The following is a 57,671-nucleotide window of genomic DNA, read 5'->3' on the forward strand; positions in this document are numbered from 1 at the left end:
CACCGATCGTCGGTGTTGCGGTTTTCGATGTCGTTGATGCATGAATAGTGCGTGTTATGCACACCGTGCGGTGGATAGATTGTGGAAAACCTCAGTAAAATTGTGGATAACTTTTTAGACGTCGTCTAATCGTTGCAATCATGCCGATGTTAGGGATTCGGCAAACGATTGCTTGGTCGGCAAGAAAAGGCATCAACGACGAGTTTTCCACATTTTTGTCCACAGATATCCACATTCGTCCACAACGATCGATTTGACTTGCGTTGTCGGTGTGTGATGACCACAATGGGAATCCGATTCGGATACAATCGAAGAATATTTGAACGAAGAAAGGTGAACCATGGCGAATGTTTCACGTGAAACAACACAGGCCGATGGTCAGGAGCAGGGGGAGCACATCGAATCCACGACCGATGTGCTGAGCCGCATCTTCAACGATGGATCCTCCTCCTCAATGGGCTCCCAGCTGGTGGATCTCGCCCGTAGGCGCCAGCAGCTCAGCGAAGCGCAGTATCCCAAGCCCTCCGAAACCCGTGTAATCGCCGTCGCCAACCAGAAGGGTGGCGTGGGCAAGACCACGACCGTGGTGAATCTGGCCGCGGCGCTCGCCGACTCCGGTTCCCGCGTGCTGGTCGTCGATATGGATCCGCAGGGCAATGCCTCCACCGCGTTCGGTGCGGAACATTCCTCCGGCAGCCCGTCGGTGTATGACGTGCTCGAAGGCCGTCTGGACATCAACGACGTGAAACAACCGTGCGAGGACTTCCCGACACTGGAGATCGTGCCGTCCACCATCGATTTGTCCGGCGCCGAACTGGAGATCGCGAATCTGGAGAACCGCACGTTCCTGCTGCGTGACAGCATCGTCGAATATCTGAAGAACACCGGCGATCACTACGACTACGTCTTCATCGACTGCGCGCCGAGCCTCGGCCTGCTCGTGCTCAATGCACTGTGCGCGGCGCACGAGGTGCTGATCCCGATCCAGGCGGAATACTACGCCCTGGAGGGTCTGGGACAGCTGCTCAAGACCATCGGTCTGGTGCAGGGCACGGTCAACAGGAATCTGATCATCTCCACCATGCTCATCACCATGTTCGACCGTCGTACGATCCTGAGTCAGGATGTGTACGATGAGGTGAAGGAGCATTACCCCGACATCGTGCTCGACACCACGATTCCGCGTGCGGTGAAGATCGCGGAGGCGCCGAGCTTCAACAAGTCGGTTATTGCATACGACGCGAACGGTGCGGGTGCGGTGGCGTACCGTGAGGCGGCTCTGGAGATCGCCAAGCGTTCCGAAAGGGTTCTGAAGACTATCGCAGCACGAAGGAATGGTGACTGACATGGCAACGCGTTCACGTCGCTTGGGCAAGGGACTGGGAGCGTTGTTCCCGACCATCCCCGACGAGTCCGAACTGCAGGGGGTGCCGAAGCCCGAACCGGCTCCGGTCGCTCCCACCCCGGTGGAGAAGAAGGCAGCCGCGCCGGCGAAGAAGTCGGAAGTCGCGGCAAAGCCCTCCGCCTCCAAGCCGAAGCCGTCGGCCGGTGCGTCCAAGGCCGAGGAATCCAGTGAGAGTGCCGCTCCTGCCCGCCCGGCGAAGCGTACGGGCAAGACCCGTCGTCCGAGCATGCCGTCGCTGGTGGATTCGGTGAACCCGAGCGATCATCCCAGCGATATGTTCTTCGGCGAGACCCCGGCCGCTCCGGCCGCGCAGGCCGCCGAGAAGAACGAGGAGCCGTCCGCTGCCGCGGAGTCGACTGCCGTTTCCGAGGCTCCTGCCGCCCCCGCTCCCGCCGAGGTGCCCGCATCTGCGGTGAAGCTTTCCGTGTCCGCGCCGGCATCGTCCTCTGATGCGGCCGACGGCGACATCAAGCCGGTCGAAGGCGGCTACCTCGCCGAGCTGCAGATCAAGGACATCATGCCCAACGAGCATCAGCCCAGGCTCATCTTCGATGAGGACGAGCTGATGGAGCTGTCGCGCTCGATCCAGGAGGTCGGCGTGCTGCAGCCCATCGTCGTGCGTAGGCGTGCGGCGAAGGCCATCACCGCGGAGAAGCCCGCCGCCTACGAGCTCATCATGGGTGAGCGCCGTATGCGCGCCAGCAAGCTCACCGGGCTCACCGAGATCCCTGCGATCGTCAAGACCACGTCCGACGACGACATGCTGCGTGACGCCCTGCTGGAGAACCTGCACCGCGTGGCGTTGAACCCGCTCGAGGAGGCGGCCGCCTACCAGCAGATGCTGGACGAGTTCGGCCTCACTCAGGAGCAGCTGTCGAAGTCGGTGTCGAAGTCCCGTCCGCAGATCGCCAACACGCTGCGTCTGCTGCAGCTGCCCGCCTCGGTGCAGAAGAAGCTGTCGGCAGGCGTGCTGTCGGCCGGTCACGCGCGTGCGCTGCTGAGCCTGCCCACGTCCGAGCAGATGGAGGCGCTGGCCGATCGCATCATCGCCGAGGGCCTGTCCGTGCGTTCGGTGGAGGAGATCGTGGCCACCGAGGCTGCCAAGGATCCGGGCAAGAAGAAGCGTAAGCCGCGCAAGAACGTGTGGTCCGACTCCGATATGGTGCACTCGCTGGAGAACCAGTTCGACACCAAGGTGGCGATCCGCGGCACCAAGAAGAAGGGTCGCATCGAGATTACGTTCGCGTCCGAGGAGGACTTCGACCGCATCGTGCAGCTGCTGTCCATCGCCCGTCGTGACGACGCCGGCGCCGCTGGCAACGACGGTTGGGTGTGAGTTCGTCAGAAACACAGTCCCCAACGTTTCACATGAAACATAACGGCTCTCTAGTTTCACATAGAGAGCCGTTTTTCGTTGGTGTGACCACACCAAGTGTGAAACTCGGTCATCTTTATGGTTTCACGTGGAACCATAAAGACCGATGTTCCACACGGTCAGACAGAGTCGGGCAGAGCCGCCGATCGACTGCGACGACTGCAACGACTACAGCAGCGCGATCAGTTCGTCGACGTGTTCGGGGGTGGTGGCCCAGCTGGTGCAGATGCGCATCACCGAGTGCTCGTCGTCGTACTTCTCCATGAAACCGAGCCGCACATGCGCGCTCAGTCGGTCGATGGTCGGCTGGTCAAGCACGATGAAGATCTGGTTCGTGGGCGCCTCGAAGGCGAATCGATACCCCTTCTCACGCAGCGCCGTACGAATGCGGTCGGCCGCCTCGTTGGCGTTGCGGGCGATGCGCGTGTACAGGTCGTCGGTGAACAGCGTGTCGAACTGCAGGCCGAGCAGCCAGCCCTTGGCCAGCAATGCGCCGTGCTGCTTGACGAGCGTAAGGAAATGCCTGGGCGCGTTGCCGTGCGGGAACACCACGGCCTCGCCGAACAGCGCACCCACCTTGGTGCCGCCGATGTAGAACACGTCGGCGATGCGTGCCAGATCCTTCAGCGTGACGTCGTTGCCGGTCGCGGTGAGCGCGTAGCCGAGTCGTGCGCCGTCCACAAACAGCGGGATGCCGTATTCATGGCAGACGTCGGCGATGGTCTCCAGCTCGGCCTTGGTGTAGATCGTGCCGTACTCGGTGCACTGTGAAACGTAGACGCTGCCGGGGAACACCATATGCTCATAGTTGCCGTCGGCGTAGAACGTGGCGATGTAGTCACGCAGTTCAGTTGCGTCGATCTTGCCGTTGTGCTGGGGGAGCGTGAGCACCTTGTGCCCGGTGGCCTCGATCGCGCCGGCCTCATGCACGTTCACATGGCCCGATTCGGCGGCCACCACACCGGCGTACGGCGGGGTGATCGTGTCGATCACGGTCATGTTGGTCTGCGTGCCGCCCACAAGGAACCAGATCTCGGCGTCCGGGCACCCACACGCCTCGCGGATGCGCGCCTTGGCGGACTCGCAGTAATGATCCATGCCGTAGCCGGTGATCTGCTCCATGTTCGTTTCGGCGAGCCGGCGCAGAATCTCCGGATGCGCGCCCTCGCTGTAGTCGTTCTCAAAAGACAGCATGATGGTCTTCTCTTCCCCCTGTTGATGAATGTGACTCTTATCTGAATCAGTGCGTGGAACAGCAGATATCGAATGTTTCATGCGAAACATCGAGTGAGCACTGTTCCACGCGGGGATCCCGGTGAGAGCCTCACGGCAGACGCTGCCGCGCCTACTCCTGCTCCACCAGATACATCTGCGCGTCAAGCGCGGCGCGGCAGCCCATACCGGCCGCGGAAATGGCCTGACGATACACGGAATCGGCGTTGTCGCCGGCCGCGAACACGCCCGGCACCGACGTGCGCGTGGAACCGCCGTCCACGATCACCGTGCCGTCGGCCGCCAATTCGAGCGCACCGTCGAGGAACGCGGTCTGCGGCGTGTGGCCGATCGCCACGAACACGCCGTTCGCGTCAATGTCGCGCGTCTCGCCGGTCGTCACATTACGCAGCGTCACGCTCGTCGCGCCGTTCGCATCATCGCCGTGAATCTCATCGACCACGGCGTTCATCACGAACTCGATCTTCGGATTCTGCTGCGCGCGTTCGATCATGATGCGCGACGCACGGAACTCGTCACGACGATGCACCAGCGTGACCGACGAACCGAAACGGGACAGGAAGTCGGCCTCCTCCATGGCGGAATCGCCGCCGCCGACCACCACGATCGGCTTGTCGCGGAAGAAGAAGCCGTCACACGTGGCGCAGTACGAGACGCCACGGCCGGAGAACTCCTTCTCGCCGGGCACACCCAGCTTGCGCGGCTCCGAACCGGTGGCCACGATCACCGTGCGGGACTGGTATTCGTTGCCGCCGTCGGTGCGCACGGTCCTGACGGCACCGGGCGTCGCATCGGAGAAGTCCACCGACGTCACGTCGTCATACTCGATCATGGCGCCGAACTTCTCCGCCTGCTCGCGCATGCGGTCCATAAGATCCGGGCCGAGCACGCCCTCGGGGAAACCGGGGAAGTTCTCCACCTCGGTGGTGTTGATCAGCTGCCCGCCGGGGTTGAGCACGCCGGCGATGACCAGCGGCTGATATCCGGCGCGGGCGAGATAGATGGCGGCCGTGTACCCCGCAGGGCCCGACCCGATGATGATTGCGTCGCGAATGTCACTCATACGCCCCACCCTACCGTGCGGGTGCCGATTCCATGTATCACCGTTAGCGGAATTCGTGATCACGGGTTATTCGTGTGTGACTCGTTGCGGGTTCGTCTGTACGCGTGACAAACCTGCAGCGGGGGAGTCGCCAGACTGCGGGTCTGTCGCGCGACTGCAATAAACCCGCAGCGTAGGGTACGCGAGTATGTGATTACGTGGCGCCGGACGATTCGGGCTGCTGTACGGTCGTACAATATCCAGCAGAGAATATCCGACAGAGCAAGAAGGCGTCGTCGTGCCGTACGAATGCATCGTCGACGGATGCCGCATGAACGGGTGATGCACGCCGGCAGCGAGCGTCGCGCACCGACGGCGGTATGCACGACGCAACACGAAAGGCCGCATATGGAATCGCATATCAAGCCCATTCGGGAGATCCATCCGCGCGTTCGGCAGATCGAGGACGTGTCCGCCACGCTGTTCGGCGAATCCGGCTACTACGGCACCTCGCTGCGTGACATCGCCGAACGTGTGGGCATCTCCAAGGCCGGGCTGCTGCACTACGTGACCAGCAAGGACAACCTGCTGTGCATGGTGCTCAACGACTGCTACGACCAGCCCACCCGGGTCAACATGGCCGTGCGCGAGCTGCTGCAATACGACGGCCCGGTGCCGGCCGACAAACGACTGCGCATCCCCTCGTACTTCCGCGAGCTCGCCACCGTGAACGAGCAGCGGCCGCAGCTCGTGCGACTGTTCACCACCATGAACGCCGAGGCGCTCAACCCCGATCATCCCGCGTACGAGTATTTCCGTGAGCGCGACGCCGCACTGACCGAGGTGGCGTACGCCGACATCTGGTATGCGCCGGACGGCGTGGCGACGCCGGAGGTGATGATGACCGCGTACCGGGCGATGGACGGCATCCAGATCAGCTGGCTGCGCAATCCGGAGCACACGCTGCTCGAACGGTGGGATGCGGTGGAGCGCTCGCTGTTCCCCGCGTCGATCTGGGAAGGGTATATGTAACGCGGACGTGGGGCTAACACGCTGCGGGGTGCCGTACGGTTGCGGTTACGTTCGGTTGCGACGATGCGACGGAACGTAACCGAAGACGGCACTACGAGTACGTTCCGTTACGTGTGATTGACAGAACGTACTCGGCGAGGGAGCTGCGGTTACGTTCCGTTACGGTTTATCTGCAGATCGTAACCGTAGCCGGGTTTGCGATTACGTTGTGTTTCGCATGACTGACGGATCGTACTCGAAGGACGTGGTTTGATTACGGTTCGTGACGAATCGCTGATGGATCGTAATCAAACCGGGGTGACTACGGCTTGCTGCCGAATGACGGCTGGCTGTAATCAGGATGATTTGCGATCCGTACTCATCGGACGCATGCGTGCGTCGGATACGCCTGCAACGAGTGGCTGCGGGGGCTGTCTGACGCATGTGTGCGTCGAATAAGCACGGAAGAACTTAGTACGGTGCTTGTTGGACGCATGCATGCGTCAGATACGTACGGGAAGGGTCGATACGGTGCTCATTGGACGCGTGCGTGCGTCGAATAAGCACGGAGGCACGGCATACGAGGTTCATCGGACGCACGCGTGCGGCGAATAAGCATTGGAAGTGTCAAAAGTGGGTTCACGGGGGCGGAACGGAGTCGGATATGAACGAACCCGCCCGGGTATGTGGCCTCGGACGGGTTCTGTAGATGCGCTGTATGGGGTTGGCTCACCCCTCCCCTCAGCTGAAGCACATCGACGTTGCCTTGTCGCGCGCCTGACGGGTTCTCTCTCCGAGGGGAGCGCGTAGGACTCAGTAGACCTTGACGCCGTTAAAGTAGAGGCCGCCTTCGGGGGTGGTGTCTACCGGCACCCAGATGACGATGTCCTGCGTGTTCACGGTCTTGTTGAGCTTCACCTCGGTGGTGCCGCTCGCGTCGAACGAGAACTCGCCCACGAGCTCGCCGCCCGTCGGATCGCTGCTCGTGGCGCCCGCGTACACCTGCGCCTTGCCACCCGACTGCCTGATCGACACGACCAGACGGGACACGTCCTGCGGCTGCGTGAGGCGAATGTGCCATCCACGGCCGTTGTACTGGCTCGTACGGTTCACGAACGTCTGCGACGACGTGGCGTACTCCGTGGTGTTCTGCGGTGCCTCGGTCTGCTTCGGATCGGGCACCTTCTTCGCGTTCTTGTCGGCGGTGATCACGGTGGGCGTGGCTTCGGCCGACTTCTTCTCCGTGGACGCGGGGGACGAGGCCGACTCGGACGGGGAGGCGCTTTCGGAACCGGAAGCGCTCGCCGAATCGCTCGAACCGGCGGAAGCGGACGGCGAGGCCGACTGCGTGGCGCCGGGGAACGCCACATCGGACGAATTGAACGACGGCCACGCACTGGACTTCTGGCTCTCGCCCTTGGGGGAGAACAGGCCCAGAGCGGCGGCGGATCCCAGGAAGATCGCCAACAGCGCCACCACGGTGCCCACCACGATCGCGATGCGCTTGCGTCCCAGCTTGCGCTTGGTCTCCGGAGTGGCGTTGGTCTCGGCCGGCTCGGGGGTTTCCATGTACGACGGCGGATTCACCGGCACCTGCGGCTCGAAGCTCGCGGGCAGCGGCTCGATCACCATCGTGGTCTCCGGATCCTCCTCGGCACCGGCAGCAGCGCCGTTCTCGGAACGCTGCGCGGCGCTCTCGGCCGGAGTGAAGCTCGGCGGCGCCACCTGCCCGGTCACGCCACCCGGCAGCGGCACGTTCTCGGGATCACCCTCCCACGTGTCCTCGTCGCCGAAGTCGTGCGCACCGCGTGCGGCGCGAATCGACGCCACATCGAGACCCATCGTCGGGCGTCCGCTAAAGTCCTTGCCGCCCTGCGGCATCACGCCCAGCGGCACGCCGTCGTCCTCGAAGTCGCTCGGATCGACGTTGTCCACCTCGCTCTTGGAGAACAGCTGGTTCGGGCGCCACGTCAGCTCACTCGGCTGCTGCGCGATCTGCGGCTCGCTCACCGCAAGGAACGACTGCGGAATCGGCACGATGCTCGTCTCGTTGGCCGGGCGGAACTCGGCCAGCTTCACCGACGGGCTGGAGGGATGCGACGGAATGACGATGTCGTCACGGGTCAGCTCGGTCATCGGCTTCCACATGCCGAGCAGCGCCTCGAACTCGTCGAGTGTGCTGATCGGGATCGGCGCATCATGATCGCGGTCGTGAATGCCAAGGCCACGCGCGCACAGGATCGCATACTCGTCGGGGGTACCCGCCGGCAGCCTGTCGAGCGCGTTCTCGTCGGCCGGATCGAACACACGACCGGTCAGCGCCTGATACAGCACGGCGGCGATCTGACGGATCACCACGGATTCGGAATCGGGGTTCTCGCCGGCGTGACGCAGCAGCGGCGGCACGAGCGCGGCGGAGATCGGCGCATCGGCCAGCGTTACGCTCTGCGACGTCATGCGGATCGTGGCGGCGGAGATGGCACGATGGTTCAGCCCGGACTGGCGCAGCGACTTGGCGGCCTCCACGGTCTCGCCCATGATCGTGCGGATGGCCTCCGCGCTCAGCGCATGCGTCGAATCGTCGGCGTTGTGCGCAAGATAGCGTTCGAGCGAAATGCCGTGATCCAGATCGGTGACGATGATGCACGCGCCCTCGTCGGAACGAATCTGCTGAATGGGGGTGAAGTGCTTGTTGCGGCTCAGCGTGAGCGCGCTCGCCACATCGTTGGCCATGCCGGCGATGGTGGAGTCGGTGATCAGGAAGAGCTGGCAGTCCTTGGCCATCACGCTGTCGTTCGCCCGCCAGACCGAGATGCCGGGCTCCTCACGCAGGATCTGCACCAGCGTATAGCGGTCGATGAGGGTATCTCCAAGTCCTGGCTTCATAGTGGTGTTGCTCTTCCCTGCGAATAAATCAAGCTGTTGATGGGCCTTAGTCATTCTATAAGTGGGACTGCCCGATGGGATGCGGTCCGCGACCGTCTGCGGTGAAGGTTTCGATGACGTCGAAAGGGTGGACGGGGGTGTCGCGGGCGGCGTTACGGCAGGCGCGGCAGTCGGTGTTGCGGACGATGCCCCGAGTTTTGTGGTTTCGTCGCGTCCGGTAGACGCCTGATCCGCGTTGCTATCGTTGGCATTGCCGGATTTGACCTGATCGTCGGGCGACGGGGCCACAAAACTCGCATCCTCGTCTCCGGAGTCCGGCTCGGTGGCTGTGTTCGCCGCGTTCGCGCCGGTGCTCGCGCCGCCGCGACGCAGGAATCGTGCCCTGACCGCGTTGACCAGCGACGTGAACTCGTCCACGCGCAGCACCATCAGCAGCAGCGCGTACACCACGCCCGTCACGATCGTGCCCACAATGCAGATGATCAGCGAATCGATCCATCCCATATGACCGTCGAACGGGCCGACGTCGACGTGCAGCAGACGCATGACCGGCTTGCACGCCAGCCAGCAGGCCACGCCCGCCACCACGCCCGCCACGATCGCCTTGGCATGCATGACGATGATGCGACGACCGTCGAGATTGCCGCCCATGCGCTTGCGCAGACGCAGGAAGATGAACGGAATCGTAAGAATGTACGCGAGACTCAGCGCAAGACCCACCAGCGTGGCCCACTGCTGCGGCGGCGCGATCATGATCGCCGGCAGCAGCAGCGCCATCTGCACCGCGTTCTCCAGCAGGGCGAACAGGAACGGACTCTTGCCGTCCTCGTACGCGTAGAACGTACGCTGGATCAGCAGGAACGCGCTGATCGGCACCAGACCGATCGACAGCGTCACCAACGGTCCGGCGATCAGCAGCGCGTCATGCACGTTCACGGACGGCAGCAGCGCTCGCGTGATCGGCACGGGCATGGCGATGAGCGCGGCGGAGAAGAACACCATCGACAGACCGACCGTGCGCAGCGACGAGCTCAGATCCTCGCGCGCGGTGGCCACGTCGTGATCGCTGATCGCACGCGACAGCTTGGGGAACACGGCCGTGGTGATCGACACCGCGATCAGTGAATACGGCAGGATGTACAGCGAGTACGCGTACTGGTACGAGCCGTTGCCGGCGATGTTGTACAGGTCATGGCCGGCGTGCGGGGCGCCCGTGTTGATCTGCGACGTGACCATGCCCACGATCAGGTTGAGCACGGTCATGGCGAGGCTCCACGCGGCCACCTTGCCCATCGAGCGCAGACCGATGCCGTGCAGGCCCCACTTGGGCCGGTAGTGCAGTCCCAGACGCATGAGCGGCAGGAACAGGATCACCGCCTGGAAGGCCACGCCCAGCGTCCACGTTCCCGCGGTGAGCAGGATCTTGTCCTCGGTCCAGAAGTCCATCGGCGCGCGGTCGGCCTTGCCGAACAGCATGATGAACGCGGTGAAGCCGGCGCAGCTGATCACGTTCGCGCCCACCGAGCTCCACGCGTACATGCCGAACCGTCCCTTGGCGGCGAGGATCTGGCCGAGCACCAGATACAGGCCGTAGAAGAAGATCTGCGGCATGCACCACAGCGTGAACGCGTTGACGAGGGCGCGTTGTTCCGGCGCCCAGTTCGGGTTCACGTACAGGCGGGTGACCAGCGGCGTGCCCAGCATCATCACGGCGGTGACGGCGATGAGCAGCGCGATCGACACGGTGATGAGCTTGTTGAGACGTTCGTTCGCGTCCTCGTGCTTGAGCGTGCGCACGATCTGCGGCACGAGCACGGCGTTGAAGATGCCGCCCGAGATCAGCGTGAAGATGACCTGCGGGATCATGGAACCGGTCTGGTAGGCGTTCGCGGCGATGCCGGTGGTGCCGATTGCGGCGGCCAGCAGGATCGAGCGAATCTGGCCGGTAACGCGCGAGGCCGCCGTGCCGGCGGCCATGATCAACGAGTTGCGTCCTACGGAATTCGATTGTTCGGAGCTCTGGGAACTCATTCGTCGGGGTCCTTTACACGATGGAACTGTCGCCACAGGCCGAGCAGGCCCAGCAGCACGGCGAGCGCGAGGATCGCGTAGCCGCTCCAGTCATTGATCTGCAGAACGCTGGTGATTTTCGCCTCGGCGGTGTCGCTGATGGGCTGGCCGTTGGCGTCCTGCAGTTGGATGGTCACGGTGGCCGTGCCGGAGCTCAGCACGCGGATGGTGAGCGTGGACTGCACTTCGGAGTTGGCGGGAATGGTGAGCTCCTCGCCGGAGGAGGAGACGATCTGTTCGGAGTCGGTGCCCGCCATGAGTCGGACGCGTACGGCGTACGGGTGACTGTTGGCGATGGTGACGGGCATGCTCGCGCTCTGGCTGACGATGTTGATCGAGTCGGGCTTGGCCACGCTGACGCCGGAGAACAGTCCGTTGGCGATGCGTCCTGCGGCCTTGACGAGACGCTGGTCGTTGGTCTTGGAGCTGCTGAATGCCTTGAGTGCCAGGTCGGCGTAGGCGGAGCGCAGGGAGGTGACCCAGCGGGCTGCGGAGTCGCTGAGCTTGGCGGTGCCGTCGGTGCCGTTGCCGGAGTCGCCGGTGCTGTCCTTGGCGAGCACGTTGTCGGCGAAGCGCGTGATCTCGGCGTAGGCGTCGCGCAGCGTGGAGACCTGGCCGCTCAGTCGTTCGGCGGTGGCGGCGGTCGCGTTGGCGTTGTCGGAGTCGGACGGGTTTGAGTCGGCGTCGGTGTTGGCGGCTTCGGCCATCGAGGGCACTTCCGACGCGCGCTCGGCCGCGTCGTCGCCGCTGATCGACGGCTGGGCCTGCATCAGATCGTCGAGGCTGGCGAGCTTGAGCCAGGAGCAGGATTCCAGCTGCGTCATGAGCGATTCCACCGTGGTGGCGCTGGCGTTCGTGCCGAACGAGACGAGTAGCGTGCGGTCCTCGTAGGGGCGCTCCATCTGGTAGAACGCGCTCTGCGCCACGAATCGGGCCATGCGGCCGGCCGTGGTGCCTTCGGCCTGCGCCTTGGCGTCGGTTGAGGTGGCGGAGTCCTGTGCGAGTGCGCTGAGGTCGCGCTGTGTGGTGAGCACGGTCATGTCGCCGGCGTTGGTGGGCACGACCATCTTCGACGTGTGTACGGCGGTGGGGGAGTCGGTGTCGTAGTCGGTTTCGGCCACGACGGCGGAGTATCCCTGCGATTTGGCGGCGGTGAGCGCCGTGGTCGTCCAGGATGCGGTGGACTGCCAGGCCACGGTGGCGGGCGTGGTCTTCTCGTCGCCGGTGACGCTGTGGTAGAGGTCGGTGGCGGTGGACGCCTTCCACAGGTCGTCGGTCAGTCCGGCGTCCTTCCACGGCAGGGAGTCGGCGGTCTGCGACTGGAATGCGAGGTCGAATCCGCGCGGCTGCATGAGTGCGGCGATCTGCGGGGTGCCGGAGAACGTGGTGAGATACGACGAATCGGCCACGGTCTGCACGGCGGTGTGGCGGCGCAGTGCAGAGGCGAGCGCCGATTGGTTGCGCCGCTGCTTGGCGGTGAGCGAGGTGACGGTGGCGGACTTCGCCGCGGCGTCGGCGGAGTCGTTGCCGTTGCCGGATGCGTCGGAACCGTTGCCGTCGGACGTGGCGCTGGCGCTCTGATCGTGGGTGAGCAGGTTCTGCACGTCGTTGGTGCTGACCTGCCAGTCGGAGCCCGCCAGCGGCAGCGCCATGGTCAGACCCAGCTGCGGTGTGGAGTCGACGTTGAGTCCGTCCTGCGTGCGCGTGACGAACGAGTGGATGTTGGCTGTTACGTTGTCGCCGTCGGAGTTCTGCGACGCGTATGTGATGTTGAGCGGCTTGGCGCCCCATGAGGTGAACTGGTCGAGCACGCTGTCGGAGCCGTTCGAGTCCGACGACGATGAGTCGGATGATGGCTTGGCGTGCGCGGTGAGCGTGACGGTGCGGCTGCCGCCCGCCTCGATGGAGTCCACGGTGGCGGTGGCGAGCGTGGTGTTCAGTCGGCGCAGCCGGGCGTCGGACGTGGATCCGTCGGCCCATGACTGCATCAGCGAACTGGAGTTGAACGAGTATTTCGGATTGGTCAGCACCTTCACTTCGCCGGACGCGAGCATGCTGTTGGTGCCGTTCGTGATCGTCACGACGGCGGTGTAGTCGTCGGTGCCGTTGATCGTGGCGCTGGTGCCCGATTCAAGGCTGACCGATACCTTGCCCGTCGCATCGTCGGCGGCGTATGTCGGCGTGACTCCGGCGAACACCATCGCCAGCGCGATCATCATGGCAAGGCAGACATCAACGAACACACGTAGGCGTCGTAACGCCCTGCCGGGCATAGTGCCTCCGCTGCGGCCGGTATGGCCTCCGGTATTCACAAGCAAAACGGCCCTTACTTCTAGTGACTTCCAGCGTTACTTCTTAGCGTTGCTCTTATGCTTTCGCGCGTACAGCCACGCAATCCTACGTTCGTTAGGATAGCTCAGGACGTCACTTAAGTCATCAAAACGTACCCAGATGGCGTCTTCCGCCTCGTGATCGGGATCGCCCTCCACGGTGAGCTCGCCGCTGACGCGACGCAGCGCGTAATGATGGACGAGCTTGTGCACGCGCTGGGCGGTGCCGGTGAACCAGTAGTCGATCGTGGCGATGGAGGTGATCACCTCGCCGAGGATGCCGGTCTCCTCGTGCACCTCGCGCACGGCGGTCTGCTCGGGGGTCTCCCCCTTTTCGATGTGCCCCTTCGGCAGGCACCATTCCAAATGGCCGGAACGGGAATGACGGGCGATGATCGCCACGCGGTCCTTGTCGTCGAAGATCAGTCCGCCTGCGGAATACTCGCGCACCACGGGCAGCTCGCGGGCGTCGAGCGACGCGAACGTGGTGGGCTGGGTCTGCTTCTTCGCCATGATCGCGGGCGTCGGACGCATCGGAATCGGACTGTCGGACACCTCACGCACGTCGATCTGCGCCTCGACGTATTCAACTTGTCCCTCAGGCAGTCGCAATGTGATACTTTGTCCATATTTCGGGGTCTGAGAGCTGTACAGAGGACGCGGTTCGCACTCGTCGAAGGCGTCGTCGAACAGGTCGGAAACCCCGTCATTTTGGGTATGATTGCCCGAAGAACTGGCGGCACGGGCCATCATGCGCGCAACATCCCCGGGAGTAGTCATACCTTCTACAATACGCAAAACAATGTGCAGGTGGGGTAACGGTAAGCTTGATTGCGCACAGCGAAAGGAGCACGGAGTGGGATTCGAGGTTTGGCCTGAGGCCATTGAACTGGGTGAGCTGTTCAAGGAACAGGGCTATGAACTGGCGCTTGTGGGCGGGCCCGTACGCGATCTGCTGCTGCACCGTCCCTCGCACGATCTTGACTTCTGCACCTCCGCGCGTCCCGAGGAATTCGAGCCCATCCTGCGCAAGTGGGGCAACGGGTTCTGGGACATGGGACGCAAGTTCGGCACGCTCGGCGCGATGAAGAAGCGCGCCGACGGCAGCGAGATCGGCGTGGAAGTGACCACCTACCGTTCCGACAAGTACGATCCCGAATCACGCAAGCCGGAGGTCAACTACGGCGACAGTCTCGAAGGCGATCTGTCGCGCCGCGACTTCACCGTCAACGCGATGGCGCTGCGCGTGCCCGAATGCGAGTTCGTCGACCCGTTCGGCGGCGCCAACGACATCAACAAGAAGATTCTGCGCACGCCGGTCGATCCGCGACAGTCGTTCGACGACGATCCGCTGCGCATGATGCGCGCCGTGCGATTCGTGGCGCAGCTCGGCTTCCGCATCGAACCGGAGACCGCCGAGGCGATCACCGCCATGGTGGACCGCATCGAGATCGTGTCGGCCGAACGCGTGCGCGACGAACTGACCAAGCTGCTCATGAGCGACGATCCGCACGCCGGCATCGAGGCGCTCGTGGAATCCGGTCTGGCCGACATCGTGCTGCCGGAGATCCCCGCGCTGCAGCTCGAACTCGACGAGCATCATCGCCACAAGGACGTGTTCCAGCACACGCTCATGGTGGTGGATCGCGCGATCGCACTCGAAACCGGCCCGGACGGCCCCGTGCCCGCGCCCGATCTGACGCTGCGCCTGGCCGCGCTTATGCATGACGTGGGCAAGCCGCGCACCCGCCGATTCGAGGCCGGCGGCAAGGTGAGCTTCCACCATCACGATCTGGTGGGTGCCAAGATGACGCGCAAGCGGCTCAAGGCGCTGCGCTTCGACCATCACATCGTGGAGGACGTGGCCGATCTGGTGGCGCTGCACCTGCGCTTCCACGGCTACATCGACGAGCCGTGGACCGACGCCGCCGTGCGCCGCTACGTACGCGACGCCGGGCATCTGTACCACCGTCTCAACCGTCTTACCCGCGCCGACGCCACCACGCAGAACAAGCGCAAGGCGCGCATGTTCTCCGAGGCCATGGACGACATGGAGGCGCGCGTGATCGAGCTGAAGAAGAAAGAGGACATCGACGCGATCCGCCCCGATCTGGACGGCGACGAGATCATGGAGATCCTCGGACTCACGCCCGGCCGCGAGGTCGGCCGCGCGCGCAAGCACATGCTTGACTACCGACTCGACAACGGCCCCGTGGAGCATGACGTGGCCGTCGCCGAGCTCAAGCGCTGGTATGAGGAGGAGGGCGCCGAGGCCTAGTTCACGGCCTCGTGGTCCACGGCCTTGGGCAGGTCGCCCATCTGGTCGGCGGCCTTGCAGCCCTCGATCGCGGTCAGATCGGCATCGGTCTTGGTCGCGATCTTGTCCTCATCCACAAGGTCGGAGAACGTGGAGCCGATCACCACGTCGATGAGCTTGTCCTCGCGGTCGTCCATGCGCAGGATCGCGTCATTGAAATGACCGGCGAGTGTGTACGCCTCGTTGATGGTGTTCTTGCCGAAGCGAATCTCCGTGCGCTTGATCGTGGCGGTGCCGGGATAGTTGGACACGCCCTTGGACACGAAGCCGCGGTTGGTCAGCGACTCGCTCACCGCGTCGGCCAGACCGGCCTTGTCGGTGCCGTTGAGCACACGCACGTTGATGGTGCTCGGGTTCAGGGCCTTGGCGGTGGCGCCGTCTGCCGCGGTGGGGCACGGGGCGGTCACACCGTAGTTGGGCTGCGCGGCGTTGGTGGTCGTGGCGGTCTTGCCGAGCACGCCGAAATAGAAGAGGAACGAGACGACCAGGGCGATCGCCAGAGCGCCGATGGCGACGGTGAACACGATCTTCTGGCGGTCGCGTACGAATTGCTGACGTGCCTTGCGTTCGTCGAAGGCTTCCGGAGTCGTCATGACGGTCCTAGCTCCTTGTCTGTCTGTGATTGCATTACACATTAACCCGACTGCCTGACGGTCCTTTGGCGTTTGCCCGGATGTTTACATTTTTATGGGCCGATTGCCGGTCAGGGTGGCATGATGCCCCCTACCTGCGCCATAGTCGATTCAGACGTGCGCTATTCCGTTGCAAACGTGCGATTCTGGGAGTGCGCAGTGACCCTCCAGTAAGTACGCTGAAAATTATGAATGTTTTGCGAATCGACGTATATGAGGAAGACCGTACGGATGCCGGGCATCTCGCCGATGCGTTCCGGCATGCGGCGCTTGGTCGGTCCGTGACTCTTTCGATTACCGTGCATACACGTGCGGGAGAACTCATGGAGTCGATCGAGGAACATGGTTCCGATCTGGTGATACTGAGCATTCGCAAGAACAGCAAGCAGCTGGATGGCTTGACCGTGGCGCAGCAGCTGCGGCGGTGGGACGTGAAACTGCCGCTCGCCTTCGTTTCCGACTGCAGCGACTATGCGATTCACGGATACAGCGTGCAGGCGCTGAATTTTCTGGTCAAACCAGTCAAGGTTGCCGATGCGGCGCAGCTGCTGGGCATGGTGCTTGACTCCGGGCGCCATCATTCGGCCGCGATCACGGTGGTTTCGGAACGCGTGACGCTACGTGTGCCCGTGGCCAGCATCCTCTACGCAGAGTCGAAACGCAATCGGATCGTCATTCATACCTCCAATCAGGATATTCCGACATATATGCCGCTCTCTCGGCTTGAAGCCTCAGGGGGGGGGATTGCTTCGATGTCATCGGAGCTACTTGGTTAATCCGATGCATGTCGCCGAAATCGTTGACTGCGTATTCCTGCTTGACGACGGCAGTACCGTGCCGATCCGCATCAATGGCAAATCCGAAGTCGTGGCTGAATATCAGCGGTATATGAAACAGACCGTGAAATATCGATAAACCGTGTGCGGCCGGCATCGCCTGATCGGGCGCACACATGCACGTGCATACACACGCGTACACGTACATATAGATGCGCGCAACGTTGGAATAGGAAGGTGCATGCGGCGGCGTGTTCGGCTGGATGGAGCATAGACAGTTCCGGACAATGAAACCGTACCCGTACATGAGAGAGAAAGGTTCGGTATCGTCATGGTCAAGCGTCGCTATAACAAGTTCGTCGCGTTTTGCTTCTTCTATAGCATGGTCGCGGCGGTTATGAGCATCGTATACATCTTCATCGGTGAGGAATCAAACCGAGCGGTCGTCGGTCTGCTGGGTTGCATCGGCTGCCTCGCCATAACGGTCCTTTGCTTCCTGTGGGTGAAAGTCCGTACGCCTGCGGATGAGCTCGGGCGTACGCTCTTCCGCTGCTGGATGCAGGGATTGCTCGTTACGGTGAAGATCTGCCTGTATGTGAGCATCATCGGAATCTTCCTGGGAGCTAGGGGCATCGGCACCGACAAGTACAGCGGTGAGGTCATCTACGACGAAAGCACCGGACAGGCGCGAGATGCAAAGACTGGTCGTGTCGTACACGGTGACATCGTGGACCAGTACACCGGCAACACCCGCCACGTGTGAGTCGTTCCTACGCCGCGTAGCCGTTCTTATATGACAAACCGTTGCGGGGAGAAGAGTAGGGAGAAGATATGGCGCGATATGTATTCGTAAAGGAAGAAGAAGATGACGTCCTTGGCCTGGTGTTGGTTTGCGGGGGCGTGCTGGCACTGATCCTGGCCGCGGTGGTGTTCCTGTTCCAGAAACTGCTGTTGGGCTTGGTGGTGCTCGTCTGGATCGCCGTGCTGCTGCTTCCGGTCAATCTGCTGGCCAATCTGTTCATGAGACTTCTGGAGCCCAATGCGGGCATGAGCGGCGCCGGTAACTATCTGATATGGCTTATGTATCTGCTGATCGTGTCTCCGGCGCTGCTGATCATCATTCCGATTCTGGCGTGGGCGTTCACCTCGTTGTGGTGGGATTCGTGGGGACCGTTCTTTACCACGTTCACGGATCTGCCGGTGCGATTCCTAGGGTTGTTCAACGACGACTGGGCGGAATGGTTCCGCGGATGCAACCAGTGGGTGTATCGGCAGAGCATCTATAGCTTCGAAGACGCCCTTAATAGTTTGTAGGTTGGCGTGAGGCTGTAGCGAGTCTGTAGTGGTTTGTACGTAGCGTTTTTTGAGCGCTTCCTCACACGACCGCACCTCGATTTAGGTCGGAGAAAGTCCGATGTAAATCAAGGTGCGGTTTTGTTATGTGGGCTGGGTAAGGGTAGGCAAAAAAAGAAGTGGCTCCTCTCGGAGGAGAGGAGCCACGGGGTTGGTTAGTGGTTAGTGGTTGGTGCGGCGTTGACGGAGGGTGACGACGCCGGCGATGGTCAGGCAGGTCAGGAGCGTGACGAGGGCGAGGATCGGGGTGCCGGTTCTGGCGAGTTTCCTAATCCTGTTCGCAGTCGCGTTCGTGTTGGCCTTGGACTTGGCGTTGTCCTGCTTCTGGCCGTTGGCGTTGGCGGAGTTGCCGTTGGTGCCGTTGGTGGTGCCGGTTCCGTTGTTGTTGGCGGTGTGGTCGCCATCGTTCTTGGAATCGTTGCCGCCGTTGTTGTCTCCGGGCTTATTGTCGCCGGGGTTGTCGGTGTTGCCGTTATCGTCCTTGCCGTTATCGCCGCCGTTGTCGCCGCTGCGGGCGATGACGGTCTCGTAGACGCCGTCGCCGTCCTTGTCGATCAGGGCTTGGATCTGGCTGCCGTCCTGCTTGATCTGCACGGCCTTGGCGTCGGTGTCGATGGTCAGCGCCTTCTTGTCGCTGATGTTGGACGCCTCAACCTTGACGTTGTGGAGATTGTCGGCGGTGAGGATGTAGCCGATGTCCTTGGCGCGGGCGAGCTGGACGTTGCCGCCGTTGCTGCCGCTGGCCTGATAGGTGTACAGGCGGTCCTTGTCGGCGTTGTCGGTTGCCGCGAGCGTCCAATCGCCGTTGCTGGCGTTGATACGTGCGTTGGCATCCTTGGTGAAGGTGACGCTGCCGGCGTTGGTGACGTTGGCAGTCAGATACCGGTTGCCGTTGCTCAGGGAGTAGTTCACGGTCTCGGCCTTGGACGTCAGCGTGTAGTCCCCGCCATCGGACGGCAGAACGATGTTCTGGCCGCTCTGACCGTCACCATCCGGGTCGGGAACCAGACTGATGCCAGACGCCTTGCCCAGCGCCAGATCGCTGTAGGACCAGCTGCCCGCGGAACCGACAGAGAGATTCAGACCGTGGGCCGTCTTATCGTCGGTATGTAGGACTATGCCGTTGCTATCCGTGATTCCACGGCCGGTTAGCGTGTCAAGTGATTGCGCCACGATTTTTGCGCCAAGTTCCTTTGAAGCTGCCGCCGTGCCAGGCTTGGATGTGTTCATGGTCGGGTAATCCCAGTATCCGGTCTCCGTATCGACATAGAGATACTGCGCGTCGTGGCACGTGAGGCTGGGGTGGAAACCTGTGGGGCAGTTGGGATCATAGACGCGGACCCTCTTGGTGTAAGTGCGGTTGTTGATGGTCCATTTGCCGTTAGTTTCAGCTCCAATACCCACGATTTCATGCGAGCTGCCCGTGTTCAAATCAGGTTCGTTGTTGTTGCCCATGTGGTAGTAGGCGAGAAGGATGCCGAAGGGTTCCCCTCCGGACTCAGCGGTTTCCGCCATGCTCCATAAGTTGGGCATCTGGTTAGGGGTTCCATAGTCCGTGTTCCAACCCGCGACCACACTCGGCAGGTACTTGAGGAGATGGTAGTAGGAGATTTCGGGGAATGCGTTTGCCTCCTTGACGTCATGTGTGGCCTTGGCGTTGCCCTGCAGATACTGCACCTGCGTCTGGCCCGTGTAGATGAGCATGGAGAGCACGGACATGCCATAGCACAGTCCACCGCCGTTATTCTCCTTCTCGTACGCATCTCGTAGCACTTTGCCCGTGGCCGGGTTCTTTTGCTCGAGAGCGTCTAGGCGCTGCGACTGCTCCTTTTCTAATTTCATCTTCTTGTCGGGATTCGCGAACTGCCATCCATCCCGCTCGACAAGGAAGCCGCCGCCGGCGACGGTGACCTCCAGCTTGGCGGAGATTTTGGTGCTGCCGTTGTCCTTGAGGGTGGCGGTGATCGTGGTTTTGCCGTTGGTCTTGGCTGTCACCTTGCCTTCGGCATCCACGGTTGCGATGTCGGTGTCCGAGGACTTCCATTCGAGTCGTTCGTTGTTCACCGGGGAGCCGGACATCGAAGCGGTCAGCGTCACGGACTGGTCCCTCTTCAATGACAGCTTGCCATCCTGAACGCCATCGCCGGTGATCTGAAGCTCGTTATAGACGGTGACTTCAATGCTGGCGGTTACTTTCGGGTTGGACACTGATGTGGCGGTGATCGTGGTCTTGCCGGGCTTGACGGCGGTGACCTTGCCGCCCTTGTTCGATACGGTAGCGACGCTCTCATCGGAGGACGTCCAGCGTACCGACTTATCGGTGGCGTTGGTGGGGGAGACAGTGGCGGTCAGCTCGACCGATTTATCGACGTCCAGACTCCGCTTGCCATCCTTCACTCCGTCGCCGGAAATCTTGATCGAGGAAACGGGAACGCCCGTGTCCGGCGCATCCACCGTCACGCCCTTGATCTGAATAGGCTTTTCGGACTGCCAATCGGTTTCTCCGAAATTACCCCAGGCCCAGAGGGAACCGTCGTTCTTGACCGCAATCGTGTAGGCCATACGATCGTAGGCAGCGGCATAATCTGAGCCGCCTACGTCAACGGTAGTCACATTATTGAAATTGCTGCCGTCCGCGTCTTTAGCAACGTGATGGGGGGTCGTACTCTTGGTGCAATCACCCCACTCATATACCGTACCGGTTGTTGTCGTCAATGCTACGCGGCGACCATCTGCGTTTATGGACCGTACCGGAATGGACTTATCTGCAGATTTAATGCTCATCCTAGTAGGAGTCTTGATCAGATCCAGCTCGTTCGTATCGAGAATATGATCGCTATTCTGTCCCCATTCCCAAAGATTATCGCTCTCATCCTGCGCGTAGAAAGCGCCGGTTCCTGCAGTGATGGACGTGATATTGGTCAGATTTCGCACTTGCTTGGGTTCGGCCACTACGGAGTTGGTTTCGTCATCCGTGCCGAGCAGTCCACGATCGTCGCGCGGATACACGCCATCGGTGTTCTTCTCGAAACCGTTGAATCCCCAGGCCCAGACAGTGCCGTCGGACTTGACGCCAAAAGTCTCGTTCCAGCCGACGTCAAAGGATGTGGTTGCGATGGACTTTACGTTATCGAGGTTCTGTACCTGCTGCGGTGAGGTCACCCAGTTGGAGGAGCCGTCCTTCTTGATTCCCAGCAGGTTCTGAATGGGATGTGAGTTCGTACTGGTGCCGTTGAGACCCCATGCCCAGACCGTGCCGTCGGACTTGAGTGCGAATACGGCATGCCCGTCAGCGCTGATGGACTTGACTTTGGTCAGTCCTTTCACCTGTTCCGGGGTCGACACCTGTGCCTGGGATGAACCAGTGCCGAGGATACCGACGGCTTTGTCTCCGGCATAGCGGTCGTCTCCGGTGTTGTTGCCCCATGCCCAGACCGTGCCGTCGGACTTCACCGCGAATGATTGGTCATCATTGGCTGCAACCGAGATCACGTCGGACAGCCCGCGTACCGTGACCGGAGTCATTGGTGTCTGGGGGTCCGTGGTGGTGCCGTTGCCCAATTGGCCGCTGTTGTTCTTGCCCATGGCGACGACGCCGTTCTTCTGGACGGCGAGTATATGGTTACGACCGGTTGCGATATATGAGGAGGCCGTCTTCGCTGAATTGGTATTGCCGCTGTTACCGGGCTTGTTGTCGGAGTCGTCGATATTCGGCGCTTCCACCGTTACGCCCTTGATCTTGGTGGGGGCGGTGGTGGTGAACTTTACCTTGTTGCCGAGTTCGCCATGCAGCCAGACTGAACCGTCGGCCTTCACCGCGAGGTAATAGTCGTTGCCGCTGACCGTGGCGGACACCACCTTGGTGAAGTCCTCGCCATCAGCATCCTTGTCGATCTTGGTCGTGGCGACCTTGGAATCCGAACCCTTGATGCGTTCGGACAGCGTGCCGTCATTGTGCACGATCACGGTGTGTCGGCCGTCCACGGCAAGAACCTTGGCATTGCTCAACGTCACCTTTGCCGGAGTGGACAGCATATCGGCATCGTTCTCGATGATGTGATCGTTGTTGCGGCCCCACGCATAGGTCGTGGTGCTCTTATTGGCCGCGTAGAACTGGCCGGAGCCGGCGGCGATGGAGGTGATGTTGCTCAGGGACTTCACCTGCTTGGCGTATTCGATGGGGCCGTCTTCGCTGCCGGTGCCCAACAGTCCCTGATCGTCATACGGATATACGCCGTTCCAGCCCTTGAAACGGCCGTTGAATCCCCATGACCATACCGTGCCGTCGGACTTGAGGGCAAGAGTCTCGTTGACGCCAGCCTCACTGTCCACGGCCGTGGCGACCGCGGTGATGTCCGTGATCGGGGTGCCGTCGGTGAGATTCGTCACGACCTGCTGCGGGGTGGTAATCCAATTGGAGAACGTCGGTCCGTAGCCGTCGCGTTTGACGCTCAGCCAGCCGACCCATGACGGTCCCTGGGCAACGCCATCCTGACCCCAAGCCCACAGCGTGCCGTCCTTCTTGACCGCGAACGCCGAGTTACCTGCGGCGCTGATGGACTGAATGTCGGAGAGTCCCTTGACCTGCTGCGGGGTGGTCACCGTGTCTTCGGAGGAACCGGTGCCGAGCGTGCCGGCAGTGTCGTGACCAACATACGGATCGGCTCCCTTGTTCTTGCCCCACGCCCAGACGGTGCCGTCCTTCTTGACCGCGAACGACTGATCCTGGTCGGCGGCCACGGCAACCACATCGGACAGGCCGGAGACCTTGGTCGCCTGATACATCGAATCATTGAGATTGCCGGTGCCCAGCTGTCCGCTGGAATTGTCGCCCAACGCGACGACCGTGCCGTCCTTCTGCACGGCAAGCATATGCGTGGGGCCTGCGGCAACGCGGTTCGCCACGTTCTTGAAGGCCGAGTCAGAGCTGATCGTCTGTTCGGCCGATGCGGTGGTTGCTGTGGCGGCGGTGCCGGCTACGGCGAGTGCGGTGACCATGGCTCCGGTAATGGCCATGGCCCATGTTTTTCGTAATGACCGGCCGGCTGTCGTGAGTCGGTCTTGTAGTCCGCTCATGGGTGAATCCTTCCGTGGGGGTTCGTCTTGCGGCTGCGTCATTGGCGGCGTTTCCGCAAGGTTTGATACTCTTCCACGATCAGGATTCCACTTTGGTGGCGCGCCGGTTTTGCCACACGCCGGTGGGACGTACGACGTTATGCAAACGTGTGGGAAGACACGGCGAACATGGCGGTTCTGCAACGATATCGGGTGTTCTCACTCGTTCGGAGGGGAACACCCGGGGTGTATGGGAACAGGCGCGCAGTGAATCCGAAACTAGGAGATGATGGGCGTTACCGGGGCGGTGGTCTCGAAGAGGCGGTCGACATGACGGCCGTTGATCCAGGCGCGGCAGACGGCGGCGGACACGGTCTCGTCGGGCACGCAGGCCACCACGGACGGGCCGGAGCCAGAGACAAACGCGGCGGTGGCGCCAGCCTCCAACGCGGCGCGGATGGCCTCGCCGGAACGCGGATGCAGAGTGACGGCGGCGTTCTGCAGATCGTTGGCCGTGAATCCCATGCCGCCGGCGCTCGCGGCGGAGTCCGTGCTCGTTCCCGCGCCGATCGCGTCGAACATGCGGTAGACGTCGGGCGTGCTCAGCTGCGTGTTGTATGCGCCCACGACCATGCATCCGAGCATGCCGGGCAGAATGTCGGGATGGCTGGCGTCCACGGTTTCGATGACCTCGCCGTAGCCGGTGCCGTGCGCGAGTCCGCCGGCAAGGCAGAACGGCATGTCCGCGCCGAGTTTCGCGGCGATCGGGCGCAGACGCTCGACCGGCCAGTTCAGACCCCACAGGCGGTTCAGCGCGAGCAGCGTGCCCGCAGCGTCGCTGGAGCCCCCGCCGAGACCGGCGCCCACGGGAATGCGCTTCTCCAGCGTGATACCCACGTCGGTGGACTGACCGGCGGCCTCGGCGAGCGCGAACAGAGCCATGACGGCGTGATTGCGACGCATGTCGGCATGATCGAGCGCCAGATCGCCCAGATGGCTGCCGGCGAGCTCAAGGCTGAACCCGGTGCCGGGCGCCTTGCGCGTGACGGTGACCGTGTCGTAGATGCCCACGCCGCAGTAGATGGTGTCGAGCCGGTGCCGGCCGCCCCATTCGGCGCGGGATTCGCCCACGCGCAGGGTGAGGTTGGTCTTGGCCGGGCATTCCACGCGCACGGAGTTCACCGGTTCCGCGGAACCGGATTCGGGCGACCGCGCGGGAACCACCGCCGGCGTGGGCGTGCCCGCCGATTCGGTGGAATCAACGCTGTTCATGATGCTGGGTGCGGTCATCAGGCCTCCTTGCCGTCCGTACCTTCTTCAACGCGGGCCGCGGCCTCGGCGAGCGCGGCGAACCGATCGATCGTCAGGGTCTCGCCGCGCAGCGTCGGATCGATGCCGGCCAGAGCGAACGCCTCCTTGGGCATGATCTTCTTCAATGCGGCGTTGAGCGTCTTGCGGCGCTGGGCGAATGCGGCATCGACCAGGGCGAACGTGCGCTTGCGTGCGGCCACGTCGGCGTCGGTGCGGTCGGTGTGCGTGCGCGTGAACTTGACGAGTGCGGAATCCACGTTCGGTGCGGGCCAGAACACGTTGCGGCCGATGATGCCGGCGCGTTCGGACGTGCCGAACCAGTGGAGCTTGGCGGTGGGGGTGCCGTAGATCTTGCTGCCGGGCTGCGCGGTAAGGCGGTCAGCCACTTCCTTTTGCACCATCACCACGAAGCTGCTCAGGTTCGGGTAGCGTTCGAGCAGGGTGATGATGATCGGCGTGGCCACGTTGTACGGCAGGTTGGCCACGAGCGTGAACGATTCGGCGTCCGCGAGCTGCGGGGTGTCGTCGGGCGTGACCTTGAGCGCGTCCTTGTTGATCACGCTGAACCGCGCGGCGGCATCCGGCATGCGTTCGGCCACGGTGTTGGGGATGCGTTCGGCCAGCGGCGGGTCGATCTCCACGGCGGTCACGTGCGCGCCGGTCTCCAGCAGTGCGAGGGTGAGCGAGCCGAGGCCGGGACCCACCTCCATCACCTGATCGCCTTCGCCGATCTCGGCGGTGCGGGCGATGCGGCGCACGGTGCCGGGGTCGATCACGAAGTTCTGGCCGAACTTCTTGGTGGGCGTGATGCCGGCCTCGGCGGCGATGCGGCGGATGTCGGCCGCGCCGAGCAGACCGCTGTCGTCGATGTCGGCCTGATGGGCGGCGGATTCGGTGGTGTGCGCGTTGCCGGGGTTGTCGGCCGTGGTGTTCGTCATATCGCTCTCGTACTACGTGATGTCGGTGTGGTCAGGGTCGGTGTCGATCGGCTCTGTGCTCTTTAGTACCAGCCGGTCTTCTGCGAGTGTGCCCAGGCGGTGTCGGGGTTGCCGTAGCGGCCGGAGATGTAGCTCAGGCCCCAGTTGATCTGGATGGCGGCGTCGTCCTTCCAGTTGGCGCCGAACGTGGCCATCTTGCTGCCGGGCAGCGACTGCGGGATGCCGTACGCGCCGGAGGACTTGTTCTCCGCGCTCCAGCTCCAGCCGGACTCCTTGTTCCACAGCTTCACCAGAGAGTCGAAGTTGGTGCCGCCCCAGCCGTACTGCGCCACGGCGCCGCGGGCGTAGGTCTGCGCTGCGGACGGGGAGGCGTGCCACAGGCCGCTCGTGCTGCCGGAGCTGGAGGAGCTGCCGGAGTTCGAGCTCGAGTTGTTGCTGGAGCTGTTGCTGCTCGAGTTGGACGAGCCGGAGTTGGAGGAGCTCGAGTTGTTGCTGGAGCTGCCCGAATTGTTCGACGAATTGTTGTTCGTGTTCTGGGTCGGCTTCTGCGTGGGTGTGGGGGTCTCCGCCGGCTTGCTGGTCTCCGACTGGCTCGGGGAGCTCGACGGCTTGGACGACGCCGACTCGCTCGGCTTCGACGACGCCGACGAGGACGACGACGAGCTGGGCTTGCTGCTCGGCTTGGACGAGCTGGAATCGGACGAGTTCTTGTCGGAGCTGTCCGACTTGGAGTCGGTCTTGTCGGAATCCGACTTGTTGTCCGACTTGTTGGAGTCGTTGGAGTTCGAGTCGCTGCTCGAGTTGTCGCTCGGCGTCTCCTCGGTCTTCTCCGGGCCCACGGCCACCACCTGGTTGACGGCCTCCTTGGTGGTCGTCTCCTTGAGCAGCACCGCGGATTCGGCCTGACCGTCCACGAACGTGGTGTTGTAGGTCTGCGTCTTCTCGCCGTTCTGCCCCTGCTGACGCACCACGGTCTCGCCGGGCTGCAGCGTATCGTCCACGATCGTCTGCGTGACGAACGGGATCTCCACGGTCTTGGTGGTCTCGCCGTGGGTGACGCGCTTGACGCGGAGCACGGTCTGATCGCCGTTCTTCTCCACGCTCACGCGATCCTCCTTGCCGAGCACGATGCCCTTGGAATCGAGGATCGACGCGGCCGGCAGCTTGCCGTTCGGCGCCTCGCTGGACTGGCCGTCGGCCACCACGGTCACCGGACCGTTGGCGTTGATCACGAATCCGCCCGTCAGCTGGTTATACACGTTCTGAATGTTCACCGTGACCTGGCTGGCCGCGTTCTCGTTGTCCTGGAAGAATCCGAGCAGCTGGTCGGCGCTCGTGGCGATCGTCCAGAACGGCACGTCCTTGCCCTCGATGGTGATGGTGGCCTGATACGCGCTCTGCACCTTCACCACCGCATGATTGGCCAACGCGTTGCCGCTCGACGACGTGACGATGTCGTGGGTCTTCACATCCACGCCCTGCTCCTGCAGCAGACGGTCGACGCTCATCGCATACGTCTGCACGGTCTCGGTCTTGCCGTTCACTTCAAGCGCGACGGTCTTGTGCGTGCCAACCAGGAAGCTTGCCATGCACGCCACGGTCACCGCTGCGGCACAAGCTGCCACACGAATACGGCGACGCGCCTGAAAACGTTGCGGAGTCCACCTACGTGCCATCAAATCCTCCTGAAGAACTATTGAAAACCAACCCTCATTGTATGGTGCCAACCTTGACAGCCCGTGTTTCGTAGCCCGCCAGCGCCGAATCCGCACAATTTCAGAGTTGATTGTCGGTCTCTCAAGACGGATCTGGGTATATCCGCATCATGAGGACCCCCGATTGGTGTGGTTCATGATGCGGGTATACCCAGATCCGCCTATATGGGCCGGTTTGACCCAGAAATATTCGACCGGTTATACCCAGATATCAGTCCCGATAGACCCAAGACCTTGGTCTGGATATACCCGGATATCAGTTTTGATAGATCTAAAGCGACGGTTCGGTGGTTGGTTGATCACCTCATCCGTCAGCCTTCGGCTGCCACCTTCCCCTCAAGGGGAAGGCAGGTTTTCCTAATAATCCTCCCCCCCCCAGATACGAAAAAGGCCTTCCGAGGCAAGGGGAAGGCAGGTTTTTCTAATAATCCTTCCCCTCGAGGGGAAGGTGTCGGCGCCAGCCGACGGATGAGGTGGCCGACCGGGATGACAGAAATGACAGGATGGGGAACAGGGGAATAGAAAAGTCGACGAATGATAAAAGAAAAAGGAGAGGGGCCGGCTTAGAAGGGGGATGATTCCGGCCCCTCTCAACGGACGGAGCGGGTTGGGGGATGCTCCGTCCCATGTCTCAGAAGCTGTTTTTGATGGGGGAAGCTCCTGAGTTCTTACTCGCGGTAAGTCTTAAATCCCCGTTCGGTTACAGGCATCGTAAACCTTCAACGTGTAAACCATATCACTCTTTATATGGAAACACCTACGGCGTGTTCTCCTTGCGGACAGTAGGGGAGACAGGGGTTTCGGCGTCGGCTCGGCATGGGGTGGATGTTCGGGTTCACATGCGGCTCGTACGTAGTTCGTACATGATGATTGCGGGATTATCGCGTGCGATTCCGACCATGCATGATCGCCGACGACCGCAAAGGAGTGTTAAAGATTATCGATGATCGATGGAGAACGTCGGCCGGTGAACCGCCGGCGAACCGTTCATAACGGGGGTATTGGAGCCTCCTGTCAGGTTCGAACTGACGACCTGCCGCTTACAAGGCGGCTGCTCTGGCCAACTGAGCTAAGGAGGCGTGTCTGCCACGCGACGCGTGGCAGACGAGGATTCAGTATAACGAATGAACTGGATTTAGCGATACGTCGCAGACGCTCACGGGTAGAGCGGGCCCTTGCTGTCGCCGATCTCCGGAACCGCGCCGGACTGCCCCACCTGAGCGGAGTCGAGACCGATCGCCTTGAGGAACGCGGTGCGCGTATCCACGCTGGAATCCAGTCCCTGACGGTTCCAGTACTTGCCGTTGAACGTGACCGTCGGCGTGGTCATCTGGCCCTTGAGCGAGCCTTCGGTGTTCCACAGTTCGCTGCGCAGCGGCGTGTACTCGGCCATCGCAGTGACCCAGCTCTTGTACTCGTAGTCCTTGTCGGTGGCCTTGGTCGCCACGTCCTCGCTCACGCCGGCCGCGATCATCTGCTTCTTGATGTCGTTGTCGCTCACCGACTGGTAGTCGGACTCGCTCGGCTGGAAGTCCTCCGCATACATCAGGCTGATGAACTTGAGGATGTGGTCGGTGTCGTTGTCGTTCTCCAGCAGCTCGATCGTGGCGTTCGCCGTGCGTGTGGAGTATTCGTCGGTGGAGTAGCGGTCCATGAATCCGTTGGGATGGATCTCCAGATTGATCTGGCCGGCATCCACCAGCTGGGTGAAGGTCTCGCCCATCGAACGCTCGAAGCTGCCGCAGCCCGGGCACATGTAGTCCATATATACGGCCACGGTGGGCACGCCGTCGACGGGCTTGTTCACGCCGTCCTTCGACAGGATGAAACCGCCCTTGTCGGTGGCGTCCGTCGGCTTGGGGGAGGCCTTCTCCACCTTGGCCCAAGCGGCGTTGACGTCGTCGGCGTTCGCCGTGGGGTTGTGCGACTTCCACACGTTGAATCCGATCACGGCCACCAGGATCACCACGATGGCCACCACCACCGCGCCGATGATGGTCTGATTGCGGCGGTCGCGCGCCGCCTGTTCCTCACGTGCCTTGGCGGCTGCCGCTTCGGCGGCCTGACGCGCCTTGCGGTTGGTGGGTTTCGTCTTGTTGGCCATGGATCGCCTCGTGCTCCCTTGGTTTTCAATGGTTCCGGCACGATGCTGCCGGCTCGTTGTAGCAGCCTCAATATAACAGCGGAGGGTAAATAAACGGTGATGATGCCCACGATCCACGGCTGCCGTATGGAGCGGGTATACGGTTCGCTAGGTTTGCTGTCAGGGCCGGAGGGGGACCGATCCGGCGCCGGCCCTGTGCCCTCAGCCCAGAATGATCGGCGCCCAGTCGATGCTGCCTCCGGCGAGCAGCATTGCCACGCCGGCGAGGATCAGCACCAGCCAGATCAACGTGAGTGTCCAGCCACGCCGATGCGCCGACTGTTCCAGTCGCTCCTGCTCTTCCGGCGGCAACGATCCCGGCCCGCTCGGCCCGGCCAGACTTGCGTCAATCGACGGCGATGGCGCCCCCAAATCGCCTCGCAGCGTACCGGCGCCGAGCCTTGCGAACCGTGAATACGGTCCGAGTGTCGCCGTGAACCATCCGGCCGCCATGCACACCATCAGCGTGAAGCCCGACGACGACAGCGAGCTGCCGGCCAGCAGCGGGAACCGCAGTGGCTTGCCGAACAGCGTCAGTACGCCGGTGGCCGACGGCAGCATCAACGCCGTGGTGAGGAACGCGGTCAATGCGGCGAACAGGGCCAGCATGAGCAGTACCGGCACCACGGTGAGCGCCAGCCCCTTGATCAGATGCCACGGCATGGATCCGATGATCAGCGCGCTGTCGGTTCCCTTGCGTAGGCCGCCACGCTTGTCCTCGCGATCCAGCTGCGAATTGCGCGACAGGCCCATCACCGTGAACGCCCACAGCAGGAACGACGCCGACATGAGTCCGGCCGCCGGTGTGCTCGCGGCGAACAGGCACAGCGGCGCGGCCAGCAGGCACATGATCATGCGTCCGCGCGGAATGTACCAGTCACGCATGGCGTCGGCGTGATTCCTGCGCGGCTGTGGCGGATACGGCTGGTTCTGTTCGTACGGCTGCTGCTGCGGGTACGGCGGCGCGATGGGCTGACCGTACTGGTCGTACTGTGGCTGACCGTATTGCGGCTGGGCGTACTGAGCCTCATACGGATCAGTGCCGTATGCGGGCTGCTGTTGCGGGTATGCCGTGGCCTGCGGATACGTCCGAGTCTGCTGAATCGACTCCGCCGGCTGTTGGTATCCCTGGCTCTGGATCGACCTCGCCTGACGCGGTTGCCCGTATACGAGCGTGGTGTCCATGTCTGGAACCCCGGTGATCGGCGGCTCTTCGGGAGGCTCTCCGATGGTCGGGGCCTGCACGAGCGTGGTGGTGCCGAGTGTCGGATCCGGTCCGATGATGCGCGTCTGATCAAGGTTCGGCTGCGTGCCGACGGGGCGAATGGCCGGTGCGGAGAGCGATCGTGTCTCGTCCGACTGGATTGGCGTCTGTACCGCCGTTTCGGCGACGTCGGCCGGCTTGGCCGGTTCAGTGCCGCCGGGCGTGACCGGCAATGAGTCGAACAGGTGATCCAGTTCGTCGCGTTCGTCGTTCGATTCGGCCGGTTCGTCGCCAAGCGTATGCAGATCGCGCAGCAGATTCGCCGACTTGGGCACGGCCGCCGATTCGCCGGTATCGTCCTTCAGCCAGTCAAGCTGATCGTATGAGTGCACGGGTGTGGGGTAGCTCGCCGGCATGGTCGTGGTGGCCGCCGTGGGCGGCACTTCTGCGGCATGTGTTGCGGCGGCTGCCGACGACGACACCGTTCGCGGGGTGGCCGGTGGTGCTTGCGGTGCAGGTGCGACCGGCGGTTTCGGCGCCGTGTGGAACGGGTCATCGGCATCCGCGGAGTCCGCTGACGTCGAGGAGGCGGACGCAGGCTGCGGCGATTCGAGCTCATCCGCGGCGGACTGCGGCAGCGGCGGATCGGCCGGCTGGAACGCCGGACTGTCGGACGGCGCGCGATCGACCGGCACCACGCGGGTCTGCCCGGCAAGCACGATGGACGGCTTGTCGGTGTTCCACTCGTCGTCGGTGCCGAAGCCGTCGTCAACGTCGTCGATGTTGTCGGCGTCGTCGGTGTTGCCCGGGTCGCCGAATCGCATTGGCGAGATCGACTCGGTTTCGCCGGCCTCCATCGACGTGTTGTTTGTGGACAGCGAGCCCACGCCGATCACCTGCGTCAGTGCGGCACGGCGTTCGTCGAGCTCCTTCCACAGCGAGCGCGGATTATCTGAAGAGCTTTTTCCAAAAGGGCGCACCACCCCGGTTTCGCCGCCCTCGTTCGTCTCGCGGTTTTCGGACGGTTCCTCGCCGGCGCTCCCGGTCTGCGGCGAGATCGACGGCGGCATGGCGGTCGGCATCGCACCGCTGAGCATCGGTTTGCCGGGCAGTGCGGTCGCCGGTTCGGTTGCGGTTGCGGTTGCGGCGGCGGAGCCTGCCGCATTGGACTCCAAGCCCGTCCACAGTTCCGGGACCATGGCCTCCTGCTCGATGGTCTGCAGCAGTTCCATCGGCGTGCAGCGGTCCTCGCGGCGAGGGCTCAGCGCGCTGCGGAATGCGGCCGTCGTACGCGGCGGCAGTCCGGCGAGGTTCGCATTGCCCGCGGCCGCGCGTTCCAACACCGCCATCATCGGCTTGGAACCGAACACGGGCTGGCCGGTGGCGGCGAACGCGAGCACCGCGGCCGTGCTCCACCAGTCGGTCGTCTCGTCGGATTCCGCGCCGTCGATGATCTCCGGGGCGATGAATCCCGGCGTACCCATCACCAGACCGGTGCGCGTCACATGACTTTCGCCCTCGCCCATGGCGATGCCGAAGTCCACCAGCACCGGGCCGGTACGTGACACCATCACGTTTGTCGGCTTGATGTCGCGGTGGATGATGCCCGCCCTGTGCACAGCGGTCACCGCGTCGATCAGCTTGCGTGTGAGTCGTTCCAGATCGCCGGCCACGTACTTGCCGTTCGCCAGCACGTCCTCACGCAGGTTCTTGCCCTCGATGAGTTCGGTGACGATGAACGCCAGCGAGTCGTCCAACTCCATATCGACGATCTGGCATACGCCGGGATGATTCACGCGGCGCAGCGCGGCGGCCTCTCGGCGCAGTCGTTCGCGCGCCATGCCCGCCGTGTCCTCGCCGCCCTGCTGAAAGCCTTCGGTGCTTTCGTCGCCGTCGTCGTTCAACGAATCGCGCAGGATCTTCATGGCGTAGATGTTGCCGCCGTCGTCCTTGACCCGCCACACCGAACCCATGGCACCGCCCCCAAGACGCGAGATGAGGGTATAGCCCCCCACAAGGTTCCCCGGTGCCAGATTCAGCGCAGTCAAATCACTCATGCGCCCCATTGTGACACCCGTGCCCTACGACCGGTTCGATGGGCGCGAAACGGTTACAGTTCATGCGCGGAAGCGGTTGCGCACGCGGCGTTGCCCGGGTGTCGTCCGCATGCCGTCCGTGTCGGAACCGGCCCTGTTCCTACCGAATCCAGCGTTCGCCACTTACACTGATAACGAACCAGAACGTGTGGAGGATGTTATGAGCCGGGATGGTATTGCGACTGCGACAAGTGGCGGCGAAGGAGACGCGGGCGACGAGGGGGCGCGCAGGGTCAGGCGGCTGATGTCGGGCAAGCCGCGGGAACTGAAGCTGTCGATGCCGAAGCTGATGGTGCCGGAGCTCAGAAACACGAAGATGGGGAAGGCAAAGGCCTCAAAGGGCCTGAATCTGCAGGAGCCGGCGCCGCTCGTGTCCGCAAGGCTGGGGGGGCGGCCGCTCGTGTCGGTGATCGTGCCCATATATAAGGTCGAGCGCTATCTCGACGAATGCGTGAGCGGCATCGTGAACCAGACGTATCGGAATCTGGAGATCATTCTCGTCGACGACGGCTCGCCCGACGCGTGCCCGCGGATGTGCGACGAATGGGCGGCTCGTGACGGTCGCATCCGCGTAATCCACAAGCCCAACGGCGGTCTGTCCGACGCGCGTAACGCCGGACTGGCGCAGGCAACGGGCGACTGCATCTACTTCGTCGACTCCGACGACACCGTGGAGCCGAATCTGGTGGAGCGCGCGCTGGATACCATGCGTGAGTACGAGGCCGATCTGGTCATGTTCAAGTTCGACACGATCTCCGAGAATGACAAGCCGCTGCTCTCCGATTACAAGCACAACGATTTCGACGAGATCATGGTGCTTACGCCGCAGGAGGCGATCAAAGCGCAGGTGAAGGCGGAGATCGACGGGTATTTCTGGTCGTTCATGGCCACGGCGAACATCTACAAGGACCATGATTTCTCGTTCCCCGTAGGGCGCAAGATTGAGGACCTGGCACGCATCTGCAATGTGATCGGCGAGGCCACGCTGATCGTGCGCATTCCGGAGGTGCTGTACCACTATCGTCTGCGCGGTGGGTCGATCATGGGCAGTTGGACGCCGCAGTTGTCGATCGACTGGTCCAAGGCGGCCGACGATCGTGAGGAGTACATCGTCTCTCGCTATCCGGAGCTGAAGACGTTCATGAAGCTGCAGCAGCTGACGTTCTTCGCGAATCTGGACTACGAGACGATCCGTCAGTCCCTGGGCGCGCGTCTGGGTGTGGATCCGGAGGAGGCCGACCGGCTTCGCCGGCGCATCGAGGGGCTGGAGCACGACGTTGCCGACGCGGGCGAGGAGGTGCCGGAGTCCACGCGCAAGCTGATCGACATGCTGCGCGCCGTGGTGAAGCCGGGTGCCGCCGCCGAGTTGGCCGACGACGTGGCGGATGGGTTCGCCGACAACTTCAAGGAGATGCGCGAGGAGTGGCGCAGGATCAGCGCCAGCTGGCGCGGTTCGATCCGCGAGGCTCGCGAGGCACATGAGGACGCCCGTGAGGAGGCGAGGATCGCCCGTCAAATCAAGGACACCGCAATCGAGTAGTCGCTGGGTAGGGGAGTGCCGGAAACCTGCCGCGACACGCCGATGGAGGCGTTGCGCGGCATGGGATCCGGCAAATTTTGAAATTTTTTGTTAGATCGATCTAACCCAACTCGTGCAACGATTGACGAAGACAGGTGTGGTTACCGGTCGGTAATGTGCACGCTCTCAAAGGGTTTCCCGAGTTGATTGATTAACGGCATTAACGTATAGTTAATCCCGCAAACACAACATGCTTAATGGCAAAGGAGCTATGCAAATGAGCATCCGCGACTACGTGACCGGCGTCGGACATGTCGGCATCCCCACCAACGATCTCGAAGGCACCATCGCCTACTATGAGAAGCTGGGTTTCGAATGCGAGGGCATCTACCCGAACGGTGACGACCGCTGCACCTTCCTGCACCTGAATAACCTCACCCTCGAGGTGTGGACCATGGCCGAGCCGGCCGGTGTCACCGGTGCGATCAACCACTTCGCCCTCGACGTCACCGACATCGACAAGGCGTTCGAACAGGCCGTGGAGCTGGGCCTCAACCTGGTCGAGGGTTCCGTTCAGCACATCGACACCTTCCACGAGAACGGCATCCGCTACTTCAACGTGCTCGGCCCCAACCACGAGACCATCGAGTACTGCCAGGTCCTGTAAGGTCCGGCGCGGCACTCGCAAATCCTCAACACTTCACCGTCGAGCGGAACCGATCACCAATCGACATCCATAACTCAATACGCATAACCGAATACATAACTGAATCCCCTTTTCCTTCGTTGGCCTTAGCTTCGGCGGGTTACGGCGAATCCAACGGGTCCGATCACTGCAACCGGCACGGCGGTACCGCGGATGCGACGCATGCATCCGCGTACGGCACGCCAAGGATGTCGTGACATGTCGTACGGAAGCGACGCGGACTCGTCGATTATCCATCCGTGTAACCGCCTGTGTTTGCAGGGGCCAAGACCAACGAAGCCGTGCCGGCGGCATGTCCCGCCGGCCGCCGGGCGATCTTTCCGCCCCCATGTATGTACGCAACGGTTGCACACGGTTTTCCAGAAGAAGGAATCATGGCACAAGCAACCGAAACCAAGACCGGCGCCGAGGCCGGTCAGGTCGCCGAAAACGGCGGCAAGAAGACCCCGTGGATCGAGTTCTCCAACGGCTACCTCGATCGCACCCCCGTACTGCAGTTCGCGATGACCTCCGTGCTGTTCGCCATCTGGGCCATCGCCTCCAGCCTCAACGACATCCTGATCACGCAGTTCAAGGCCGTGTTCTCGCTGAGCGATCTCGCCACCGCGTTCGTGCAGAGCGCGTTCTACGGCGGCTACTTCCTGATCGCCATCCCGGCCTCGCTGTTCATCAAGAAGACCAGCTACAAGCTGGGCATCATCGCCGGCCTGTCGTTCTTCGCCGTCGGCTGCTTCATCTTCTTCCCGGCGTCCCGACTGGTCACCTACGAGGTGTTCCTGTTCGCCATCTTCGTCGAGGCCATCGGTCTGAGCTTCCTTGAGACCTCCGCCGATACCTACGCCACCCTGATGGGCCCGAAGCGCCTCGGCACCGTGCGACTCAACGTCGCCCAGACCATGAACGCCCTCGGTCTGATCACCGGCATCCTGCTCGGCAAGTACCTCGTGTTCCAGGACTCCAACCTGCACGCCGAGATGGCCAAGATGACCCCCGAGGCCGCCAAGGCCTACGGCGCCGAGCAGCTCAGCCGTACGCTGGAGCCGTACAAGTACCTGCTCATCGTGCTCGCCGTGCTGATCATCCTGTTCGCCCTCACCAAGTTCCCGAAGTGCCGTCCTGCCACCAAGGAAGGCGGCGTCGCCAAGGCCACCCTCGGTGAGACCATGAACTACCTGTTCCACAACGGCCGCTTCTGGAAGGGCATCGGTACCCAGTTCATCTACATCGGCGCCCAGACCGGCATCTGGTCCTTCACCATTCGTCTGGCGCTGAACCAGGGCGGCTCCTCCATGACCGACCGTGACGCCGCGAACTTCATGATCGTCAGCTACATCGTGTTCTTCGTCGGCCGTCTGCTCGCCAGCTACCTGCTGTCCAAGTTCCGTGAGACCCGCGTGCTCGCCGCCTTCATGATCGTCGGCGCGATCGTGCTGCTTGGCACCGCGTTCCTGCCCGGCATGACCGCCGTGTGGTTTGCCGTGGCCGTGAGCCTGTTCCTCGGACCGGGCTGGCCGACCATCTACTCCCGCACCCTGAAGACCGTCGAGGATCGTCGTCACACCGAGACCGCCGGCGCCATCATCGTGATGGCTCTGGTCGGCGGCGCCGTGCTCCCGACCTTCCAGGGCGCCCTGTCCGACGCCACCACCATGCAGTTCTCCTTCATCCTGCCGGCCATCGAGCTCGCCATCGTGGGCCTGTACTTCCTCAGCGAGTTCAAGCGCGACAAGTACACCCCGGCCCAGCTCAAGGAAATGGCCTCCGAGGAGGAAGCCTGAGCGGTTCTCCGTTTCCCCTCACTGAGCGAAGCTGACTGAGGGGAGACCCCCTAAATACGACGATCGCCGCGAACCCCCGAATCATCTCGGGAGTCCGCGGCGATCGTCGTATTCGGTTGTGGTGTCGGTCACGCGGCGCTCTGCGCGGCGTTGTCAACGCATCGCAGAGCGTTAAGCGAACGCGGGTATCCGATGTACGGCAGGCACTGCGACACCACCGAAATCAGGAACGCACGGTCGTTGCCCAGCCGGATGTTCGCCGCCGCGTGCGCGGTCAGCTGCGGCTCGCATCCGCCCTGCGCCGCGATGAAGCAGAACGTGATCATCTCACGCTGCTTGAGATCCAATCCGGTGCGCGTGTAGTAGTCACCGAAGCAGTTGGCCGCCAGCCAGCGGTTGATGTGTCGCTTCTCCGCCGGGCCGGACTTATAGAAGTCCTTCATGCCGTCGCCGAAGATGTCGACCTGCGCCTGAGTGCCCTTTTCTCGGCGATCCTCCGCGGTGGTGGTGGACTGCGATTCCAGCGGCAGTTTCACGCCGCGCTCGCGCAGCACGTCGTTGAGTGCGGCGAGGAACGGGTAGACGCGGGCGATGCCCAGATACGCCACCGCCTGATACGTGATCTCCTTGGCCTCGACGGGCGTGACGCCGGCGGTGAGCGCGGCCGGCACGATGCCGCGGAACTCGGTGAGGCACTGCGCGCCGAGCAGGGTGGCGAGGATGGCCATGTAACGGGTGCGGTCGTCCAGATCATTGACGCCCGGCTCGTTCGGCACCTCGTCGAACGCGAAGTTCTCGATGATCTGCGCGAGATCCGGGTCGTCCTCGCGCAGCAGTTCGGTGTTGGGGAAGAAGTGGCGGTGGTATTCCTCCGCCGCGGGCGTGATGTCCATGATGCTCCTTGTAAGAGGGGAGTGGGGTATGCAGTAGGGGGGCTTAGGCGAGGGCGTTGTAGTCGTCGGCGTCCACGGGCTCGAGCCATTCGTTGGACGCGCCCTCGGCCGTGTTCATGATCGCGATGTGCGAGAACGCCGAGTCGGGCGCCGCGCCATGCCAGTGCTTGGTGCCGGGCGCCACGTACACCACGTCGCCGGGGTTGAGCTCCTGCGGCTCCTTGCCCCATTCCTGGTAGTATCCGCGACCGCCCACGGCAATCAGGATCTGGCAGACGCCGTGATGAATATGCCAGTTGTTGCGGCAGCCGGGCTCGAACGTCACATTGGCGACGCTCACCTCCTTGTCCGGGCCGCCGACCAGCGGCGCCAGGTAGCTCTGGCCGACGAAGTACTGCGCGTAGCCGGTGTTCGGCTCGCCGAGCGGGAAGACGCTGGGATTCTCGATTGCCATGATCGGTCCTTTCCTCGATGGCTGACGAATGACTGACGATTCGGTGGCCGGCGATCGTATGGCATGGCCGGCCGATCGACTTTCACACTAGGCCCGTTTCCATGTCATTACAATTGCGAATCAAGCATGCCCTCCCATACGTTTCACGCATGTCGTATGCCCGTCGTTTGCATGGCATGTGATCTGCGACACGCGAAGCGTTTGTCGAATGCAAACGTTTGTGCAGCGTCGCAGTCGTCATGAGCGCGCTAACAACTATCGGATATTGCGAAGATGGTACGTTGCCTAGCGTTTCGTGGTGTATATTGAATCTTGGCTCATCGGAGAGTGATTTCCGCAACCGCCAACAATGCAGTTTGAGGTGCAACCGACCGGCAAACCCAATGCAGGGATGCAGGGGCATGCAGGACACGTGAATCCAAAAACGGTGATAACTGAATACCCAATGAACAACCCCTTTTACAACGGATCGTGAGGCACGTACCTGCCTCTGAAAGGAAACTGATTACCATGGCAGAAGTGGTATTTGACCATGTCACCCGTATCTACCCGGGCAACGATAAGCCCTCGGTGGACAATCTGAACCTCAACATCAAGGACGGTGAGTTCCTTGTGCTCGTTGGCCCTTCCGGTTGCGGTAAGTCCACGACCCTGCGCATGCTGGCCGGCCTCGAGGAGGTCAACAAGGGCCGCATCCTCATCGGTGATAAGGACGTCACCAACATGCAGCCGAAGGACCGTGACATCGCCATGGTCTTCCAGAACTACGCTCTGTACCCGCACATGACCGTCGCCGACAACATGGGCTTCGCCCTGAAGATCGCCGGCACCCCCAAGGACGAGATCCGCAAGCGCGTGGAAGAGGCCGCCAAGATCCTCGACCTCACCGAGTTCCTCGACCGCAAGCCGAAGGCGCTGTCCGGTGGTCAGCGTCAGCGTGTGGCCATGGGTCGTGCAATCGTCCGTAAGCCGAAGGTCTTCCTCATGGATGAGCCGCTGTCGAACCTCGACGCCAAGCTCCGTGTGCAGACCCGTACGCAGATCGCCGCCCTGCAGCGCCAGCTCGGCGTCACCACCCTGTACGTGACCCACGATCAGACCGAGGCTCTGACGATGGGCGACCGCATCGCCGTCATCAAGCTCGGCATCCTGCAGCAGGTCGGCGCCCCGACCGAGCTGTACGATCGCCCGGCCAACGTGTTCGTCGCAGGCTTCATCGGCTCCCCGTCCATGAACATCAACACGCACCCGGTCGTCAACGGCCACGCCCAGATCGGCGACGACACCGTTGAGCTGCCGGCTGACGTGGTCGCCAAGCTGACCCCGGAGGACAAGGGCCAGATCGTCGTCGGCTTCCGTCCGGAGGACGCCGACCTCGCTACCTCCGAGGACAAGAACGCATTCCAGCTGCACGTGGCCAACGTCGAGGACCTCGGTTCCGACGGCTACATCTACGGCACCATCGTGACCGACGGCTCCGCCGCCGAGCAGGCCGGTTCCGTGATGGGCGACCAGAACAAGATGACCACCGTGCGCGTCAACCCGCGCAAGCTCCCGAAGGTGGGCTCCACCGTGCGCATCAAGATCGATCCGACCAAGATGCACCTGTTCGCCCCGAGCACGGAGCTGCGCCTCAACTAATAAACAAACGTCGGCGAGAAGGTTTGTGGGATTCCATTCCCGCCGATAAAACGAGGTGAGTTCCCCTCTCTTCCTCTCTGTCTCATCTCGTTTTGCAGTGTAGCCCCGCAGCCAGTGCTGGTTGCGGGGCTTCCCTTTTTCTCATGGGGTTCGCGCGTAGGCGGTTCACAAATCGAAGATGCCGATGAGGAGCCCAATGATTCATTGGGACGAGCGACGGTATCTTCGATTTGTGAACCGGCTTCAGCCGAGACCCCTCATGCGCCCATTTCCCCTCCTACAAAAACTCCCAAAACCCCACAGAATTCGATCATGAACCATCCCATGGGGAACGCCTCATGTCGGGCGCCCCTCACAGTAAGTTGGTGACTATGGAAAACGTGGAATTTGACCCCAGACTCGTACAGGCGACTTCCGTGAAGTCCGCGGATGAAGGCGTCCCCGGACGGAAGGCCGCGCAGCCCAAGGCGCTGAAGATCACCGCCGCAAGCTCCAACCCGAAGATGTTCACCCTGCCGTGGCACAAGCCGCTCTCCCAGTGGCCCGACGACCTGCTCGCCAACCTGCCGCGAGGCATCTCCCGCCACGTGGTGCGCTTCGTGCGCGTGGGCAACGACGTGTACGCCATGAAGGAGATCACACAGTCCGTGGCCCAGCGCGAGTACGAGCTGCTGCGCCAGCTCGAGAAGATCGACGTGCCGTCGGTCAAGCCGATCGCCGTGGTGACCGGTCGCCACGACCGCGACGGCAAGCCGCTCGAGGCCATGCTCGTGACCGAGCATCTCAAGTTCTCGCTGCCGTACCGTGCGCTGTTCGCCCGCAACCTGCGCGAGGACACCGCCGACCGTCTGATCGACGCGCTGGCCGTGCTGCTGGTGCGCCTGCACCTGATCGGCTTCTACTGGGGCGATGTGTCGCTGTCGAACGTGCTGTTCCTGCGCGACGCCGACTGCTTCGCCGCCGTGCTCGTGGACGCCGAGACCGGCGAGCTCTACCCGCAGCTGACCGAGGGACAGCGCGAGTACGACATCGACCTGGCCCGCACGAACATCATCGGCGAGCTCATGGATCTGAGCTCCGGCAAGCTGCTGCCCGACGACGTGGACGAGGTCGAGGTGGGCAACCGTCTGGTCGACCGCTACCATTCGCTGTGGAGCGCGCTCACCGACGTGGAGAGCTTCAGCCCCGACGAGATGTGGAAGATCGAGAAGCGCGTCAACAAGCTCAACGAGCTCGGCTTCGACGTGGACGAGCTGGAGATGAACACGTCCGAGGACGGCAATCGCGTGCGCGTGCGTCCGCGTGTGGTGGACGCCGGCTACGCGTCGCGCAAGCTGCTGCGCCTCACCGGCCTCGACGTGCAGGAGAACCAGGCGCGTCGACTGCTCAACGATCTGGACGCCTACCGTACGTCCACGTGGCGGCAGGGCGAGGATCTGGAGATCGTGGCCACCGACTGGATGCGCGAGGTGTTCGAGCCGACCGTGCGCATGATCCCGGCCGAGTACCGTTCCCAGATCGAGCCGGCGCAGTTCTTCCACGAAGTGCTCACGCACCGCTGGTATCTGGCGGAGAAGGTGGGCCACGACGTGCCGATGGCCGAGGCCGTGAACAGCTACATCGACACCGTGCTACCGCAGTACAAGCTCGATGCCAAGGTGATGGACGCGATCAACGCGGACGCCGACGCCGGTGTGGTCGATGACGAGGCTTCGTACGGCGACGACGGCTACGGCAGCGACTACAACCCGGACTACGATCCCGACGCCGCCGTCTGGGCCAGCTGATCCCATCGCACTAGACGCGTTTGCTTCCCCTTGAGGGGAAGCTGTCGACGCAGTCGACTGATGAGGTGACGATGGCCGTAGGCCAAAAAAATTGGAGTCGGTCGTAGACCGACTCCTGGTTGTTGTGGCGTATGGCCACTGGCACCTCATCAGTCAGCCTGACGGCTGCCAGCTTCCCCTCAAGGGGAAGGCATGCGACCTACTTCTTCGCAGCGGCCTCGGCGGCTTCGCGGCGGGCGCGGGCCACGGCGTAGAGGCTGATGCCCGCGGCCACGGAGGCGTTGAGCGACTCTACCATGGAGCTGATCGGAATGCCGGCGATCGAATCGCAGGATTCGCGCACCAGACGGCTCAGACCCTTGCCTTCGGAGCCGAGTACCACCACGAGCGGATCGGTCTCGAAGTTGGTCTCGCCCACAAGCGCGTCGCCGCCGCCGTCAAGACCCACGACGTAGTAGCCGCGCTCCTTGAGACTTTCGATCGCCTTGGTCAGGTTCACCACGCGGGCCACCGGCAGATGCGCGGCCGCGCCGGCCGACACCTTCCACGCAGCGGCGGTCACGGAAGCGGAGCGTCGCTCCGGCAGGATCACGCCGTTCGCGCCGAACGCGGCGGCGGAACGGATCACGGCGCCCAGGTTCTGCGGATCGGTCACGCCGTCGAGCGCGATGAACAGCGGGCGGGCCTTGATCTGCGCCTCGGGGCCGGCGGCCTCCATGGCACGGGCCTTGCGGTCGGCGCGGTCCACGAGCTCCTGCAGCGAGGAATACTGGTACGGCTGCACCTTGAGCACCACGCCCTGATGGTTCGACGAGCGGGCGATGCGGTCCATCTCCAGACGATCCGCCTCGAGCAGGTGCAGGCCCTGACGCGTGGCCAGCTGCACGATCTCGCGCGTGCGGTCGTCGTGCTCGATGCGCGCGGCCAGGTACAGTTCCTTGGCGGGCACGCCTACGCGCAGCGCCTCCACGACCGCGTTGCGGCCGATCACCAGATCATCGGAATCCGACGTGAACTTGGCGACGCGGCGCTTGGCGGCCAGTCGCGGATCGGCCATCTGACGGCGCTCGGCCGCCTTCTTGGCACGATATGCCTTGTGATACACGCGGTCCTCGGCCTTGGGCGTAGGTCCGTGCCCGCGCAGCTTGTTACGATGCTTTCCACCCGACCCCTTGGTCGGTCCTTTCTTCATAGCCATAGATTCCATTGTCCCACAAGGGGTTCCGCGGCATGGAATGCGTGGAACGCACGCAGCGCGTCGAAGCGCCCGATGCCGCGGAACCCCTCATGCGATCAGTACACGAGCAGACCGCCGTCGATGGGGGTGTCGGTTCCGGTCACGTACGACGACGCGTCGGACGCGAGGAACACCAGCAGCCCCTGCAGCTCGTCGTTGCGCGCGAACCGGCGTTCGGGCACCATCTGCAGCATCGCATCATGCCCCTCCTCGGTCACCGAGTCGCCGAAGATGCCGGACCAGATGTAGCCGGGCGTGATCGCGTTCGACCGGATGCCGTACGGCGCGAGCGCGGCCGCCAGATACTGCGTGTACCGCGTCACGCCCGCCTTGGTCACGCTGTAGCTCATGTTCGGCGCGGGGGAGCCGCCCATGTTGAGCACCGTGTGGCCGGCCGTGGACGACGTGAAGATCAACGACCCGCCGTGGCCATGCTCGCGCATGATCTGATGGGCGATCTGACCGGTCATGAACGCGCCGGACAGGTTGATGTCCAACGTCTTTTGCCACTTGTCGAACGGGATGTCGATCGAGTCTCCCATCAGGCAGATCCCGGCGTTGAGGAACGCGATATCGACCGTGCCGAGCCGATCGACCAGCGCGGTCTTCAGCTCCGCCACGCTGTTCGGATCGGACACGTCGCAGCCGAGCGCGACCACGTTCACGCCGTACTTGCCGGACATCTCCGCGGCAAGCGATTCCAGCTGTTCGAGTTTGGCAGGCAGATCGACCAACGCCACGTCAGCGCCGGCCTCGGCCCACGCCGCCGCCGCGCTGCGTCCGATGCCGCCGGCCGCGCCGGTGACGAAGCCCTTCTTGCCGGCGAGGGAGAACTCCTTCATCACGGAATGGTCGGCGTCACGCCACTTGTCGAGCGGATACCGATCGTCGAAATTTGCCATGATATTTCCTTTCTGTCGTCGTTGACCTAAAGATTCCGCGCTCACACCACGCCGTACTCGTGCAGCAGCTTGGCGATGTCGGTGCCCTCGAGCTTCTTGAGTACCTTGCCGAGCACGGCCTTCTCCACGAAGTTGAGCTTCATCGTGGTGATCGGCTGGCCGTCGCGCAGCTTCACCGTGGAGTTGAGCAGATTGCGCACGTCGTACACGCTGCCCCACACCTCGGGCACACCGCGATCCACGTCGAGCAGCGTGTACACGGCCTCCATGCCGGTGCGCATCGAATACTCGGTGGTGAAGATCGTGTCGCGCGGCGTCTCCGCGAACTGGCCGAGGAACGCGAAGTTCACGGCGCCGTCGGGCACCACATCCGGGCGGTCGCCGGCCGCACGCGGCATGAAGAACGCGGTGATGTACGGCATCATCACCGGCACGGTGTTCGCATGGCTCTTCGCCAGCGCATCGATCCTCTCCGCGGGCACGCCCATATGGTAGAGCCACTCGGCGCAGATCTCCTCGCCCGTGCACTCGGTCATCGGCTTCTTGATGTAGTTGCCCGGCTTGTCGGGGAACAGACCGTACACCCACACGCACAGCTGGTCCTTGGGCTGGTTGCGGAACTGCTGCTGACGGTTCAGGGTCCAGCTCATCAGCCAGTTGGAGTCGGTCACGGTCACGATGCCGCCGGTCACCACGCGCCCGCTGAACGGGTCGCGCTTGCAGATGCGCTTGATGTACGGCGGGATCTCGCCGTCGAGCGTGGTCACGGTGGCGCTCATCCACTTGGTTGCCTGCGGGTCGGAGCAGAACGTGTCAGGGTGTCCGAAGCTCGCATCCTGCGCGGCGATGCGCCGCCACATGTCCCAGCCGCCGCCGGGACGAATCTCCGGATTCCACGCCGCGGGGGAGTGCTGGGAGCCCATGGTGGAGTTCTCCACGCAGCCGCCGTTGGTGATGAACACCAGATCGTTCTCGGTCAGATCGATCGAGCGCTCGCTGCCGTCCTCGTTGACGTCGATGCGCACGGCGATCTTCTTGGTGGGCGTGCTGTACGGATTGCGTGGGAACATGCCGGACGTGGCCTGAATCTTCTGGATCGTGTCCTGCCCCACGCCGGTGCGCTCGCGCTTCGGCCCGTCTCCGCCGCCGATCGCGAACTCCACGTTCTCCACTTTGGTGTTGTAGTGGAACTGCACGCCGTGGCCTTCGAGGTACTTCACCATCGGCAGGATCATCGACTCGTACTGGTTGTAGCGCGTGAAGCGCAGCGCGGAGAAGTCGGGCAGGCCGCCGATGTGGTGGATGTAGCGCTTGATGTACAGCTTCATCTCCAGCGCGGAATGCCAGTTCTCGAACGCGAACATGGTGCGCCAGTACATCCAGAAGTTGGAGTTCAGCACCTCGTCGTCGAAGAAGTCGGTGATGGGCTTGTCGTACAGGTCCTCGTCGGGCGTGAAGAACAGCTTCATGATCTGCTGCGCGGCCTTGTCGGACAATCCGAACTTGCCCTGCGTGCCGGCGTCCTTGCCGAGTTCCTTGGTGGCGCGGCACAGCGAGTAGTTCGGGTCGTCCTTGTTGAGCCAGTAGTATTCGTCGAGCACGGAGACGCCTTCGGTCTCGATGCTTGGGATGGAACGGAACAGATCCCACATGACCTCGAAGTGGTTGTCCATTTCACGTCCGCCGCGCATCACGTAGCCGAGTCCGGGGATCTCCAGACCGTCGCAGGCGCCGCCCGGCACGGGATCCTTCTCGAGGATGTGGATGTGCTCGCCGGGCATCTGCGCGTCGCGGACCAGATAGCAGGCGGCGCTCAGTGCGGCCAGTCCGGTGCCGATGATGTATGCGGACTTGCCGTCCACGCCTTCCGGCTTCTTCGGGCGGGCGAAGGCTTCGTAGTTTCCGCTTGAGTAATACATGTTCCCCTCCTTGGGTCGGGCCGCGACGATGCGGCTTATTCCATGCTACGGCGGGTGGCGCGGCATTGCCGGGATCGACGCTGCGGATCGACGGGCCGATGAGCGGGGTCGGCGGCGATCCGCAGCCCTTGGAGTTGGCCGGCGTCAGCGCCATTGTTGACGCCGTGATTGCTAGTATCGCGCTAAATCAACACGTGTTCAATAAACAGTTCCCGGCGGGTTGTCGGCGCGCTCATGTTACGTTCCATGTGATTTTGGGTGATGCAGTGCGACAAATTGTAGGGTTTTGTTGGTGGATTGTACGGACGACCATCGGTACAATGACTGGAAACGAGTCGTTGTCCGACGACTCGACATATCCGCACAGTTCCGCGGAGGTTTCGACTGGAAACCTTGGAATGTCAAGGATTCGGGGTCTCGATCCCGAAGGGGGACTGACTACTCTGCGGCGGAACCACGAGGTGCGTTATGAAGGATCCCGCCCCAAACCGGACCGATCGTCCGGATCAGCCCATCGCGACGACGTCGCCGACGCTCGACGACCCATCACTGCTCGACGCCGCGACAGTGGCCGAAGCGCTCAATACCGACGTCGATCACGGCCTGACCGCAGCCGAGGCCGCACGCCGACTGCAGGAATTCGGTCCGAACGAGCTCGCCGGTGCCTCGCCCACACCGAAGTGGAAGAAGTTCCTCGCCCAGTTCAAGGACCCGCTCGTTTATCTGCTGCTCGCCGCTACGGTGATCTCGCTGATCGCATGGTTCATCGAACGTTCCGCCAACCCGGCCGAGGCCGAGGCTCTGCCGTTCGACTGCATCGTGATCGTGCTGATCCTGGTGCTCAACGCCGTGCTCGGCTACGCGCAGGAGGCCAAGGCCGAACAGGCCGTCGCCGCATTGAGCCGCATGGCCGCCGCCCACGCCACCGTGCTGCGTGATGGACAGCCCGTATCCGTTCCGACCTCGGAGGTGGTGCCCGGCGACATCGTGCTGCTCGCCGAAGGCGACACCGTGGCCGCCGACGGACGTCTCACCGCCACGGCCGCGCTGCACGTGGCCGAAGCGTCGCTGACCGGCGAATCCGTGCCCGTCACCAAGAACCCAGCCACGCTTGCCGGAGCCAAGGCGCTCGGCGACCGTGCCAATATGGCATTCAACGGCACGTCCGTCACGCAGGGCACCGGCCGGCTCATCGTTACCGCCACCGGCATGCGCACCCAGGTGGGCAAGATCGCGCGCATGCTGTCCGACCAAAAAGAAGACCCCACGCCACTGCAGAAGGAGATCACGTTCGTCTCCAAGGTGCTCGGCCTGGCCGTCTGCGTGATCGCCGCGCTCGTGCTCGTACTGCTGGCCGTGGTGTACGGCTTCAACTCCACGCAGGACGTGATCGACTCCCTGCTGCTCGCCGTTTCGCTCGCCGTGGCCGCCGTGCCGGAGGGCCTGGCCGCCATCCTCACCGTGGTGCTTGCACTCGGCGTGCAGCGCATGGCCAGGCACCATGCCATCGTCAAGAAGCTCTCGTCGGTGGAAACGCTCGGATCCGCGTCCGTGATCTGCTCCGACAAGACCGGCACGCTCACCCGCAACGAAATGACCGTGCAGCGGGTGATCACCCCGTCCGGCGAGATCGCGCTCACCGGCACCGGATACTCCACCGACGGCAGCGCGACCGACCTTGACGGCAGGCCGCTCCCCGACGACGACCCGCGACTGCGCGAGGCGCAGCGTGTGCTGTCAGTCGGCGCGATTGCCAACGACGGCAAGCTCAACGACGACGGCACGATCGTGGGCGACCCGACCGAGGTCTCACTGATCGTGGGCGCCCGCAAGATCGGCGTAACCGATGCCGAGCGGTTCACGCGCGTGGCGGAGATTCCGTTCACGTCCGACCGCAAGCGCATGACCGTGATTGGGCAAGCCGCCACCGACTCTGCTCACGATGATCCTGCCGAGGCACCCGCCCTCACCGCCTACGCCAAGGGTGCGCCCGACGTGCTGCTCGGCTACTGCACGCGCATCGAGGAGAACGGCGCCATCCGCGCCCTCACCGACGCTGACCGCGCACGCATCCTCGCCGACGTGGAACGCCTCTCCCGCAACGCCTACCGCACGCTCGGCCAGGCGTACCGTCCGCTGAACGCCGCGCGCATCGACGACATCGACGGACTGGAACGCAACGACGACGGCACGCTTGCCAGGGACGTGGCCGATCAGCCCGACGTGATCGAACGCGACATGATCTGGACAGGCATGGTCGGCATCATCGACCCGCCGCGCACCGAAGTGCGCGACGCCGTGGCCGAGGCGCATGGCGCCGGTATCCGTACCGTCATGATCACCGGCGATCATCCGCTCACCGCGGCGCGCATCGCCACCGATCTGGGCATCATCGCGCAGAGCGACGAGAGTCCCGACGGCACCGACTCTGCCGGTCACACATATCCGCAGGCGCTCACCGGCGACCAGCTCGACCAGCTGACCGACACCGAATTCGCCGACGCCGTACGCAACGTGTCCGTCTACGCGCGCGTGGCCCCCGAACACAAGATGCGCATCGTCGACGCCCTGCAGGCGCAGGGCGAGATCGTGGCCATGACCGGCGACGGCGTGAACGACGCCCCCGCCGTCAAATCCGCCGACATCGGCGTGGCCATGGGCATCACCGGTACCGAAGTCACGAAGGAATCCGCCAAGATGATCCTGACGGACGACAACTTCGGCACCATCGTGGCCGCCGTGCGTGAGGGCCGGTCCATCTTCGACAACATCCGTAAGTTCCTGCGCTACCTGCTCAGCTCCAACATGGGCGAGGTGCTCACCGTGTTCGGCGGCGTGCTGCTCGCCGGATTCCTTGGCATCAGCGAGCCCGGCGCCAACAGCGTGACCGTGCCGCTGCTCGCCACGCAGCTGCTGTGGATCAACCTGCTCACCGACGCTGCGCCCGCCATGGCCATGGGCGTCGACCCGTCCACCGACAACGTGATGAACCGCAAGCCACGCAAGCTCACCGACCGTGTGATCGACGCGCGCATGTGGACCGACGTGATCGTCGTGGGGCTGCTCATGGCCGCAGTCACGCTGATCGGCATGGACCTGTATCTGCCCGGCGGTCTGCTGACCGACGACTCCGCGATGAACGTGACGCACGACGAGCAGATCGTCATGGCCCGCACCATGGGCTTCACCATCCTCGTGTTCGCGCAGCTGTTCAACGCGCTCGCCGCCCGCAGCGCCGACCAGACCGCGTTCCGTGGCATGTTCGCCAACAAGTGGCTGTGGGGCGCAATCGCGCTGTCGATCGCGCTGCAGCTGCTGGTGATCTACGTGCCGTTCCTGAACGTGGCGTTCGGCACCACGCCGCTCGACCCTCACCAGTGGGCCGAATGCCTGGGCCTCGCCGCGTTCGTGCTCGTGGGCAGCGAACTCTACAAGCTCGTGCTGCGCACGGTGGATAAGGCACGGAAGTAGGCGGGTGACGTGCCGTTCGGCGGCGTGCTGTCACGGTGTATATGGAATCGACCTTCGGTCGATACGCTGCCGTGGCGGCCTTCGGCCGAGATCGCCTCATCAGTCGGCTACGCCGACAGCTTCCCCTCAAGGGGAAGCCGGCATGCAGCGGTTTTTCTACTCCGACGTAGTCGGCCTTCCCCTTGAGGGGAAGGTGTCGAGCGAAGCGAGACGGATGAGGTGACCACGGTTGCAGCCTCCTATGGCGGCATCGCCCCAGGCCCGCGCCATCTTTCGGCAACGGAGGTTGAACGTTCACATTGTGTGGAATAATAATGGCTTAGACAGGCGCGTTACGGTGACGTGAAATGCGCTTACAAGACCAATACGGTTCGACAAAACGTGAACGCCACCCTGAATGGCTGGCGGCGAAAAAGGGGTGTGGGAATGGTCAGTATCCGTGATGTGGCACGCAAGGCGGGAGTTTCGCACCAGACGGTGTCCAACGCCATCAACTCGCCGGGCATCGTATCGCAGGCCACGCGAGAGAAGATCGAACAGGCCATCAAGGAACTCGGGTACAAACCCAACGCATCCGCCCGCCGTCTGCGCTCCGGCCGGTCCGACGTGGTGGCCGTGGGCATCTCCGCTGGCGAGAACCGCGCTCCGTCGCCCATCTTCGACGAGTTCCTGCACCTGCTTGCCGCCGAGGCGAACAACGACGGCAAGCAGATCATGCTCTACCCGCGCATCGACGAACCCAGCGAGATCAAGCACATCCAAAGCCTGATGGAACAGTCCGACGTCGACGCGATCGTGCTCAACGAGCTCGAAGTGAACGACGGCCGTCCGCGCTGGCTCATCGAACACCATCAGCCGTTCGTGCTGTTCGGCCGCCCGTGGAACCTGAGTGAGGAGGACGCTGCGCGCATCCCGTGGGTGGACGTGGACGGTTACAGCGCGATCAAGGAAATGGTCGGCCGTCTGGTCGCCGCCGGTCGCAAGCGCATCGGATACATCGGCTGGAACACCGGCACCGGCACCGCGATCAACCGCTATCAGGGCTGGCATGACGGCCTTGCGGAGGCCGGTCTCATCGTCGACGGCATGTACGACGGCCAGCCGATCGACACGTGGGCGATCGGTACGATCGAGGCCATGCGCGCCGGGGAGTCCGCGGCCGCCGAACTCTATCAGCGGCATCCGGGACTCGACGCCATCGTCTGCCCGTCCGACAACCTCGCCGTGGGCGCGCTCTCCAGCATCAGCCACATCGTGAAGCACGCGGTGATCGACGGCGATCCGAACGTGAACATGCTGTCACGCCCGGTATGGGTGACCGGATTCGACGATTCCGCGCTCGCGCACGCGTTCTCGTTCCCGTCGATCCGCCAGCCGCTCAACGTGGTGGCGAAGGAACTGCTGCGCATGACGCGCGACATGCTCGCCGGCGTGCCGATCACCGACGAGCCGCGCTGGCATGAACTGCTTCAGCCGGAACTGGTCTGGAGACAGTCGCCCTACGCCGACGTGGAACGGTAGAGGCTGTCAGCGTGCTCCCTCCGTGGGAGGGAGCACACTAGACCTACGCCTCGCTCGCGTCGATGCCCTCGTCGTCGTTGACGTCGGCGCAGTAGAAGTTCACGTAGGAACGGCTCGGGGTCGGGCCGCGCTGTCCCTGATAGTGCGAGCCGAGCTTGCCGGAGCCGTACGGGTTGTCGGCGGGGGAGCTCAGCGAGAAGAAGCACATCTGGCCGATCTTCATGCCCGGCCACAGCTTCACCGGCAGCGTGCTCACGTTCGACAGCTCCAGCGTGATGTGACCCTCGAAGCCGGGGTCGATGAAGCCCGCGGTCGAATGCGTGAGAATGCCCAGACGGCCCAGCGAGCTCTTGCCCTCCAGGCGCGCGGCGATCGACGAATCCAGCTTCACGTACTCCCACGTGGAGCCGAGGATGAACTCTCCCGGGTGCAGGATCCACGGTTCACCGGGGGCCACCTCGAACTGCTCGGTCAGGTCTCCCTGATTCTCGGCCGGATCCACATACGTGTACTTGTGGCTGTTGAACACGCGGAAGAAGCGGTCCAGTCGCACGTCCACCGAGGCCGGCTGCACCATCTCCGGGGTCCAGGGGGTGAGCGAGATGTTTCCGCTCGCCTGCGCGGCCAGAATGTCGTGATCGCTGAGCAGCATGTGGTGTTCTCCTTCGCGTGGTTTGCGCTGATGTGCGTCGGTCGTCGCGCGCCGGCGCGGCATTATACGTCTAACCCGTTCAGTCTAGCCGTCGGCATGGCCCTTCCGACCGTCGTCAGCGCTTCATCTGCCACATGGCGCCTAGCACGTTCTGGGTGTCGCCGAGATTCACGTTCTTCTGTTGCGCGGCCACTGCCAGGCATTCGATCGCGGCGAGCACATCGCACGGCAGACGCTTGCCCTCCGCCACACGTGCCGGACGACCGGGAGATGTGATGATCAGGCCGTTGGATTCCAGCTCCTCGTAGGCATGCTGCACCGTGCCGAGCGAGACGCCGAACTGCTTGGCCAGACCGCGCATCGGCGGCATGCTGGCACCGGCCTCGAGCAGGCCCACGCGGATCAGTCCGTCGAGCTGCGAACGGATCTGCTCGAACGCGGGCGTGGCGCTGTTCAGGTCGATGGTGATGAGAAAATCGTCGTCGCCATGATCGGCGTCGTGCGTGCCGGTCTCGGACGAGGCGAACAGATCCGTGATGTCGTCGTTGATGACGGACGTGTCCAGAATTCCGCTGCCCATGGCAATCCACCTTTCCCATCGTTTTCTCAAACTGTACTACTCGGTTAGTACGCCGCCGATATTTGAGTTCGCCGATATTGCAACGATTCTCGTCCGTGGTTCTCTGCCGGCTGAGGATGTCGCCGGCCCGGCGAGACAATAGAGGCGTCAAGGCTTTGCCGCCGTTTGCGACGGCGGTTACGAACATGTCTGCAACGACGAATCGTTGCGAACCATCAGGAGGAAACATGGCCAAGATTCTGTTCATCGTGGGTTCCCTGCACAAGGACGGCTTCAACAAGCAGCTGGCTGACGAGGCCAAGGCTCTGATCGGCGATCGCGCCGAGGTGGAGTTCCTTGACTACACCAACGTGCCGTTCTTCAGCCAGGACATCGAGTACCCGGCTCCCGAGGCCGTGTCCGCCGTGCGCCGCGAGTTCGTGCTCGCCGATGGCGTGTGGATCTTCTCCCCGGAGTACAACTACAGCTACCCGGGCGTGCTGAAGAACCTGCTCGACTGGCTGTCTCGCCCGCTGGAGCCGTTCCCGGCCGAGTCCTCCTCCGTGCTGCCCGGCAAGAAGGTGGCCCTGAGCTCCGTGGCCGGTCAGTCCGCCGGCGCCGGCACCCGCGCCAAGCTCACCGAGGTGCTGGGCTTCGGCAAGGTCGACCTGCTTGGCGATCAGCTGGGCGTGACCCTGGCTCCCGAGGCCTGGGGCACCGGCAAGCTCGGCCTGAGCGAGGATGACCGCAAGGCCCTGTCCGCTCAGGTGGATGCCTTCCTCAAGTTCATCGCCGAGTGAGGCATGCGGCGGTGCGGCTGATGGACGGTTTCCCATCCGAGTAGCCGCCCACTGCTATCGTCGTTGACGGCGGTGGTGCCGGATGGTGCACGGGTCCGACGTCTGCCGCAGATCGTCCAGGGGGCGCGTTCTACGGAGCGCGCCCCCTGTCGTATGTGGGTCCCATATGCCGTGCGGTACCGCGTAGTTACGCAGGCATTACGCGTAGTCACGCAGTCATACGGTGCCAAAACCCTGCGTAACTGCGCGGCGCAGTCTTCTTCCGCTATAGGGGGTGTCGTAAAAGCGGTATACAGTGAGGGGGTATTGGCGTTCCTGGATGTTATGTGATGTTGTGTGTTTCTGGGGCGCCGATCGAGTAAATCTCGTCAGAGAAGACCCTAATAGGAAGTATCCAGGAAGAAGACATCATGAGTTCTCTCACGCAATCGGTGAGGCCACTCGTGCGTCTGCGCAACATCGCAGTCGCCGTGGTCGCCACTTGTGCGATGATCATGCCGCTGGGCGCCACTGCATCGGCCGCCGGCACGCCGGGCATCACGGTCGGTCAGCAGTCCGGCTACACCGCCACCAAGATCTCCCATCCGAACGCCGCGCTTGGCGAGGACGACGGCATCGTCAACGTTGACGCGAACGGCAATCCGACTATGTCCGGCACCACGGGCGACCGCGGCCAGAGCTATTCATGGGCGTCCGTTGGCTACGGCGACTGGATGTACATTGGCACCTGCTATTCGCCGATGAACAGCATGGTCAGGCTGGTGTCCGCTACGACCGGCGTGAAGTACAGCACGCTCAAGGCCGGCGTCGACGCGATGTTCAACGGCGAACTGTATTTCGACGACGGTGTCATGCGTCCGGTGCTGCTGAAGGTCAACACCCGGACCGGCGAGGTGAAGCTGGTGAGCACGGCCAAGGCCGGCTCCGGCTACCGTGCCGCCGTCGAATTCCACGACAAGCTGTATTTCGCGGCCGGCACCGTCCCCACCCCGCAGCTGGTGGAGATCGACCCCGCCACCGACAAGACCCGCGTGGTGTACACGGGCAAGGCCGCCGAGGGCAAGGGTGTGTCCACACTCATCCGCGGTCTCGCCGTCACCAACGATCAGCTGGTCGCCAGCATGATCGGCAAGTACGGTGAGGAGGGCAAGACAGGCGCCTACATCGTCTCGTCCTCGAACCCCACCGCCGGTCAGGATTCGTTCAACATCATCGGCACGCAGGATGATTTCCTCGGCTACCCGGCGTTCCACACCACCGACAACATCGCGGGCGGTGCGATCTGGGACATCGTTCCATTCAACGGCCATCTGTACATCACCGTGGTGACGGGCACGAGCAAGATGAAACGTTCGTTCGCCCTGTTCCGAGGCGATCAGAACAGCGACGGCACGTGGTCGTACAAGCTGCTCGTCGGCGACAAGTCCAAGGGCGCGAAGTACGACTTCGGCTTCGGTGCCGATCGTTCCGGCGCGGCCAACATGGTGGTGTACAAGAACCATCTGTACATCGGCGGCTACAACGATCCGATGATCTCGATCCCCGACGTGCTGAAGTACAAGTTCGACGGTCTGTATAAGGATCTGCACGGTGCCGTGAACCTGTGGCGCATGGACGCCGACGAGAACTTCCAGATGGTCGCCGGCGAGGCGAACGACGCCTTCCCCGAAGGCCCGATCGGCACGATCGACGGCAAGACCATGCGCGCCGGACTCGGATCCGACGACGAGGCCAGCCGATTCCTGAACCAGTACGTGTGGCGCATGCAGTCGTACGACGGCAAGATGTACGCCGGCACGTACGACATCAGCGACATGACGTACCCCATCACGCAGTTCGTCAACGGCGATATCCTGCACCGCACGCCGGAGCAGTGGAAGAAGCAGATCGGATACATCGAGGAGTTCCTCAAGACGCTTGAGGACAGCCAGACCAACGCTGCCGCTGCCGACGGGGCCAATGCCACCGATGTGCAGTCCGACGATCAGAAGGCAGTCGCCAAGACCCTCGAGTCCGGCAATGCCGACGCAGTGCAGTCCGACGTCAAGCAGATGCAGGACCTGCTCGGCAGCATGCAGGACGATCTGGAATCCAAGCAGACCGACGTAAGCTCCTCCGCGGCCACGCCGATGGCCGCCGATGCCAGGCAGTACACGCTGCAGGACCGTGAGCAGTTCCAGACGTGGCTCCAGCAGCTGTACGACCTGTACCAGAAGAACAAGCAGTACCTGCCGGACGACCTGGTCAAGGAACTCGACCAGTGGCTCACCCAGGCCAACGTGGACAACTTCGGCTACTTCGTGGGTGTGCTCAAGTATCTGAGCGCCGCCACCACCGACAAGCGCGGCTTCGATCTGGTGGTCACCGGCGATGGTACGAACTTCAGCACCATCACCCGCAACGGTTTCGGCGACAACAACAACCACGGTCTGCGTGTGTTCGCCATCACCGACACCGGTCTCAACGTGGGCACCGCGAATCCGTTCCATGGCACGCAGGTGTGGAAGCTCTACGACGGTCGTGGCGACGCGGTCAACGCCTCGCTGAAGCAGAACTCGTTCGAATACGACAAGTACGACGCTTCCGCGCATGGTGTGAATGCCAACGGCCTGTCTGCGGGCATCGACTTCAACGGCAACACCGTGCAGTCCGTGCAGTACGACTACAGGACGCTTACCGAGGGCACCGACTACACGGTCACCGATGCGGGCGTGACGTTGAACAGCAGTCTGCTCAACGGCAAGGAGACCGGCAGCACGGGCAACGTGGTGGTGTTCTTCAACCGTGGCGCACGCGCGCGCCTGTCCGTGGCGATCAAGGACAGCACGCCGGGTGCGCAGCCGTCGCAGCCGGGGGCGAACGATGCCGATAAGAAGGCCGACGTCGACGGTGCCAAGAAGACTGTGACGAACGCGAACGGCAAGACCCAGGGCGAGCTGTCTCGCACTGGTACGGCCGTGGCGGTCATCGCCGTGGTCGTGGTCGTGCTGGCCGTGGCCGGCGTGGCCGTGCTTGTGGTTCGTCGCAAAAGGAGCTGACCGCTCACTGGTCTGAATGGGCGTTCCCTGCCGATGTGTGGGGAACGCCCTGTTATATGCGCGGCTACTGCTGTAGCTGGGGGATGTAGTCGGCGTAGCCTTCCTCCGCCATACGGGACAGCGGAACGAAGCGCAGCGCGGCGGAGTTCATGCAGTAGCGGTGGCCGCCGAGCTCGGCCGGGCCGTCGTCGAACACGTGGCCGAGGTGGATCTGCGTCTCGGCCGTGCGGATCTCGATGCGCGGACGGCCGGGCACGCGATCGTCGTCATGTTCGGTGACCAGATCGGCGCTGATCGGCTTGGAGAACGCCGGCCAGCCGCAGCCGGAATCGAACTTGTCGGTGGACAGGAACAGCGGTTGTCCGCTGACGATGTCCACGTAGATGCCGGGCTCGAACGTCTCGTCGTACTCGTTGACGAACGGACGCTCGGTGGCCGCGTGCTGCGTGACGGCGAACTGCTCGAGCGTCAGATCCCAGATGCGGTCCACGTACTTCTGACGGTTGCGCACGTTGTGGATCTTGGCGATGTCGATGTGGCAGTAGCCGCCCGGATTCTTCTCCAGATAGTCCTGATGATGCTCCTCGGCGGGGTAGAAGTTGCGCAGCGGTTCGATGAGCACGGCCGGGCGGCGCGGCTCGCGGTCGATCAGCTGCTCGATCGCGGCGATGAACACGGCCTTCTGAACGTCGTCCGTGAAGAACATGCCGGTGCGGTACTGGCGGCCGGAGTCCTCGCCCTGACGGTCCACGGAGAACGGGTCGATCACCTCGAGGAACAGCAGGCTCAGCGTGCGCAACGTCACGCGGGACGGGTCGAATTCCACGTGCACGGTCTCGGCGGCGTCGGTCGTGCCCGAGCATACCTGCTCGTAGGTGGGGTTCGGGGTGTTCGACTGTGAGTATCCGACCGTCGTGGCGGTCACGCCGTCCACGTTGCGGAAGTATTCCTGCAGACCCCAGAAGCACCCGCCGGCGAAGTACGCGGTCTGGGTGTCCGGTGCGGTTGTTGTGTTCTCGGTGTTCTCATCACTCATGCTTGCCAGTGTAGGCGAGCGTATGGCGCGCAGGCGTCTTGGCGCTAACGACGATGGCGGGGTTATAGGCCAGAATGTGTGTCTGTTTTGGCTTGTCAGGCCTTGGGATGATTGGTGTTTCTCTTGTTTGAGTTGTGTGGGCGGGGAACTTGAGGTCGGCCGGAATGTGTGTCTGGAATAGGTCGTAAGGCCTTGTGGAACAAGGGTTGAGCGGCTTTTGAGTTGGCGTGGCAGATTGGGTGGATGAACACACCCAGTTGCGCCGTGTGCGGCGAGTCGATGAAGCGGAATGGAAGGACGAGCGCGGGACGGATCAGGTGGCGGTGCCGGAACGCGGAATGCGGCAGTTCACACACTCAGTCACGTGACAACGGTGCCCGTGATCTGCGGTCCGGTTTGGATTGGCTGTTCTCGAAACAGTCGCAGGCCGAGCACCGTCTGCCGGCCCGTACGCTTCGTCGCAGGTGCGGGCTCATGTGGAGCCTGTGGCCCCCGGTGCCGCTGGTGGACGAGGTCCACCGCGTGGTGCATGTGGACGGCATCCACCTGCACCGGGATGCGGTGGTGCTGATCGCCGTGGCCGACGGGTATGTGATCGGCTGGCATATCGCCAGGAGCGAGCGGGCGGCCTCATGGCAGTGCCTGATGGGCAGGATCGCGCCGCCGGACGTGCTCGTATGCGACGGGGGAGGCGGCATCCTCAAGGCCGCGAAGACGATATGGCCCGACACGAGGATCCAGCGCTGCCTGTTCCACGTGCAGGCCAACATCATGGAACTGACCGGCATGAGGCCCCGTCTGGAGGCGGGCAGACGACTGCGCGCGATCGCCGTGGCGTTGGCGCGCGTCAGGGACAAGGACTCCGC

General features: G+C 63.0%; 36 protein-coding genes, 1 tRNA gene and 2 pseudogenes (1 of these 39 running past the window's edge). 18 read left to right on the forward strand and 21 right to left on the reverse strand.

The features are described 5' to 3' along the window. Window positions 1-340 precede the first annotated feature (340 nt). Both Tam10B_RS08315 and Tam10B_RS08320 read left to right on the forward strand, forming a co-directional pair. The gene (locus Tam10B_RS08315) at window positions 341-1,345 is read left to right on the forward strand and encodes a ParA family protein (protein WP_093960788.1); all 1,005 of its coding nucleotides are present in this window, start codon (window positions 341-343) and stop codon (window positions 1,343-1,345) included. Window position 1,346: 1 nt separating this feature from the next. Further along, window positions 1,347-2,741, forward strand: coding sequence for a ParB/RepB/Spo0J family partition protein (locus Tam10B_RS08320; RefSeq protein WP_093960789.1), 1,395 nt, complete (start codon window positions 1,347-1,349; stop codon window positions 2,739-2,741). A gap of 207 nt (window positions 2,742-2,948) precedes the next feature. On the opposite strand, the gene Tam10B_RS08325 is transcribed toward Tam10B_RS08320, so the two are convergent. Further along, the gene (locus Tam10B_RS08325) at window positions 2,949-3,974 is read right to left on the reverse strand and encodes a threonine aldolase family protein (RefSeq protein ID WP_093960790.1); all 1,026 of its coding nucleotides are present in this window, start codon (window positions 3,972-3,974) and stop codon (window positions 2,949-2,951) included. Between the two features lie 151 nt (window positions 3,975-4,125). Further along, window positions 4,126-5,076, reverse strand: a complete 951-nt coding sequence (trxB, locus tag Tam10B_RS08330; RefSeq protein WP_093960791.1) for a thioredoxin-disulfide reductase — start codon at window positions 5,074-5,076, stop codon at window positions 4,126-4,128. A gap of 387 nt (window positions 5,077-5,463) precedes the next feature. Here trxB and Tam10B_RS08335 point away from each other — a divergent pair, with 387 nt between their 5' ends. Beyond that, a complete protein-coding gene (locus Tam10B_RS08335; protein ID WP_158214173.1) occupies window positions 5,464-6,087 on the forward strand; it encodes a TetR/AcrR family transcriptional regulator in 624 nt (207 codons plus the stop codon). 792 nt (window positions 6,088-6,879) lie between these two features. Here Tam10B_RS08335 and Tam10B_RS08340 read toward each other — a convergent pair. From Tam10B_RS08340 to Tam10B_RS08350, 3 genes are all read right to left on the reverse strand, one after another. After that, window positions 6,880-10,983, reverse strand: coding sequence for a murein biosynthesis integral membrane protein MurJ (locus Tam10B_RS08340; RefSeq protein WP_093960793.1), 4,104 nt, complete (start codon window positions 10,981-10,983; stop codon window positions 6,880-6,882). After that, complete coding sequence (locus Tam10B_RS08345) at window positions 10,980-13,295, reverse strand: DUF6049 family protein (RefSeq protein WP_143248605.1); 2,316 nt, start codon at window positions 13,293-13,295, stop codon at window positions 10,980-10,982. Before Tam10B_RS08345 ends, Tam10B_RS08340 begins: the two co-directional genes overlap by 4 nt. A gap of 75 nt (window positions 13,296-13,370) precedes the next feature. Continuing rightward, a complete protein-coding gene (locus tag Tam10B_RS08350; protein ID WP_269843588.1) occupies window positions 13,371-14,132 on the reverse strand; it encodes an NUDIX hydrolase in 762 nt (253 codons plus the stop codon). 76 nt (window positions 14,133-14,208) lie between these two features. Here Tam10B_RS08350 and Tam10B_RS08355 point away from each other — a divergent pair, with 76 nt between their 5' ends. Then, window positions 14,209-15,630: a CCA tRNA nucleotidyltransferase gene (locus Tam10B_RS08355; RefSeq protein WP_093960795.1), complete on the forward strand. Its 1,422-nt coding sequence runs from the start codon at window positions 14,209-14,211 to the stop codon at window positions 15,628-15,630. Here Tam10B_RS08355 and Tam10B_RS08360 read toward each other — a convergent pair. Beyond that, a complete protein-coding gene (locus tag Tam10B_RS08360) occupies window positions 15,627-16,262 on the reverse strand; it encodes a LytR C-terminal domain-containing protein (protein ID WP_093960796.1) in 636 nt (211 codons plus the stop codon). The genes Tam10B_RS08355 and Tam10B_RS08360 overlap by 4 nt on opposite strands. Window positions 16,263-16,489: 227 nt before the next feature. Here Tam10B_RS08360 and Tam10B_RS13260 point away from each other — a divergent pair, with 227 nt between their 5' ends. From Tam10B_RS13260 to Tam10B_RS08375, 4 genes are all read left to right on the forward strand, one after another. Further along, a complete protein-coding gene (locus tag Tam10B_RS13260; protein WP_332881265.1) occupies window positions 16,490-17,077 on the forward strand; it encodes a LytR/AlgR family response regulator transcription factor in 588 nt (195 codons plus the stop codon). 4 nt (window positions 17,078-17,081) lie between these two features. Beyond that, a complete protein-coding gene (locus Tam10B_RS13840; protein ID WP_408606650.1) occupies window positions 17,082-17,216 on the forward strand; it encodes a hypothetical protein in 135 nt (44 codons plus the stop codon). Window positions 17,217-17,408: 192 nt separating this feature from the next. Then, a complete protein-coding gene (locus Tam10B_RS08370; RefSeq protein WP_093960798.1) occupies window positions 17,409-17,840 on the forward strand; it encodes a hypothetical protein in 432 nt (143 codons plus the stop codon). Window positions 17,841-17,977: 137 nt separating this feature from the next. Beyond that, window positions 17,978-18,391, forward strand: a complete 414-nt coding sequence (locus Tam10B_RS08375) for a hypothetical protein (protein WP_233133664.1) — start codon at window positions 17,978-17,980, stop codon at window positions 18,389-18,391. A gap of 201 nt (window positions 18,392-18,592) precedes the next feature. Here Tam10B_RS08375 and Tam10B_RS08380 read toward each other — a convergent pair whose 3' ends face one another. The 7 genes and pseudogenes from Tam10B_RS08380 to Tam10B_RS13570 all read right to left on the reverse strand — a co-directional run. After that, the gene (locus tag Tam10B_RS08380; RefSeq protein ID WP_158214176.1) at window positions 18,593-23,506 is read right to left on the reverse strand and encodes an Ig-like domain-containing protein; all 4,914 of its coding nucleotides are present in this window, start codon (window positions 23,504-23,506) and stop codon (window positions 18,593-18,595) included. A gap of 258 nt (window positions 23,507-23,764) precedes the next feature. Beyond that, window positions 23,765-24,775: a 4-(cytidine 5'-diphospho)-2-C-methyl-D-erythritol kinase gene (locus tag Tam10B_RS08385; protein WP_233133665.1), complete on the reverse strand. Its 1,011-nt coding sequence runs from the start codon at window positions 24,773-24,775 to the stop codon at window positions 23,765-23,767. Continuing rightward, complete coding sequence (rsmA, locus tag Tam10B_RS08390; RefSeq protein ID WP_093960801.1) at window positions 24,775-25,734, reverse strand: 16S rRNA (adenine(1518)-N(6)/adenine(1519)-N(6))-dimethyltransferase RsmA; 960 nt, start codon at window positions 25,732-25,734, stop codon at window positions 24,775-24,777. The genes Tam10B_RS08385 and rsmA overlap by 1 nt, the downstream gene beginning before the upstream one ends. 62 nt (window positions 25,735-25,796) lie before the next feature. Beyond that, a complete protein-coding gene (locus tag Tam10B_RS08395; RefSeq protein WP_093960802.1) occupies window positions 25,797-27,410 on the reverse strand; it encodes an aggregation-promoting factor C-terminal-like domain-containing protein in 1,614 nt (537 codons plus the stop codon). A gap of 1,041 nt (window positions 27,411-28,451) precedes the next feature. Then, window positions 28,452-28,528 (reverse strand) — tRNA-Thr (locus tag Tam10B_RS08400). 77 nt (window positions 28,529-28,605) lie between these two features. After that, entirely contained in the window at window positions 28,606-29,553 is a 948-nt protein-coding gene (locus tag Tam10B_RS08405; protein ID WP_093960803.1) for a DsbA family protein, read from the reverse strand. Between the two features lie 2,187 nt (window positions 29,554-31,740). Next, window positions 31,741-32,862: pseudogene (locus Tam10B_RS13570) on the reverse strand (serine/threonine-protein kinase); the annotation flags it as partial. A 412-nt stretch (window positions 32,863-33,274) separates the two neighbouring features. On the opposite strand from Tam10B_RS13570, the gene Tam10B_RS08415 reads away from it, so the two are divergent. The 3 genes from Tam10B_RS08415 (at window position 33,275) to fucP (ending at window position 36,895) form a co-directional block, all read left to right on the forward strand. Further along, entirely contained in the window at window positions 33,275-34,432 is a 1,158-nt protein-coding gene (locus tag Tam10B_RS08415; RefSeq protein ID WP_198947565.1) for a glycosyltransferase family 2 protein, read from the forward strand. Between the two features lie 256 nt (window positions 34,433-34,688). Further along, window positions 34,689-35,078 carry a VOC family protein gene (locus Tam10B_RS08420; RefSeq protein WP_093960805.1) on the forward strand — a complete coding sequence of 130 codons (390 nt, stop codon included), beginning with the start codon at window positions 34,689-34,691 and terminating at the stop codon, window positions 35,076-35,078. A 413-nt stretch (window positions 35,079-35,491) separates the two neighbouring features. Continuing rightward, window positions 35,492-36,895: an L-fucose:H+ symporter permease gene (fucP, locus tag Tam10B_RS08425; RefSeq protein WP_093960806.1), complete on the forward strand. Its 1,404-nt coding sequence runs from the start codon at window positions 35,492-35,494 to the stop codon at window positions 36,893-36,895. Window positions 36,896-37,023: 128 nt separating this feature from the next. On the opposite strand, the gene Tam10B_RS08430 is transcribed toward fucP, so the two are convergent. Further along, a complete protein-coding gene (locus Tam10B_RS08430) occupies window positions 37,024-37,788 on the reverse strand; it encodes a carboxymuconolactone decarboxylase family protein (protein WP_093960807.1) in 765 nt (254 codons plus the stop codon). A gap of 43 nt (window positions 37,789-37,831) precedes the next feature. After that, complete coding sequence (locus tag Tam10B_RS08435; RefSeq protein ID WP_093960808.1) at window positions 37,832-38,242, reverse strand: cupin domain-containing protein; 411 nt, start codon at window positions 38,240-38,242, stop codon at window positions 37,832-37,834. A 510-nt stretch (window positions 38,243-38,752) separates the two neighbouring features. On the opposite strand from Tam10B_RS08435, the gene Tam10B_RS08440 reads away from it, so the two are divergent. Both Tam10B_RS08440 and Tam10B_RS08445 read left to right on the forward strand, forming a co-directional pair. Then, window positions 38,753-39,883: an ABC transporter ATP-binding protein gene (locus tag Tam10B_RS08440; RefSeq protein WP_093960809.1), complete on the forward strand. Its 1,131-nt coding sequence runs from the start codon at window positions 38,753-38,755 to the stop codon at window positions 39,881-39,883. Window positions 39,884-40,254: 371 nt separating this feature from the next. After that, window positions 40,255-41,670 (forward strand): DUF4032 domain-containing protein, encoded by a 1,416-nt coding sequence (locus tag Tam10B_RS08445; RefSeq protein WP_093960810.1) that lies wholly within the window; start codon window positions 40,255-40,257, stop codon window positions 41,668-41,670. Between the two features lie 199 nt (window positions 41,671-41,869). On the opposite strand, the gene rlmB is transcribed toward Tam10B_RS08445, so the two are convergent. The 3 genes from rlmB to Tam10B_RS08460 form a co-directional block, all read right to left on the reverse strand. Next, a complete protein-coding gene (rlmB, locus tag Tam10B_RS08450) occupies window positions 41,870-42,868 on the reverse strand; it encodes a 23S rRNA (guanosine(2251)-2'-O)-methyltransferase RlmB (protein ID WP_093960811.1) in 999 nt (332 codons plus the stop codon). Window positions 42,869-42,963: 95 nt separating this feature from the next. Then, a complete protein-coding gene (locus tag Tam10B_RS08455; protein ID WP_093960812.1) occupies window positions 42,964-43,809 on the reverse strand; it encodes an SDR family NAD(P)-dependent oxidoreductase in 846 nt (281 codons plus the stop codon). 41 nt (window positions 43,810-43,850) lie between these two features. Further along, entirely contained in the window at window positions 43,851-45,728 is a 1,878-nt protein-coding gene (locus Tam10B_RS08460; protein WP_093960813.1) for an oleate hydratase, read from the reverse strand. Between the two features lie 468 nt (window positions 45,729-46,196). Between Tam10B_RS08460 and Tam10B_RS08465 the strand changes: the two genes are divergently transcribed. Beyond that, on the forward strand, window positions 46,197-49,199 hold the full coding sequence (locus tag Tam10B_RS08465; protein ID WP_093960814.1) for a cation-translocating P-type ATPase: 3,003 nt from the start codon (window positions 46,197-46,199) through the stop codon (window positions 49,197-49,199). Window positions 49,200-49,625: 426 nt separating this feature from the next. After that, entirely contained in the window at window positions 49,626-50,720 is a 1,095-nt protein-coding gene (locus Tam10B_RS08470) for a LacI family DNA-binding transcriptional regulator (RefSeq protein ID WP_093960815.1), read from the forward strand. 43 nt (window positions 50,721-50,763) lie between these two features. Here Tam10B_RS08470 and dcd read toward each other — a convergent pair whose 3' ends face one another. Together dcd and Tam10B_RS08480 are read right to left on the reverse strand one after the other, a co-directional pair. After that, window positions 50,764-51,372, reverse strand: coding sequence for a dCTP deaminase (gene dcd, locus Tam10B_RS08475; RefSeq protein ID WP_093960816.1), 609 nt, complete (start codon window positions 51,370-51,372; stop codon window positions 50,764-50,766). Between the two features lie 115 nt (window positions 51,373-51,487). After that, on the reverse strand, window positions 51,488-51,952 hold the full coding sequence (locus Tam10B_RS08480) for a GntR family transcriptional regulator (RefSeq protein WP_093960817.1): 465 nt from the start codon (window positions 51,950-51,952) through the stop codon (window positions 51,488-51,490). A 227-nt stretch (window positions 51,953-52,179) separates the two neighbouring features. On the opposite strand from Tam10B_RS08480, the gene Tam10B_RS08485 reads away from it, so the two are divergent. Beyond that, entirely contained in the window at window positions 52,180-52,731 is a 552-nt protein-coding gene (locus tag Tam10B_RS08485; RefSeq protein ID WP_093960818.1) for an NADPH-dependent FMN reductase, read from the forward strand. A 410-nt stretch (window positions 52,732-53,141) separates the two neighbouring features. Further along, window positions 53,142-55,769: a X2-like carbohydrate binding domain-containing protein gene (locus tag Tam10B_RS08490; protein ID WP_233133666.1), complete on the forward strand. Its 2,628-nt coding sequence runs from the start codon at window positions 53,142-53,144 to the stop codon at window positions 55,767-55,769. Between the two features lie 64 nt (window positions 55,770-55,833). Here Tam10B_RS08490 and msrA read toward each other — a convergent pair whose 3' ends face one another. Then, the gene (gene msrA, locus Tam10B_RS08495) at window positions 55,834-56,805 is read right to left on the reverse strand and encodes a peptide-methionine (S)-S-oxide reductase MsrA (protein WP_093960819.1); all 972 of its coding nucleotides are present in this window, start codon (window positions 56,803-56,805) and stop codon (window positions 55,834-55,836) included. 243 nt (window positions 56,806-57,048) lie between these two features. Between msrA and Tam10B_RS08500 the strand changes: the two are divergent. Beyond that, window positions 57,049-57,671: pseudogene (locus tag Tam10B_RS08500) on the forward strand (IS1249 family transposase); its annotated part runs 280 nt beyond the window's last position; the annotation flags it as partial.

Source organism: Bifidobacterium vansinderenii, assembly GCF_002234915.1.
Lineage (GTDB): Bacteria > Actinomycetota > Actinomycetes > Actinomycetales > Bifidobacteriaceae > Galliscardovia > Galliscardovia vansinderenii.

What these genes read in the sequence shown, in the direction of transcription:
- Tam10B_RS08345 (WP_143248605.1), bottom strand. Translation starts at nt 13,295, where the DNA reads ATGCCCGGCAGGGCGTTACGACGCCTACGTGTGTTCGTTGATGTCTGC.
- msrA (WP_093960819.1), bottom strand. Translation starts at nt 56,805, where the DNA reads ATGAGTGATGAGAACACCGAGAACACAACAACCGCACCGGACACCCAG.
- Tam10B_RS08320 (WP_093960789.1), top strand. Translation starts at nt 1,347, where the DNA reads ATGGCAACGCGTTCACGTCGCTTGGGCAAGGGACTGGGAGCGTTGTTC.
- rsmA (WP_093960801.1), bottom strand. Translation starts at nt 25,734, where the DNA reads ATGACGAACACCACGGCCGACAACCCCGGCAACGCGCACACCACCGAA.
- Tam10B_RS08405 (WP_093960803.1), bottom strand. Translation starts at nt 29,553, where the DNA reads ATGGCCAACAAGACGAAACCCACCAACCGCAAGGCGCGTCAGGCCGCC.
- fucP (WP_093960806.1), top strand. Translation starts at nt 35,492, where the DNA reads ATGGCACAAGCAACCGAAACCAAGACCGGCGCCGAGGCCGGTCAGGTC.
- Tam10B_RS08420 (WP_093960805.1), top strand. Translation starts at nt 34,689, where the DNA reads ATGAGCATCCGCGACTACGTGACCGGCGTCGGACATGTCGGCATCCCC.
- Tam10B_RS08480 (WP_093960817.1), bottom strand. Translation starts at nt 51,952, where the DNA reads ATGGGCAGCGGAATTCTGGACACGTCCGTCATCAACGACGACATCACG.
- Tam10B_RS08380 (WP_158214176.1), bottom strand. Translation starts at nt 23,506, where the DNA reads ATGAGCGGACTACAAGACCGACTCACGACAGCCGGCCGGTCATTACGA.
- Tam10B_RS08395 (WP_093960802.1), bottom strand. Translation starts at nt 27,410, where the DNA reads ATGGCACGTAGGTGGACTCCGCAACGTTTTCAGGCGCGTCGCCGTATT.
- Tam10B_RS08325 (WP_093960790.1), bottom strand. Translation starts at nt 3,974, where the DNA reads ATGCTGTCTTTTGAGAACGACTACAGCGAGGGCGCGCATCCGGAGATT.
- Tam10B_RS08455 (WP_093960812.1), bottom strand. Translation starts at nt 43,809, where the DNA reads ATGGCAAATTTCGACGATCGGTATCCGCTCGACAAGTGGCGTGACGCC.
- Tam10B_RS08335 (WP_158214173.1), top strand. Translation starts at nt 5,464, where the DNA reads ATGGAATCGCATATCAAGCCCATTCGGGAGATCCATCCGCGCGTTCGG.
- Tam10B_RS08470 (WP_093960815.1), top strand. Translation starts at nt 49,626, where the DNA reads ATGGTCAGTATCCGTGATGTGGCACGCAAGGCGGGAGTTTCGCACCAG.
- rlmB (WP_093960811.1), bottom strand. Translation starts at nt 42,868, where the DNA reads ATGGCTATGAAGAAAGGACCGACCAAGGGGTCGGGTGGAAAGCATCGT.
- Tam10B_RS08440 (WP_093960809.1), top strand. Translation starts at nt 38,753, where the DNA reads ATGGCAGAAGTGGTATTTGACCATGTCACCCGTATCTACCCGGGCAAC.
- dcd (WP_093960816.1), bottom strand. Translation starts at nt 51,372, where the DNA reads ATGCTGCTCAGCGATCACGACATTCTGGCCGCGCAGGCGAGCGGAAAC.
- Tam10B_RS08340 (WP_093960793.1), bottom strand. Translation starts at nt 10,983, where the DNA reads ATGAGTTCCCAGAGCTCCGAACAATCGAATTCCGTAGGACGCAACTCG.
- Tam10B_RS08315 (WP_093960788.1), top strand. Translation starts at nt 341, where the DNA reads ATGGCGAATGTTTCACGTGAAACAACACAGGCCGATGGTCAGGAGCAG.
- Tam10B_RS08435 (WP_093960808.1), bottom strand. Translation starts at nt 38,242, where the DNA reads ATGGCAATCGAGAATCCCAGCGTCTTCCCGCTCGGCGAGCCGAACACC.
- Tam10B_RS08460 (WP_093960813.1), bottom strand. Translation starts at nt 45,728, where the DNA reads ATGTATTACTCAAGCGGAAACTACGAAGCCTTCGCCCGCCCGAAGAAG.
- trxB (WP_093960791.1), bottom strand. Translation starts at nt 5,076, where the DNA reads ATGAGTGACATTCGCGACGCAATCATCATCGGGTCGGGCCCTGCGGGG.
- Tam10B_RS08350 (WP_269843588.1), bottom strand. Translation starts at nt 14,132, where the DNA reads ATGACTACTCCCGGGGATGTTGCGCGCATGATGGCCCGTGCCGCCAGT.
- Tam10B_RS08385 (WP_233133665.1), bottom strand. Translation starts at nt 24,775, where the DNA reads ATGACCGCACCCAGCATCATGAACAGCGTTGATTCCACCGAATCGGCG.
- Tam10B_RS13260 (WP_332881265.1), top strand. Translation starts at nt 16,490, where the DNA reads ATGAATGTTTTGCGAATCGACGTATATGAGGAAGACCGTACGGATGCC.
- Tam10B_RS13840 (WP_408606650.1), top strand. Translation starts at nt 17,082, where the DNA reads ATGCATGTCGCCGAAATCGTTGACTGCGTATTCCTGCTTGACGACGGC.
- Tam10B_RS08445 (WP_093960810.1), top strand. Translation starts at nt 40,255, where the DNA reads ATGGAAAACGTGGAATTTGACCCCAGACTCGTACAGGCGACTTCCGTG.
- Tam10B_RS08360 (WP_093960796.1), bottom strand. Translation starts at nt 16,262, where the DNA reads ATGACGACTCCGGAAGCCTTCGACGAACGCAAGGCACGTCAGCAATTC.
- Tam10B_RS08490 (WP_233133666.1), top strand. Translation starts at nt 53,142, where the DNA reads ATGAGTTCTCTCACGCAATCGGTGAGGCCACTCGTGCGTCTGCGCAAC.
- Tam10B_RS08485 (WP_093960818.1), top strand. Translation starts at nt 52,180, where the DNA reads ATGGCCAAGATTCTGTTCATCGTGGGTTCCCTGCACAAGGACGGCTTC.
- Tam10B_RS08465 (WP_093960814.1), top strand. Translation starts at nt 46,197, where the DNA reads ATGAAGGATCCCGCCCCAAACCGGACCGATCGTCCGGATCAGCCCATC.
- Tam10B_RS08430 (WP_093960807.1), bottom strand. Translation starts at nt 37,788, where the DNA reads ATGGACATCACGCCCGCGGCGGAGGAATACCACCGCCACTTCTTCCCC.
- Tam10B_RS08370 (WP_093960798.1), top strand. Translation starts at nt 17,409, where the DNA reads ATGGTCAAGCGTCGCTATAACAAGTTCGTCGCGTTTTGCTTCTTCTAT.